This is a genomic window from Gordonia sp. (in: high G+C Gram-positive bacteria), assembly GCF_047606305.1.
In the GTDB taxonomy this organism is placed as follows: Bacteria; Actinomycetota; Actinomycetes; order Mycobacteriales; family Mycobacteriaceae; genus Gordonia.
On record NZ_JASGER010000035.1, the window covers coordinates 1 to 56,826 of the forward strand.

Annotated in this window: 52 protein-coding genes, 1 tRNA gene and 1 rRNA gene; 40 read left to right on the forward strand and 14 right to left on the reverse strand. The window is 68.7% G+C overall.

Translation table 11 applies throughout. The features are described 5' to 3' along the window. Together QM634_RS05295 and QM634_RS05300 are read right to left on the reverse strand one after the other, a co-directional pair. On the reverse strand, window positions 1-1,585 hold a 1,585-nt coding region (locus QM634_RS05295; protein WP_415041727.1), incomplete at its 3' end, for a hypothetical protein. Window positions 1,586-1,622: 37 nt separating this feature from the next. Then, window positions 1,623-2,159 (reverse strand): hypothetical protein, encoded by a 537-nt coding sequence (locus QM634_RS05300; RefSeq protein WP_415041728.1) that lies wholly within the window; start codon window positions 2,157-2,159, stop codon window positions 1,623-1,625. Window positions 2,160-2,325: 166 nt separating this feature from the next. Between QM634_RS05300 and QM634_RS05305 the strand changes: the two genes are divergently transcribed. From QM634_RS05305 to QM634_RS05320, 4 genes are all read left to right on the forward strand, one after another. After that, window positions 2,326-3,030 (forward strand): hypothetical protein, encoded by a 705-nt coding sequence (locus QM634_RS05305; RefSeq protein WP_415041729.1) that lies wholly within the window; start codon window positions 2,326-2,328, stop codon window positions 3,028-3,030. A 152-nt stretch (window positions 3,031-3,182) separates the two neighbouring features. Beyond that, window positions 3,183-3,497 carry a recombinase family protein gene (locus QM634_RS05310; protein WP_415041772.1) on the forward strand — a complete coding sequence of 105 codons (315 nt, stop codon included), beginning with the start codon at window positions 3,183-3,185 and terminating at the stop codon, window positions 3,495-3,497. 47 nt (window positions 3,498-3,544) lie between these two features. Continuing rightward, window positions 3,545-3,643: a hypothetical protein gene (locus tag QM634_RS05315; RefSeq protein WP_415041730.1), complete on the forward strand. Its 99-nt coding sequence runs from the start codon at window positions 3,545-3,547 to the stop codon at window positions 3,641-3,643. 504 nt (window positions 3,644-4,147) lie between these two features. Beyond that, window positions 4,148-4,693 carry a hypothetical protein gene (locus QM634_RS05320; protein WP_415041731.1) on the forward strand — a complete coding sequence of 182 codons (546 nt, stop codon included), beginning with the start codon at window positions 4,148-4,150 and terminating at the stop codon, window positions 4,691-4,693. 239 nt (window positions 4,694-4,932) lie between these two features. Here QM634_RS05320 and QM634_RS05325 read toward each other — a convergent pair whose 3' ends face one another. The 3 genes from QM634_RS05325 to QM634_RS05335 all read right to left on the reverse strand — a co-directional run bounded on the left by QM634_RS05325 (window position 4,933) and on the right by QM634_RS05335 (window position 6,187). After that, a complete protein-coding gene (locus QM634_RS05325; RefSeq protein ID WP_415041732.1) occupies window positions 4,933-5,364 on the reverse strand; it encodes a hypothetical protein in 432 nt (143 codons plus the stop codon). Continuing rightward, entirely contained in the window at window positions 5,361-5,984 is a 624-nt protein-coding gene (locus QM634_RS05330; RefSeq protein WP_415041733.1) for a hypothetical protein, read from the reverse strand. The genes QM634_RS05325 and QM634_RS05330 overlap by 4 nt, the downstream gene beginning before the upstream one ends. 129 nt (window positions 5,985-6,113) lie before the next feature. After that, a tRNA-Leu gene (locus QM634_RS05335) sits at window positions 6,114-6,187 on the reverse strand. 78 nt (window positions 6,188-6,265) lie between these two features. On the opposite strand from QM634_RS05335, the gene QM634_RS05340 reads away from it, so the two are divergent. The 8 genes from QM634_RS05340 to QM634_RS05375 are packed head-to-tail and all read left to right on the forward strand — an operon-like array spanning window position 6,266 to window position 14,963. Then, window positions 6,266-6,871: an ANTAR domain-containing response regulator gene (locus tag QM634_RS05340; RefSeq protein WP_415041734.1), complete on the forward strand. Its 606-nt coding sequence runs from the start codon at window positions 6,266-6,268 to the stop codon at window positions 6,869-6,871. A gap of 8 nt (window positions 6,872-6,879) precedes the next feature. Beyond that, a complete protein-coding gene (locus tag QM634_RS05345; protein ID WP_415041735.1) occupies window positions 6,880-8,136 on the forward strand; it encodes a branched-chain amino acid ABC transporter substrate-binding protein in 1,257 nt (418 codons plus the stop codon). Between the two features lie 11 nt (window positions 8,137-8,147). Continuing rightward, window positions 8,148-8,618, forward strand: a complete 471-nt coding sequence (locus tag QM634_RS05350; protein ID WP_415041736.1) for a phage tail protein — start codon at window positions 8,148-8,150, stop codon at window positions 8,616-8,618. 37 nt (window positions 8,619-8,655) lie between these two features. Beyond that, entirely contained in the window at window positions 8,656-11,406 is a 2,751-nt protein-coding gene (gene polA, locus QM634_RS05355) for a DNA polymerase I (RefSeq protein ID WP_415041737.1), read from the forward strand. After that, window positions 11,406-12,290, forward strand: coding sequence for an ABC transporter substrate-binding protein (locus QM634_RS05360; RefSeq protein WP_415041773.1), 885 nt, complete (start codon window positions 11,406-11,408; stop codon window positions 12,288-12,290). The genes polA and QM634_RS05360 overlap by 1 nt, the downstream gene beginning before the upstream one ends. A 4-nt stretch (window positions 12,291-12,294) precedes the next feature. Next, entirely contained in the window at window positions 12,295-13,137 is an 843-nt protein-coding gene (locus QM634_RS05365) for an amino acid ABC transporter permease (protein WP_415041738.1), read from the forward strand. Next, the gene (locus QM634_RS05370) at window positions 13,134-13,895 is read left to right on the forward strand and encodes an amino acid ABC transporter ATP-binding protein (RefSeq protein ID WP_415041739.1); all 762 of its coding nucleotides are present in this window, start codon (window positions 13,134-13,136) and stop codon (window positions 13,893-13,895) included. Before QM634_RS05365 ends, QM634_RS05370 begins: the two co-directional genes overlap by 4 nt. A gap of 12 nt (window positions 13,896-13,907) precedes the next feature. Further along, window positions 13,908-14,963: an isocitrate/isopropylmalate dehydrogenase family protein gene (locus QM634_RS05375; protein ID WP_415041740.1), complete on the forward strand. Its 1,056-nt coding sequence runs from the start codon at window positions 13,908-13,910 to the stop codon at window positions 14,961-14,963. Here QM634_RS05375 and QM634_RS05380 read toward each other — a convergent pair. From QM634_RS05380 to QM634_RS05390, 3 genes are read right to left on the reverse strand one after another with little or no spacing between them, the layout of a single operon-like run. Then, window positions 14,960-15,445, reverse strand: a complete 486-nt coding sequence (locus QM634_RS05380; RefSeq protein ID WP_415041741.1) for a PPOX class F420-dependent oxidoreductase — start codon at window positions 15,443-15,445, stop codon at window positions 14,960-14,962. The two genes, QM634_RS05375 and QM634_RS05380, sit on opposite strands and share 4 nt — an antisense overlap. A 24-nt stretch (window positions 15,446-15,469) precedes the next feature. Continuing rightward, complete coding sequence (locus QM634_RS05385) at window positions 15,470-16,291, reverse strand: class I SAM-dependent methyltransferase (RefSeq protein WP_415041742.1); 822 nt, start codon at window positions 16,289-16,291, stop codon at window positions 15,470-15,472. Continuing rightward, on the reverse strand, window positions 16,291-16,827 hold the full coding sequence (locus QM634_RS05390; RefSeq protein ID WP_415041743.1) for a 2'-5' RNA ligase family protein: 537 nt from the start codon (window positions 16,825-16,827) through the stop codon (window positions 16,291-16,293). Before QM634_RS05390 ends, QM634_RS05385 begins: the two co-directional genes overlap by 1 nt. 191 nt (window positions 16,828-17,018) lie before the next feature. Here QM634_RS05390 and rpsA point away from each other — a divergent pair, with 191 nt between their 5' ends. The 4 genes from rpsA to coaE all read left to right on the forward strand — a co-directional run bounded on the left by rpsA (window position 17,019) and on the right by coaE (window position 20,817). Then, entirely contained in the window at window positions 17,019-18,479 is a 1,461-nt protein-coding gene (gene rpsA / locus QM634_RS05395) for a 30S ribosomal protein S1 (protein ID WP_415041744.1), read from the forward strand. A gap of 242 nt (window positions 18,480-18,721) precedes the next feature. Then, window positions 18,722-19,213: a ferritin gene (locus QM634_RS05400; RefSeq protein ID WP_415041745.1), complete on the forward strand. Its 492-nt coding sequence runs from the start codon at window positions 18,722-18,724 to the stop codon at window positions 19,211-19,213. A gap of 87 nt (window positions 19,214-19,300) precedes the next feature. After that, window positions 19,301-19,897, forward strand: a complete 597-nt coding sequence (locus QM634_RS05405; RefSeq protein WP_415041746.1) for an isochorismatase family protein — start codon at window positions 19,301-19,303, stop codon at window positions 19,895-19,897. 23 nt (window positions 19,898-19,920) lie between these two features. Then, window positions 19,921-20,817: a dephospho-CoA kinase gene (gene coaE, locus QM634_RS05410; protein WP_415041747.1), complete on the forward strand. Its 897-nt coding sequence runs from the start codon at window positions 19,921-19,923 to the stop codon at window positions 20,815-20,817. Here coaE and QM634_RS05415 read toward each other — a convergent pair. Continuing rightward, window positions 20,814-21,350: a DUF402 domain-containing protein gene (locus QM634_RS05415; RefSeq protein ID WP_415041748.1), complete on the reverse strand. Its 537-nt coding sequence runs from the start codon at window positions 21,348-21,350 to the stop codon at window positions 20,814-20,816. The two genes, coaE and QM634_RS05415, sit on opposite strands and share 4 nt — an antisense overlap. A gap of 53 nt (window positions 21,351-21,403) precedes the next feature. Here QM634_RS05415 and uvrB point away from each other — a divergent pair, with 53 nt between their 5' ends. Together uvrB and QM634_RS05425 are read left to right on the forward strand one after the other, a co-directional pair. Beyond that, complete coding sequence (gene uvrB / locus QM634_RS05420; protein ID WP_415041749.1) at window positions 21,404-23,560, forward strand: excinuclease ABC subunit UvrB; 2,157 nt, start codon at window positions 21,404-21,406, stop codon at window positions 23,558-23,560. 91 nt (window positions 23,561-23,651) lie between these two features. Continuing rightward, complete coding sequence (locus QM634_RS05425; protein ID WP_415041750.1) at window positions 23,652-24,098, forward strand: universal stress protein; 447 nt, start codon at window positions 23,652-23,654, stop codon at window positions 24,096-24,098. Window positions 24,099-24,101: 3 nt separating this feature from the next. Here the strand turns inward: QM634_RS05425 and QM634_RS05430 are convergent, their stop codons facing one another. Further along, the gene (locus QM634_RS05430) at window positions 24,102-26,366 is read right to left on the reverse strand and encodes a HelD family protein (RefSeq protein WP_415041774.1); all 2,265 of its coding nucleotides are present in this window, start codon (window positions 26,364-26,366) and stop codon (window positions 24,102-24,104) included. Between the two features lie 89 nt (window positions 26,367-26,455). Between QM634_RS05430 and QM634_RS05435 the strand changes: the two genes are divergently transcribed. Continuing rightward, window positions 26,456-27,109, forward strand: a complete 654-nt coding sequence (locus QM634_RS05435; RefSeq protein WP_415041751.1) for a methyltransferase domain-containing protein — start codon at window positions 26,456-26,458, stop codon at window positions 27,107-27,109. A gap of 7 nt (window positions 27,110-27,116) precedes the next feature. On the opposite strand, the gene QM634_RS05440 is transcribed toward QM634_RS05435, so the two are convergent. Continuing rightward, the gene (locus QM634_RS05440; protein WP_415041752.1) at window positions 27,117-27,818 is read right to left on the reverse strand and encodes an MBL fold metallo-hydrolase; all 702 of its coding nucleotides are present in this window, start codon (window positions 27,816-27,818) and stop codon (window positions 27,117-27,119) included. A 133-nt stretch (window positions 27,819-27,951) separates the two neighbouring features. Between QM634_RS05440 and uvrA the strand changes: the two genes are divergently transcribed. Further along, window positions 27,952-30,831 carry an excinuclease ABC subunit UvrA gene (gene uvrA, locus QM634_RS05445; RefSeq protein WP_415041753.1) on the forward strand — a complete coding sequence of 960 codons (2,880 nt, stop codon included), beginning with the start codon at window positions 27,952-27,954 and terminating at the stop codon, window positions 30,829-30,831. Between the two features lies 1 nt (window position 30,832). Here the strand turns inward: uvrA and QM634_RS05450 are convergent, their stop codons facing one another. Then, on the reverse strand, window positions 30,833-31,204 hold the full coding sequence (locus QM634_RS05450; protein WP_415041754.1) for a DUF1844 domain-containing protein: 372 nt from the start codon (window positions 31,202-31,204) through the stop codon (window positions 30,833-30,835). A 288-nt stretch (window positions 31,205-31,492) separates the two neighbouring features. Between QM634_RS05450 and infC the strand changes: the two genes are divergently transcribed. From infC to QM634_RS05470, 4 genes are read left to right on the forward strand one after another with little or no spacing between them, the layout of a single operon-like run. Beyond that, window positions 31,493-32,083 (forward strand): translation initiation factor IF-3, encoded by a 591-nt coding sequence (gene infC / locus QM634_RS05455; protein WP_415041775.1) that lies wholly within the window; start codon window positions 31,493-31,495, stop codon window positions 32,081-32,083. A 56-nt stretch (window positions 32,084-32,139) separates the two neighbouring features. Next, entirely contained in the window at window positions 32,140-32,340 is a 201-nt protein-coding gene (rpmI, locus tag QM634_RS05460; RefSeq protein WP_415031214.1) for a 50S ribosomal protein L35, read from the forward strand. 47 nt (window positions 32,341-32,387) lie between these two features. Continuing rightward, complete coding sequence (rplT, locus tag QM634_RS05465; protein WP_415031215.1) at window positions 32,388-32,768, forward strand: 50S ribosomal protein L20; 381 nt, start codon at window positions 32,388-32,390, stop codon at window positions 32,766-32,768. A gap of 28 nt (window positions 32,769-32,796) precedes the next feature. Next, the gene (locus tag QM634_RS05470; RefSeq protein WP_415041755.1) at window positions 32,797-33,588 is read left to right on the forward strand and encodes a TrmH family RNA methyltransferase; all 792 of its coding nucleotides are present in this window, start codon (window positions 32,797-32,799) and stop codon (window positions 33,586-33,588) included. Window positions 33,589-33,594: 6 nt separating this feature from the next. Here the strand turns inward: QM634_RS05470 and QM634_RS05475 are convergent, their stop codons facing one another. Together QM634_RS05475 and QM634_RS05480 are read right to left on the reverse strand one after the other, a co-directional pair. Continuing rightward, window positions 33,595-35,214, reverse strand: coding sequence for a DUF222 domain-containing protein (locus QM634_RS05475; RefSeq protein ID WP_415041756.1), 1,620 nt, complete (start codon window positions 35,212-35,214; stop codon window positions 33,595-33,597). A 111-nt stretch (window positions 35,215-35,325) separates the two neighbouring features. Beyond that, window positions 35,326-36,153, reverse strand: a complete 828-nt coding sequence (locus tag QM634_RS05480) for a hypothetical protein (RefSeq protein WP_415041757.1) — start codon at window positions 36,151-36,153, stop codon at window positions 35,326-35,328. A gap of 89 nt (window positions 36,154-36,242) precedes the next feature. Between QM634_RS05480 and QM634_RS05485 the strand changes: the two genes are divergently transcribed. The 16 genes from QM634_RS05485 to QM634_RS05560 form a co-directional block, all read left to right on the forward strand. Continuing rightward, entirely contained in the window at window positions 36,243-37,595 is a 1,353-nt protein-coding gene (locus tag QM634_RS05485) for an acyltransferase family protein (RefSeq protein ID WP_415041758.1), read from the forward strand. A gap of 21 nt (window positions 37,596-37,616) precedes the next feature. Next, a complete protein-coding gene (pheS, locus tag QM634_RS05490; protein ID WP_415041759.1) occupies window positions 37,617-38,684 on the forward strand; it encodes a phenylalanine--tRNA ligase subunit alpha in 1,068 nt (355 codons plus the stop codon). Between the two features lie 39 nt (window positions 38,685-38,723). Next, window positions 38,724-41,213 (forward strand): phenylalanine--tRNA ligase subunit beta, encoded by a 2,490-nt coding sequence (gene pheT, locus QM634_RS05495; protein ID WP_415041760.1) that lies wholly within the window; start codon window positions 38,724-38,726, stop codon window positions 41,211-41,213. A 7-nt stretch (window positions 41,214-41,220) separates the two neighbouring features. Continuing rightward, entirely contained in the window at window positions 41,221-42,351 is a 1,131-nt protein-coding gene (locus QM634_RS05500) for a metallophosphoesterase (protein WP_415041776.1), read from the forward strand. A gap of 61 nt (window positions 42,352-42,412) precedes the next feature. After that, window positions 42,413-43,450, forward strand: coding sequence for an N-acetyl-gamma-glutamyl-phosphate reductase (gene argC / locus QM634_RS05505; RefSeq protein ID WP_415041761.1), 1,038 nt, complete (start codon window positions 42,413-42,415; stop codon window positions 43,448-43,450). Continuing rightward, window positions 43,447-44,664 carry a bifunctional glutamate N-acetyltransferase/amino-acid acetyltransferase ArgJ gene (gene argJ / locus QM634_RS05510; RefSeq protein WP_415041762.1) on the forward strand — a complete coding sequence of 406 codons (1,218 nt, stop codon included), beginning with the start codon at window positions 43,447-43,449 and terminating at the stop codon, window positions 44,662-44,664. Before argC ends, argJ begins: the two co-directional genes overlap by 4 nt. Continuing rightward, complete coding sequence (argB, locus tag QM634_RS05515; protein ID WP_415041763.1) at window positions 44,661-45,545, forward strand: acetylglutamate kinase; 885 nt, start codon at window positions 44,661-44,663, stop codon at window positions 45,543-45,545. Before argJ ends, argB begins: the two co-directional genes overlap by 4 nt. After that, the gene (locus QM634_RS05520) at window positions 45,545-46,744 is read left to right on the forward strand and encodes an acetylornithine transaminase (RefSeq protein WP_415041764.1); all 1,200 of its coding nucleotides are present in this window, start codon (window positions 45,545-45,547) and stop codon (window positions 46,742-46,744) included. The genes argB and QM634_RS05520 overlap by 1 nt, the downstream gene beginning before the upstream one ends. After that, window positions 46,741-47,676: an ornithine carbamoyltransferase gene (gene argF / locus QM634_RS05525; RefSeq protein WP_415041765.1), complete on the forward strand. Its 936-nt coding sequence runs from the start codon at window positions 46,741-46,743 to the stop codon at window positions 47,674-47,676. Before QM634_RS05520 ends, argF begins: the two co-directional genes overlap by 4 nt. After that, entirely contained in the window at window positions 47,673-48,176 is a 504-nt protein-coding gene (locus QM634_RS05530; protein ID WP_415041766.1) for an arginine repressor, read from the forward strand. Before argF ends, QM634_RS05530 begins: the two co-directional genes overlap by 4 nt. 77 nt (window positions 48,177-48,253) lie before the next feature. After that, window positions 48,254-49,453, forward strand: a complete 1,200-nt coding sequence (locus QM634_RS05535; protein ID WP_415041767.1) for an argininosuccinate synthase — start codon at window positions 48,254-48,256, stop codon at window positions 49,451-49,453. Next, entirely contained in the window at window positions 49,450-50,877 is a 1,428-nt protein-coding gene (gene argH, locus QM634_RS05540) for an argininosuccinate lyase (protein ID WP_415041768.1), read from the forward strand. Before QM634_RS05535 ends, argH begins: the two co-directional genes overlap by 4 nt. Before the next feature lie 85 nt (window positions 50,878-50,962). Continuing rightward, window positions 50,963-53,932, forward strand: coding sequence for an AMP-binding protein (locus QM634_RS05545; protein WP_415041769.1), 2,970 nt, complete (start codon window positions 50,963-50,965; stop codon window positions 53,930-53,932). 49 nt (window positions 53,933-53,981) lie between these two features. Then, window positions 53,982-54,200, forward strand: coding sequence for a Trm112 family protein (locus tag QM634_RS05550; RefSeq protein ID WP_415041770.1), 219 nt, complete (start codon window positions 53,982-53,984; stop codon window positions 54,198-54,200). Continuing rightward, on the forward strand, window positions 54,197-55,474 hold the full coding sequence (gene tyrS, locus QM634_RS05555; protein WP_415041771.1) for a tyrosine--tRNA ligase: 1,278 nt from the start codon (window positions 54,197-54,199) through the stop codon (window positions 55,472-55,474). Before QM634_RS05550 ends, tyrS begins: the two co-directional genes overlap by 4 nt. 441 nt (window positions 55,475-55,915) lie before the next feature. Beyond that, window positions 55,916-56,826: ribosomal RNA gene (locus QM634_RS05560) — 16S ribosomal RNA — on the forward strand; the annotation flags it as partial.

Consider the following 56,826-nt stretch of genomic DNA (forward strand, 5'->3'; position numbering starts at 1 on the left):
CGACGAACAGGTTGGTCGATTCGGCGATCCGGTCGCCCATCGATTTCGATGGGCGATAGTTTTTGTCGAACTGGCCGCGGATCCAGTCGTAGCCGGCTCGGTCGAACCCGAGTAGGCCGTCTTTGAGTCCGGTGCCCAGGCCGGTCCACGCTTCTTTGACGCCGGGGCCGTCTTTGCCGCCGATCCCGACTAGCGATCCGAGTCCTTTGACCATGTTCCGGCCGGCGCCCCATGAGCCCTTGCGCACCTTGTTCGCGGTCGTGAGCACCGATTTGTCGAAGTCAAGGATCCGCCGCCACATCGGACGGTTGTCGGGGGCATCGGTATGGCCGGTACGGTTCCCGGCGGCGTCGAACACGTCTTTGGAGCCGTCGGCGTTGACCTGTTCGATCGTGCCATCGGGTTTGATCGTCTGCTTGGACCAGTCCTTGTTCGCCGGATCGGTGCCGTCGTGGGTGATCGTGGCGATCCCGTTGACCCAACTGGTGCGGACCCCGCCCTCGACGACCACACCCGAGGTCGGTTTGCCGTCCTGGTCGTAGGCGATGGTGCCGATCTCCTTGCCCGACTTGTCGGTCACCCGCGAGTGCGACAGCCCGGTCGCCGGATCGACGTAGGTCGTCGTGTGTGAACCGGTGTCTTTGTTCGTCGCCACACTGACCTGGTTGCCGTTGACGTCGCGATAGACCCGTGCCGCGCCACCGTTACCGTCATCGACCCACCCGGTGCCATGCACATCAGTCTCACCGGTCAAATGCGCCGTGCCATCGGGATCGACCCGGGCCAGCTTCACCGAACCATCTTCGGCGATGGTCCGGGTTTGCCAGCCGCCGTGTTCGTCTTTGACTTTGTCCACCCGCGTCCACGTGCCGTGTTCGTCGACCGCCTCGGTCGAGACCTGGGTGCCGTCCCAGGACGAGGTGGTCGTCGAATACGGTGGGGCACCGGCGGTATCAACGCCCGGCCGCCACTGCATTGTCACCACATCAGCGCCAGGACCGTCCTGGTTGCGGTACTGTGCGTTGCCGTCCTTATCGGTCGACCACTGTTGAAACCCGCCCGCACCGTTGGACACCACCCGCGACTGCGAGGTGGGTTTGCCGGCCTTGTCGTAGGCCACCTGGTCAACGGTTTGGTCGCCGTTACCGGTCGGGATCGTGTACACCGTCTTAGTGCCATCAGGGTTCTTCTGCTCCCACGAATCACCCTCGCGGCGGCCCGAAGCCTGCCCCAACACAGTCGCATCAGTAGCCTTCTGACCCGGGTCGCGTTCCTGGAACCCCGCAACACCGTTGCCATCAGGATCATCAACCGTGCACTGACCGATCCCCTCAGGCGCCAACCCTGGCGCCTGCGCATCAGACGGTGCAGTCACCGCCGCCGGCAACACCTTCGTCGGAATAATCTTCGGCATCGCGACCGGATGAGACTGCGCCGCAGAATCGGCACCCGGCTGCTGCGCTGCCGGCACCGCAGACGTCTTCGCACCCGTGGCATCAATCTGCGCATACGACGGCAACTGCGAGTGCGCAGTAGGCGCCACCGGAACATCCGGCGCCACCGCCCGATCAGAAGGACCCGCCACGATCCCCAACCCTACGGCAGATGCGTACGGGAAGGTCCTATCCGTGTGAGTCGTCGTCCTTGGCTCGATAGCCGAACTCTTCTGCAAGGAGCTCGTTGATGGGCAGGGTGCTGTTCCCGAGGCGAATCGAGTCGATCAGGTTCGCAAAGTCCTCGGCGACGGTTGGGAACTCGGTTTCCGACGCAGACAGCCCGACAAGAATCTCGACCGTTCCGCCCAGCTCGGGCACGTCCATTATGAGAACGGTGTGCGCGACCGTCCATCCGCCTGGAACGTCGAAGACTTGCGTGCCGGTCTGCATCTCGGCACTCGGCGCACCCTTCTCGACCACTAGTGAGTCAGGGACCAGGTCATAGCCATGTCTCGCGCGTCGAAGCTGCTCGTCGAGCAGGGGTTCGTGGACATAGGACTGTCGCCACGCCAGCTGGGCGGTTGAGTAGATGGAACTGACCATTTGAACCCTGAACCAATCCGGCCCCCGCTCAACCGACGAGGGGTTAAGTCGCCAGCGTGGGTCGAGGTCGAAGGTGTAGACGGGGAGCACGCGCCAGTGTTGGGCGTTGTTATCGAGCATCGGCTTGCTGCCCTGTTCGTCGCATCTGGAGTGCCTAGGATCGGAGTCCATGTCATTACACAGCGTAGTGCGCGGAGTTCCTGATGGCCCTCTGGAGGGGCGCGCCATTCGACAAGCGGAGAAAGTTGTCCTCCCGCAGCTGTGGCAGGAACGGAGGGTGACGGTAGTGCCACTCGATTCCGCGGCGCCGACCAGCCTCGTAGCCGCACTGCTCGCTATTACTGCGGAGCGCGCGCTCGCTCCGCGCCTGCGCAGCGAGGGGAGCGGCCGGCGGATCGTCGGCGTCGATCTCGGTACCGAGAGTGCACTCTCGAGCCTTCTCGGGGGATTTGCCGGAGGAGACCTGGTCGGGTTGGCGGACCTCCAAGGGGTGGTCACCGACTTGGCCATCGACAGCTTCGTCGACGATCGGACCTTCAGCGGCACTCCGGTGATCGCGCCATCGGCCTTGAGTGCTTCTCCGGGTCACGTCACGGCGTCACTGGAGCGAATCGGTCACCGTCATTTTGCCGCGTTCGTCGATGTGCCGCCGTCGGTGGCGAGCCTCCTCATGGCCGCGGCACTGAGCGGTGCGGATTGGGCGGTCGCCGTCACGACCGGAGGGGTGCCGCCTTGGTTGTTCACCACGCATAATCCGCTGCAGCCGTTCCTGGACACCGAACGGCTACTTATCGTTGAGAGTCACGGTCCGACCGCACCGGATGAGGTCAATGCCTGGGGGTTCGAGATTCCCATGGTCTGCCTCGATCCAACGACGGTGAGTTCTCGGCCGCAGTACGGTTTGGACCTATCTATGGCACCGACCATGTTGGTCACGGTCCTTCTTCAGGTGGTGCAACTTCTGCTGGGCGCCGACGCCACGCCGACCTGAGTGGGGAGACGGTGCTCCAGGTGCCCACTGGCTAGTCGGCAATGGCGCACGTGAAGGTCACGCCAGTGGTTACCTGGTGACCTTGGAGTGGTCCGGCAAGTGGGGGCCAATGTTCGTTCGCTCAGCCGACCTAGCCGACCAGTGTTGGCAGGATAGCCGCCCCAGCAGTAGGCGTTTCGCGACGCGCTAGCTCGCATGAAGAAGGAGGCAGCCTTGGCTTACGTCAGCTCGACTTCGCCCAGCTGGTGAAGCGAGCCAACGATTACGGATGGCGACTCCTGGACTGCGAAGGCGGCGACAGTAGCGACCCCAATCAGCGCATCGTCATGGACGTGGAGAACAGCGTCGCCGCCGAAGAGAAGCGCCGCATCAGCCTGCGCACCAAGGAACGGCTGGCTCGCGCCCGTCGCGAGGGCAAGGTGCGGGGACGGCCTCGGCTCATCACCAACCCACCGAGCGCCGCATAGGCGTTCTGTCGTCCCGTGGCCTTGGCGCTAAGGCCATTGCCGCGCAGTTGACCGCAGACGGAATACCCACGCCCCGAGGCGGCGTTGAGTGGAGCCACGCCACCGTCCGGGATGTGGTCGCTCGCATGAAGAAGGAGGCAGCCTGACATGGCTTACGTACGTCCGCACGAGACCAGCAAGAAGCGCAAGGGGCGCGTCGTCAAGCGGTACGAGGTGTGTTGGCGCGAGCCCGTTCGCGACGAGTTCGGCTACCCATCCCGCTGAACCCCGACAACCCCGACGGCCCTAAGAAGATGCGGAGCGTCAAGAGAGCTACGCGACCGAGGCTCGCAAAGACGAGCTGAACGCCGCCAAGCACACCGGGCAGACGTCGGCCCTCGCAGAACAGCGCCGAGCCGGCGATCTGCCGTTCGGGTATTACGCGCAGGCATGGTTGGAGAGCTAGGCGGTCAAGGTGTCGCAGGGACGGCTGAAGCAGCGCACTCTCGACGACTACGAGGCAGTGCTGCATCGGTACGCGCTGGCCAAGTTCGGCGGTAAGGCGGTGGCAGCCATTCAGCCGCGCGACTGCGAACACTTCCTCGCGGACCTGGCGGCGCGCAAGCTGGCCCCCCAAGACGGTCAAACACGCATGGCTCAGCCTGCGGGCGGTGCTCAAGTACGCAACGCGCCACGGCGCTATCGCGGCCAATCCCACCGAGCAGGTGGACTTCAACACCGGGCATTCCGTGGGCGACCACGAGAAGTTCCAGCATCACCCGTTGACCGCCGAGCAGGTGGCCGCTGCGGCGCACGTCGTAGGGGAACGGTACCCCGTCTACGAGTTGCTGGCGTACTTCCTTCCGTACTCGGGTCTGCGGAAGGCGGAATGCGCCGGGCTGGAGATCCAAGACCTGGAGTTCACAACACGCCCCGGCCAGCCCACGCGCTGCACCGTCCATGTCCGCCGGACCAAGGACCGCAAAGGCGGGGAGTGGGTACCCAGTACCCCGAAGAGCCGCAAGTCGCGCCGGTCGGTGCCGTTGCCGTCGTGGTTGGCCGAGCGGATGCTCGCGTACGTCAACGACCACCCCCGCGCCGACGAGCCGTCCGCCCGCCGACAACTGCATCGTCGCGAAAGTATGGCGCGAGTAGTCGTGCAGCCGTACACCGCGCACCGCAGGCTCGCCGTCACGCTCCTGGGCGCTCACCGGTAGGCCAATCTCCACCAGCGCGGGCGCAAGCAGGTTCTCAAACCACGTTCCCAACTCGGGCGGTTGCGACCAGTCCAGCTCGGCGACGGTGGGCTGACCTTTCACTCTGCGCCCGTCGTTCTTCCGGCTGGGCCACAGGGGGCGCGCTGAACAACCTGCCCGAACCGACTGCCCCGGCTCCCGCCGAGGAACCTGCGCCCGACAACGTCGTCCAGCTATTCGGACACTGAAAAAGCGAGGCGTTATTCCATCCGACCTTTCGCGACACTCTTCGCTGTATCACCGATATTCACGGTGACGACGACTTCCCCGATTGGCCGTTCGTCTGGCCGGAGTTGTTCATTTTCAATTCGATCGCGCCCTGTTATTAGTCGCGATAACCTCGCAGAAGGCTTGAGCATATTGCTGATTGGGGAGTTGGTCTGAAAGGTGGCCGCGCGGCACGCTTTCGAGAAGACATCGAACACTTTCACGCGCAATTTTTCGATGGGAACATCCAGAGATTCGTCAGTTTCCGGGTCGCGGACAGCCTCAGTTTCGTCGTCGTAGATCGCGAAGATCATACCGGGGGTAACACCGTGGATCTTACCTCGGTTTATGACAACCGTGTACTCGTCATCGATCTTGGCTACCTGGCCCTCGATCTGAGCCTCATCGAAGAAACTGCTGTTCATGGTTGTTCATCCTCGGGTGTGTGCGGAGAGTGATCAGTCACGATGTTCTCTTCGGGTTTGTCAACAATGGGCTTCGGATTGTCGCCTTGCTGTATTCGTGTTCGAGCCCTGGACTCGTCCTGCGAATAGCTGTTCTCCGCATTGCTGAACCCTCGACGTGAGAGTGATTCCCACTCCCGCGTCGCCTGCAGCGCGGTCCGCAGGGTGAGTTCAGTGGCTGTCTTCGCTTGGGCGAGTGGCTCCAATAGCGATCCTAGATTCCCGTTCCTCACGGCCTCTCGCGCATTGAAAATCTTGCCATCGGCGTACTCGACCCCACCTGCCAAGTTAAGTGTCGTGTACGCCGCACCTTGGACCCGCATTTCGAGAGAGTGCTGTGCATTTACTCTGTGGTATATATGCGCGCTGCAAACACCGATGACCAGCGATAGTAGCGGCGACGCGGCGATGATGCAGAACCGACCCATCGGAGATTCCGGATCTCTCAGTCCGGTGGCGATTGCCCACACCATCAGTCCCAGAGCAGCAACGCCAAGAATGACCGCAACTACGATCTGGGCGTCTAAGTGGCGACGCGCTTGCGGGGATGATGTCGGCTCGCGGCCAAACCTGTCGAACATCCTGAGATCGTCCCACGAGACAGCGACGTGCCACGGTAGCCGCGCCGGTTGGGTAGCACGGGGGTAGCACGGCGAGCGGTGTAGCAGGGCCGAGAAAGCGAAAACCCCCTGCTAGCAGGGGGTTCGCGGTGCCCTCGGTGAGACTCGAACTCACACTGGACGGGTTTTGAATCCGTTGCCTCTGCCAATTGGGCTACGAGGGCGCGACCTTGAAGTTTAGTGGATCAATGGCGCGGGTTGCCAACCCCTGCCGGTAGGCTCGACATCTAGCGATTGTGCCGATGGAAAGGACACCAGTGGTCACCGAGGACCGACCGCCCAGCCGGGTGCTGGTAGCCGAGGACGACTCCCTGATCCGGATGGATCTGGTCGAGATGCTCCGCGAAGAGGGCTACGAGGTCGTCGGCGAGGCACCGAACGGCCAGGTCGCCGTCGATCTGACCGAGAGTCTGAAGCCCGATCTGGTGATCATGGACATCAAGATGCCGGTGCGCGACGGGATCGACGCGGCCACCGAGATCGCCGAGAAGCGCTTGGCTCCGGTCGTGATGCTCACCGCGTTCAGCCAGCGCGACTTCATCGAGAAGGCGCGCGACGCCGGCGCGATGGCTTACCTGGTCAAGCCGTTCTCCAAGGCCGACCTGACGCCGGCGATCGAGGTCGCCGTCAGCCGCTACCGCGAGTTGGCCGCGCTCGAGGCCGAGGTGCAGGACGTGCAGGAGACCCTCGCGACCCGCAAGCTCATCGACCGTGCCAAGGGGCTGCTGATGAGCCAGCACGCGATGACCGAGCCGGAGGCCTTCGCCTGGATCCAGCGCGCGGCGATGGATCGCCGCACGACGATGAAGCAGGTGGCCGAAGTGGTCATCGAGAACGTCCAGTCCTAAGGGGAACGATGCGGACACGTCAGCGGGTTTGCGCGGTCACCGCGGTGGTCCTGGCCGCCGCCCTGGCGGTGGCGGGCTGCGCCACCGGGGACGAGTCGTCGCCCGAGTCGGCGGCGGCGTCCGCGTCGGGGACGCCCAAGGCCCTGCCGTCGGCCCTCGACCTCGCCATCCACCCCGTCGCGCACCTGAATCTGGACGGCAAGAAGTACGACGCCCCGCCGCCGGCCAAGCCCGCCGATCCCGCGGGCAACGGCAAGGCGGTGTGCCGTCGGCTGACCATCGCGGTCGCCGGTGACCTCACCAGCAAGGACGGCGTCGACGGCGCCGGCGTGGCGAACGGCGTTCAGCTCGCCGTCGACAAGCACAACGCCGCGAATCCGCGGTGTCCGCTCGTGCTGGCGCGCGTGGACTCCAAGGGCAACACCGTCACCGCCACCAACCAGGCCGCCAAGCTCGTCGGCAACCCGAACGTCGTCGCGGTCATCGGGCCGCTGACCTCGTCGGAGGCGATGGAGACCGGTCCGGTGTTCCACAAGGCCGGGTTGGTGACGCTGAGCCCGTCGGCGACCGCCCCGACCCTCACCGACAAGGACTGGCGCACTTTCTTCCGCGGCGTCAACAACGACGACGTGCAGGGTGAGGCGATGGGTCGCTATCTCGCCGCCTCCGGTCGCAAGCGCGTCTGCGTCATCTCCGACGACACCGACGGCAGCGCCGGACTGGCGCGCGCGGTGACCCAGGGCCTGGGGAGCTCGGCGGTGAAGGATTGCGCGGTCAGCGCGCACCGCGGCGACCTCAACTACGCCCCGCGGATCGCGGCGATCACCAAGGCCCTCGCCGACGGCGTGTTCTACGCCGGCACCGCCCGCGACGCGGGACCGCTGGCCCTCGCGCTGAAGAAGGCGCTGCCGCAGGTGCACTTCTCGGCCGGCGACGAGGCGAACAACCTCGAGTTCCTCGCGCTGGCCAACCAGGGCGCCCCCGAGGTCGAGATGTCCTGCTCGTGCAGCCCCGACCCGTCGTCGTTCGCCGGCGACTACACGACCAAGTTCGGGATGCCCCCGGTGCGCTACGCGCTGGAGGCCTACGACCTGGCGACCATCGTCATCAGTGGAATCGACGACGGCCGCCAGAACCGCGCCAAGCTGCGCGACTACGTGGCGAAGTACTCCGGCGACGGGGTGTCGCGCCACTACCAGTGGTCGCCGACCGGCGAACTGCTCGGCAACACGGTGTGGCTCTACAAGGTGGGGCCACCGATCTGACGGGAGCGATGATGGGTTACACGGTCGATTTCACCGAGGTCTCCACGGTCGGCCTCGAATCGTCGCCGGTGGCCGATGCCCTGGCGGGGTTGCGCGCCAACGAGGCGCGGTTCCTGAAGAACAAGTTCGACCACACCCTGGTCGTGGAGCCGGCCGCCGAGGCCGCGGACACCGTCGCGTGGGTCGCGAACATCCTCAAGTCCGAGCGCGACATCGTCATCGCCTCCCCGGTGCTCGAGGCCTGCGCCTTCGACGTCGAGCGCGTCCACATGGCCTACCTCTTCTACCAGAGCGGCCTGTCGATCAACGTCATGTACGACCTGGACGACCCGGCCAAACGTGCCGTCGGCTTCAAGCTGTCCGACGGCATGGACGTCCCCGTCGAGCTCGCCGAGAAGTTCAAGTTCGCCCGCCAGCGCTCCAAGCTCGCCGGCACGATCCGGGGCTCGTACTTCGCGTTCAAGAACGACCACCCCTGGTGAGTTCGGCGCGTCGGAGTCCGGCACTAGAGTTGGTGCCGTGAGTCCCGCGCAGAAGTCAGCCTCCACGACCGCCCCCGCCACGACGGGGGACGAGCGACCGCTGCTCATGCTGCTCGACGGTCACTCGCTGGCCTACCGCGCCTTCTTCGCGCTGCCCGCCGAGAACTTCAAGACCGCCGGCGGGCAGACGACCAACGCCGTCTACGGCTTCACGTCGATGCTGATCAACCTGCTGCGCGACGAGGAACCCACGCACATCGCCGCGGCCTTCGACGTGTCCCGCCAGACGTTCCGATCCGAGCGGTTCCCCGAGTACAAGGCCCAGCGCGACAAGTCGCCGGACGAGTTCCGCGGCCAGGTCGACCTGACCAAAGAGGTCCTCGGGGCGCTGCGGATCCCGGTGTTCGCCGTCGACGGCTTCGAGGCCGACGACGTGATCGCCACCCTCGCGACCCAGGCGCGCGAGAAGGGCTACCGCGTCCTCATCGTCACCGGTGATCGCGACGCCCTGCAGCTCGTCGACCCGCACACCACCGTGCTCTACCCGAAGCGCGGCGTCTCCGAGCTGACGCGGTTCACACCCGAGGAGGTCGAGAACAAGTACGGCCTGACGCCCGCGCAGTACCCCGACTACGCCGCCCTGCGCGGCGACCCGTCGGACAACCTGCCGGGCATCCCCGGGGTGGGGGAGAAGACCGCCGCCAAGTGGATCCGCGAATACGGGTCGCTGGCCGGGCTCGTCGACCACGTCGACGAGGTGCGCGGCAAGGTCGGCGACGCTCTGCGCGCGAACCTCTCGTCGGTCCTCACCAACCGAGAGCTCACCGAGCTGGTCCGCGACGTCGAGCTCTCCGCCGGTCCCGACGAACTGGCCCTCGCCGGCTGGGACCGCGAACAGATCCACAAGCTGTTCGACGACCTCGAGTTCCGCGTGCTGCGCGACCGCCTGTTCTCGACCCTGTCGTCGGCCGAGCCGGAGGCCGAGTCGGGCTTCGACCTCGACGGCGAGGTGCTGGCCGCGGGCGCGGTCCGCGCATGGCTGGACGCCCACGCGCGCACCGGCCGCAGCGGCGTCATGGTGAAGGGCCCGCAGCGCGTCGTCGACTCCGACGTGGAGGCGCTCGCGATCGCCGCCGCCGACGAGGTCAGCGCCTACCTCGACCCGACCACCATGACCCCCGACGACGAGCAGGCGCTGGCCGAGTGGTTCGCCGACCCGTCGGCGGACAAGGCGCTGCACGAGGCCAAGTGGGCCTTCCACGCGCTGCGCGGGCGCGGCTGGAAACTGGCCGGCGTCAGCAGTGACACCGCGCTCGCCGCCTACCTGGTGCGGCCCGGGCAGCGCAGCTTCAACCTCGACGACCTGGCCGTCCGCTATCTGCGCCGCGAACTGCGCGTCGACACCGCCACACCCGACGACGGACAGTTGTCGCTGCTCGACGGCGAGGAGGACGACGCCAAGCGGGCGGACGAACTGATGCTCTCGGCGCGCGCGGTAGCCGAGTTGGCCGCCGCCTTCGACGAGGAGCTCGACAAGATCCATGCGCGGGACCTGCTGGCCGACGTCGAACTGCCGTTGCTGTTCGTGCTCGCCGACCTCGAGGCCACCGGTATCGCCGTCGACACCGAGCACCTGCGGACGCTGGAGGAGGGCTTCGCCGAGCGCGTGCGCTCGGCCGCCGAGGCCGCCTACGACGTCATCGGCGAGCAGGTGAACCTCGGCTCGCCCAAGCAGCTGCAGGCCATCCTCTTCGACAAGCTCGACATGCCGAAGACGAAGAAGACCAAGACCGGGTACACCACCGACGCGGATGCGCTGCAGGGGCTGTACGAGAAGACCGGGCACCCGTTCCTCGAGCACCTGCTCGACCATCGCGACGCGACGCGGCTGAAGGTGACGGTCGAGGGTCTGCTGAAATCCGTGGCTCCCGACGAGCGCATCCACACGACCTTCAACCAGACGATCGCGGCGACCGGACGGCTCTCGTCGACGGATCCGAACCTGCAGAACATCCCGGTGCGCACCCCGGCCGGGCGGCAGATCCGCGGCGGGTTCATCGTCACCGGCGGTGGTGCGCCGGACGCAGAGTTCGAGTGCCTGATGACCGCCGACTACAGCCAGATCGAGATGCGCATCATGGCGCACCTGTCCGAGGACGACGGCCTGATCGAGGCGTTCAACACCGGCGAGGACCTGCACAACTTCGTCGGGTCGCGGGCCTTCGGCGTGCCGATCGACGGGGTGACGCCGGAGATGCGCCACCGCGTCAAGGCGATGTCCTACGGACTCGCCTACGGATTGTCGGCCTTTGGCCTGGCCGCCCAACTCGGCATCAGCCGCGATGAGGCGAAAGAGCAGATGGAGGCCTATTTCGCCCGGTTCGGCGGGGTGCGCGACTACCTGCACAACGTCGTCGACGTCGCCCGCCGCAACGAGTACACGGCCACCGTCTACGGTCGCCGCCGCTACCTGCCCGATCTGAACAGCGACAACTGGCAGCGCCGCCAGGCCGCCGAGCGGATGGCTCTCAACGCGCCGATCCAGGGCAGTGCCGCCGACATCATCAAGGTCGCGATGATCAACGTGCACCGCCGCCTCACCGAGGCGAAGCTGCACAGCCGGATGCTCCTGCAGGTCCACGACGAGCTGGTGCTGGAGGTCGCGCGCGGGGAGCGCGAAGAGGTCGAGGCCCTGGTGCGCGAGGAGATGGGCGGCGCGATCAGCCTGTCGGTCCCACTCGACGTCTCCGTCGGATTCGGCCGCTCGTGGGACGACGCGGCGCACTGATGCGCAGCCCGGGCATGGTCGTCGCGCTGGCCGCGGTCGTGCTCGCCGTCGTCACCGGCTGCACCAACGACGAATCGGCTCTCGACACGAAGCCGATCACCGTCGACGTCGTCGCCCAACCCGATATCGCCGCACGCCTGCCCGCCGCGGTGCGCGCCACCGGCGTCCTGGTCGTCGGCTCCAATCCGCCATACCAGCCCAACGAGTTCAAGAACCGCGACGGCGAGATCGTCGGCTTCGACATCGACCTCGTCCGCGCCATGGCCCAGGTCGTGGGCATGCGGGTGCGAGTCGTCGAATCCGAGTTCGCGAAGATCATCCCGGCGATCCAAGCCGGCACGTTCAACCTGGGGATGTCGGCCTTCACCGACACCCTCGAGCGGGAGAAGCAGGTCGACTTCGTCACCTATTTCTCCGCCGGGGTGCAGTGGGCCCAGCGCACCGGGGACACGATCGACCCCGACGACGCCTGCGGCCGTCGCGTCGGCGTCAAGGCGACGACCGTGCAGGACACCCAGGAGGTGCCTGCCAAGTCCGCGGCGTGCACGGCCGCCGGCAAGGCCCCGATCCGCAAGATCAAGTTCGACAACCAGGACCAGACGGTCAACGCGCTCCTGCTCGGCCAGGTCGACGCGCTGTCCGCCGACTCACCCGTCACGGCCTACGCCATCAAGAAGACCGACGGTCAACTCGAACCCATCGGCCCGGTCTACGACGCCGCCCCCTACGGAATCCCGACCGCCAAGGGGTCCGGCCTGGCCGAGCCGCTCCGCGATGCACTGCAGTACCTGATCGACCACGGGCAGTACGCGACGATCGCGAACCACTGGGGCGTCGGGGCTGGAATGATTCGCACAGCGGTCGTCAACGGGGCGGAGGAGTGAGGACGTGACCGGCACGGAGAAGAAGATCGAGGCCGTCCCGCTCCGCCATCCCGGGCAGTGGGCGGCCGCGGCGGTGGTCCTCGTACTGGCCGGGTTGTTCGTGTACGGCGCGGCGACGAATCCGGCGTACCGGTGGCGGACCTACGCCTCCTACCTCTTCGACACCCGCATCCTCGCCGGACTCGGCTACACGCTGGCGCTGACCGTCCTGGCGATGCTCATCGCGGTGGTGCTCGGCGTCGCACTGGCGGTGATGCGCCTGACCGACAACCCGGTGCTGCGGTATTGCTCCTGGGTCTACATCTGGGTGTTCCGGGGCACGCCCGTGTACGTGCAGCTGGTGTTCTGGGGCCTGTTCGGGTCGATCTACAAGCGCATCGACATCGGGATCCCGTTCGTCCACCAGTTCGCACACGTGAACGTCCAGGCGCTCAACGCGGCCTTCTTCTTCGCCGTCATCGGCCTGGGGCTCAACGAGGCCGCCTACATGGCCGAGATCGTGCGGGCCGGGATCGCCTCGGTGGGACCGGGACAGGCGGAGGCGTCGACCGCGCTCGGCATGACCTGGGCGCAGACGATGCGCCGGACCGTGCTGCCGCAGGCGATGCGCGTGATCATCCCGCCCACCGGCAACGAGCTGATCAGCATGCTCAAGACGACCAGCCTCGTCGCCGCCGTTCCGTTCAGCCTCGAGCTCTACGGACGGGCCCGCGACATCTCCGGCGTCAACTTCCAGCCGATCCCGATGCTGCTCGTCGCGTCGACCTGGTACCTCGTCGCGACCAGCGTGTTGATGGTCGGGCAGCACTACCTGGAGAAGCACTTCGACAGGGGGTTTCGCCGATGACCCCGATGGTGTCGGCCCAGGCGGTGGGGAAGTCCTTCGGGTCCCTGGAGGTCCTCAAGGGGGTGTCGCTGGAGGTCGCGCGCGGCGAGGTGACCTGCCTGATCGGCCCGTCCGGCTCGGGCAAGTCGACGTTCCTGCGCTGCGTGAACCACCTCGAGCGGATCAACTCCGGGCGGCTCTACGTCGACGGCGAGCTCATGGGTTACCGCGAGCGCGGCGACAAGCTCTACGAACTGAGCCCCAAACAGGCGGCCAAACAGCGCCGGGACATCGGCATGGTGTTCCAGCACTTCAACCTCTTCCCGCACCGCACCGCGCTGGACAACGTCATCGAGGCGCCGATCCAGGTCGCCGGCACACCGCGCGACGAGGCGATCGCGCAGGCCCGCGACCTGTTGGAGCAGGTCGGCCTCGCCGACCGTGCCGACCACTATCCGGCCCAACTGTCCGGCGGGCAGCAGCAGCGCGTGGCGATCGCCCGGGCGCTGGCGATGGAGCCGAAGCTCATGCTGTTCGACGAGCCCACCTCGGCCCTGGACCCCGAACTGGTCGGCGACGTGCTCGCGGTGATGCGCCGCCTCGCCGACGAGGGCATGACGATGCTGGTCGTGACGCACGAGATGGGTTTCGCCCGCGAGGTCGCCGACCAGCTCGTGTTCATGGACGACGGCGTCGTCGTCGAACAGGGCGATCCGCGCGCCGTGCTCGCCGACCCGCAGCACGAGCGGACCCGTGCGTTCCTGGCGAAACTGCTCTGACAGACTCGCGTCATGCGCATCGGAGTGATCGACGGCGACGGCATCGGACCGGAGATCGTGCCGGTGGCCCTGTCGATCGCGACGGCCGCCGCCGACACGGTGGGGCTGACACTCGAGCCGGTGCCGCTGACCATGGGGCGGACGGCCATCGACGACCACGGTGACCCGCTGCCGGAGGAGACGCTGACCGCGCTCGACGGCCTCGACTGCTGGATCCTCGGGCCGCACGACTCGGCCGGCTATCCCACCGAGTTCCGCGGGCACCTGACGCCGGGGGCGGTGATCCGCAAGCGCTACGGCCTGTACGCGAACCTGCGGCCCGCCCGCGCCTACCCGGGTGTGCCGGCCACCGCGCCGGACATCGACGTGCTCGTCGTGCGGGAGAACAGCGAAGGGCTCTACGCCGACCGCAACATGGCCGTGGGATCCGGTGAGTTCATGCCGACCCCCGACGTCGCCCTGGCCGTCGGCCTGATCACCCGGGCGGCCTCCGAGCGGATCGCGCGGGTCGCCTTCGAGCGGGCCCGCCGGCGCCGCAAACACGTGACGGTCGTGCACAAGGCCAACGTCCTCACCCTGACCACCGGGCTGTTCCGCGACGCCTGCCTCGACGTGGCGCGCGACTACCCGGACGTCGTCGTCGACGAGCAGCACGTCGACGCGATGGCCGCGTTGCTCGTCCGGCGGCCGGGGGATTTCGACGTGATCGTCACCGAGAACCTCTTCGGCGACATCCTCTCCGACCTCACCGCCGAGCTGGCCGGTTCCCTCGGTCTGGCGGCCTCGATCAACGCCTCCGACGGGCAGGCGATGGCTCAGGCCGCCCACGGCGCCGCGCCGGACATCGCCGGGCGGGACCGGGCGAATCCGGTCGCCCTGATCGAATCGACGGCCATGCTGCTCGACTGGTGGTCGCAGCGGGAGGGCGACGAGCGGGGAACCGCGGCGGCCGGTCTCATCCGCGGCGCCGTCGCCGCGACGTTGGCCGACGGCCGGGCCACCCCGGACCTGGGCGGAACGCTGGGCACGGTGGCCTTCGGGACCGCGGTGCGCGGGCGAATCGGCTAGGCGTCGGCCGCGTCGAGCCGCGCGGCGACGTCGGCGGGGAAGCCGCCGGTCGCGATGGGGCTCCAGCGCGTCGGGGTGATGCGGATCAGTGATTTGCCCTGCAGCCGCATCGCGGCCCGGTACTCGTCCCAGTCGGAGTGCTCGCCGGCGATGCAGCGGAAGTAGTCGACCAGACCGTCCTCGGCCTCGGGCATGTCCAGGACTTCGGCGGTGCCGTCGACCTGGACCCATGCGTCGTTGAAGCCGTCGGACAGCACGCAGACACTCACGGTGGGAGTTCGCTTGGCGTTGACCGTCTTGGCCCGGCCCGGATAGGTGGCGATGACGATGCGCCCCTGCTCGTCGACGCCGGCCATCACCGGGGACATCTGGGGTGTGCCGTCGGCGCGGGTCGTGGCCAGGATCATGGAGTGCCGCGGCCGGATGAACTCCAGCAGTTGGTCCCGGTCGGCGGTGGTGTTCGTCGCTACGGTGCGTGCCATGGCTTCCACGGTAGCGCCGGGAGATCAGACGGGTTTGTGGCAGCAGAAGATCGCGGTACCGGGGAAGTAGGCGCCGCGCAGCGGCGACCACTGGCCCCATTCCTGCTCGAAGCCCTCGGGCCACTCCGGCTCGACGACGTCGTCGAGGATCAGCCCGGCGGCGCGGATCTCCCGGACCCGGTCTCCCATGGTGCGGTGGTGCTCGACGTAGGTGATCGCGCCGTCGGCGTCCCGCTCGGAGTAGGGCGTGCGGTTGAAGTAGGGGATCGCGACGGTCAGCCCGCCGCGCCCGGGGTCGTCGGGGAACATCCAGCGCATCGGGTGGTTGACCGCGAACACCCACCGGCCGCCCGGCCGGAGGATGCGCGCGACCTCGGCCATGACCCCGGCCGAGTCGGCGACGAACGGGACCGCGCCGAAGGCCGAACACGCCAGGTCGAAGGATGCGTCGGCGAAGGGCAGGTGCTCGGCGGTCGCCTGGACCAGCGGCACGCGGCGCTCGTCGCCCGCCATCGAGGCCAGGCCGTGCGCCAGCATGCCGCGGGACAGGTCGATGCCGACCGGGTGCGCGCCGTGGGCGGCCAGCCACCGCGAGCAGGGCGCCGAGCCGCAGCCGATCTCCAGGACGGTCTTGCCGGCGATGTCGCCGAGCAGGCCGATGTCCTCCTCGCGCAGGTTCTCCGGGCACCAGACGAAGTCGCCGCCGGGCTTCTCCACGCCCAGGAACCGGCCGTGTTCGTCGTGGTAGGCGTCGGCGTCGCCGTCCCACCAGCCCCGGTTCGCGCGATCACTGGTGGAGGAGTCGACCGGACCCAGGACGGCCGGCGGCCGGACGTGTTCGTCCATCAGCAGGCCCGACCGGGCAGGACGGTCTCGGTCGTGGTGTCGCCGTTCCACAGGCGGAGCCCGGCGGCGACGGCCTCGCGATCGGGGCCGTCGGACAGGAGCGCCACCGCGGAGCCGACCTGCTCCATCGTCAACCGACGGGCCAGGGTCACATGAGGTGTCCAGCGGCCGGGCCGGCAATGATCCTTCTCGCCGTGGAGGTGCCCGTCGGCCAGGCGCAGCACGGTGGCGTGGATCCCGAGCAGTTCGGTCGACGGCACGACGGCGCGTGCGAGGGTGAATCCGCCCCGGGCGCCGCCCTCCCCGTGACTGAACACGATCGGTGAGCCCAGGCGCACGCTGATCGGAAGGCGCTGGGCGACGGGGGCCAGGGCGGCTAGGGCACCGGGTGCGACGGCATCGGCGGCGACCAGGGTCACGTGCGGGCGCTGATCGGCGTGCGGAGTGCGCAGCCCGGCGCCGGCCAGACGGTTCACCTCGTCGATCACGAGGGCGTCGGCGACGTCGTCGAAGACCAATTCCAGCGAATGGACCACCAGGGGGCTCCTTCCGGGGCGCCGGGACTGCATTTGTGCAGGACAGTGGCCCTCGCGTAGTGTTTAAGGGGCGTGTGACCACAGGCAAGTCATCTTGCCGGACTCACATTGTTGACCAGCGCATTTGGTCGCTGGGTGACCGCAAACCACAACCTGTACCTACTAGATACCTGTCCGGAGCAACCCAACACATGTCGTCCCCCACTATCTCCTCGCCGCAAGTAGCCGTCAACGACATCGGCTCGGCTGAGGATTTTCTCGCCGCCATCGACTCGACGATCAAGTACTTCAACGACGGCGACATCGTCGAAGGCACCATCGTCAAGGTCGACCGCGACGAGGTCCTGCTTGACATCGGTTACAAGACCGAAGGCGTCATCCCCTCCCGCGAACTCTCCATCAAGCACGACGTCGACCCCAGCGAGGTCGTCAACGTCGGCGATGAGGTCGAAGCCCTGGTCCTCACCAAGGAGGACAAGGAAGGCCGTCTCATCCTGTCCAAGAAGCGCGCCCAGTACGAGCGCGCCTGGGGCACCATCGAGGAGCTCAAGGAGAAGGACGAGGCCGTCAAGGGCACCGTCATCGAGGTCGTCAAGGGCGGCCTGATCCTCGACATCGGCCTGCGCGGCTTCCTGCCCGCGTCGCTGGTCGAGATGCGCCGCGTCCGCGACCTCCAGCCGTACATCGGCAAGGAGATCGAGGCCAAGATCATCGAGCTCGACAAGAACCGCAACAACGTGGTGCTTTCGCGCCGCGCGTGGCTCGAGCAGACCCAGTCCGAGGTCCGCAGCGAGTTCCTGCACCAGCTCCAGAAGGGCCAGGTCCGCAAGGGCGTCGTGTCCTCCATCGTCAACTTCGGCGCCTTCGTCGACCTGGGCGGTGTCGACGGCCTGGTCCACGTGTCCGAGCTGTCCTGGAAGCACATCGACCACCCGAACGAGGTCGTCACCGTGGGCGACGAGGTCACCGTCGAGGTCCTCGACGTCGACCTGGACCGCGAGCGCGTCTCGCTGTCGCTCAAGGCGACCCAGGAAGACCCGTGGCGCCAGTTCGCCCGCACCCACGCGATCGGTCAGATCGTGCCGGGCAAGGTCACCAAGCTCGTCCCGTTCGGTGCGTTCGTCCGCGTCGAGGAGGGCATCGAGGGCCTCGTCCACATCTCCGAGCTGGCCGAGCGCCACGTCGAGGTGCCGGACCAGGTCGTGGCCGTCGGCGACGATGCGCTCGTCAAGGTCATCGACATCGACCTGGAGCGTCGTCGGATCTCGCTGAGCCTCAAGCAGGCCAACGAGGACTACACCGAGGAGTTCGACCCGTCGAAGTACGGCATGGCCGACAGCTACGACGAGCAGGGCAACTACATCTTCCCCGAGGGCTTCGACGCCGAGACCAACGAGTGGCTCGAGGGTTACGACGAGCAGCAGAAGGCCTGGGAGGCGCGTTACGCCGAGGCCGAGCGTCGTCACAAGATGCACACCGCCCAGATGGAGAAGTTCGCGAAGGCGGCCGCCGAGGCGGAGAACGCCCCGAGCGACTACTCCTCGTCGACCGGTGACGCCAAGGAAGGCGCTGTCGAGTCCGGTGCCAGCGGTTCGCTGGCCAGCGACGAGCAGCTCGCCGCGCTGCGCGAGAAGCTCGCCGGCAACTCCTGACGCCGTCAGACACAGCGAAGCTCCCCGGTCCGAATGGGCCGGGGAGCTTTGTCTTGCCGGCAGCCCGATCCGAGCCACTGGTTGGTGTTACCCGACGAGAAAATCCCCCAAAACGGACGCAAGACCGAGTGGGGCGAGGGTCGTCGATCGTGTGGTTTTCATTCGGTTAGCGTAGCCAAGGTTCTCTTAGCGCAGGCAATACTTGCTGGTAGAGGCCGTTTTTCGCACCTATCATCGTCGGTATGAAGATGACAGCAGAACTCGAGAAGGCCTTCACCAAGCAGATCGTCAAGGAGTTCGAGTCGGCGATGCTCTACCGCCAGCTCGCGATCGAACTCGAGCTGATGGACCTCCCCGGAATCTCCAAGTGGCTCAAGAGCCATGCGGCCGAGGAGCTGACCCACGCCGACAAGCTCATCAAGCACCTCACCGACCGCGACAACCACCCGGTCATCGGCGACATCAAGACGCCGAAGGTGAAGGTCACCAGCGTGACCGAGACCTTCGACGTGGCGCTCGAGGCCGAGCGGGACGTGTCGCAGGCCATCCGCGACCTGTACACGGCCGCCGACAAGGCCCACGACATCGACTCGCGCTCGCTGCTCGACTGGTTCGTCAACGAGCAGATCGAGGAGGAGGCCACCGTGAGCGAGATCCTCGGCCGCGCCCGCCTCGTCAACGAGGACGGCTCGGGCATCCTGCGCCTGGACGCCGAGCTCGGCGCCAGCGCCTGAACCACCTGAAATAGCCCTCAGGACCGACGGCCCGCCCGCTCCCTCACGGAGCCGGCGGGCCGCCGCATTTCTCCTAGACTCGAGACCATGACGGGTACCGCGCTGATCATCGTCGACGCCCAATACGACTTCTGCGAAGGCGGGTCGCTGGCGGTCACCGGCGGGTTCGACGTCGCCGATCGGCTCGCGCGGGCGCTGCACGACGAGGAGTTCCTCGCGCGATACGGCCTGGTGGTCACCACCCAGGACTGGCACATCGACCCGGGCGAGCACTTCGCCCGCGACGGCGAAGAGCCCGACTTCCAGGTGTCCTGGCCGGTGCACTGCGTCGCGGGTTCCGAGGGGGCGCGGATCATCGCCGACCTCGACGAAGAAGTGTCCCGGATCGACACCGTTCCGGTGATCCGCGTCTTCAAGGGCCACTACAGCGCGGCCTACTCGGGATTCGAGGGCCGGACCGAGGACGACGAGTTGCTCGTCGACCGTCTGCGGGCCCTGGGCATCACCGCCGTGGACATCGCCGGAATCGCCACCGACTTCTGCGTCAAACAGACGGCCCTCGACGCGGCCGCCGCCGGATTGCACACCACCGTGCTGCGCGACTACGCGGTGGGAATCGATTCGGCCGCCGTCGAGGAGCTGCTCACCACGGGCTTCGCCGACGCCGGGGTCGCCGTGCGCTGACCGGGTTTGCCACACTGGTGGGCGTGATTCGAGTCGGACTGACAGGTGGCATGGGTGCGGGCAAGTCGACCGTCGCCACGAGCTTTGCCGATCGGGGCGCGTACCTGATCGACGCGGACAAGATCGCCCGCGAGGTGGTGGCCGCCGGCACGCCGGGATTGGCCGCGCTGGTCGAGGCCTTCGGGGAGGACGTCCTGGGCGCCGACGGCGAACTCGACCGCCCGGCGCTCGCGGCGAAGGCCTTCGCCGACGACGAGTCGCGCGGGAAGCTCAACGCCATCACCCATCCGCTGATCGGTGCGCGCACCAACGAGCTGCTGCAGGCGGCGCCCGAGGACGCGATCGTCGTGCAAGACATCCCGCTGCTCGTCGAGAACCACACCGCACCCTTCTTCCATCACGTGGTGGTCGTGAATGCCGACGTCGAGACCCGGGTGCACCGCCTGGTGACCTCGCGCGGTCTCGACGAGGACGATGCTCGGGCCCGCATAGCCGCCCAGGCCACCGAAGAACAGCGCCGCGCGGTCGCCGACTCGTGGCTGGACAACTCGGGCACCGCCGACGAGCTTGCCGCCAAGGCCATCGACCTGTGGGCGCAGCGCCTCGTCCCGTACGAGGTCAACGTCCGTACCGGCGTCGTCGCCGAGCCCCTGCCCGAACTGGTGGCAGACGACCCGAATCCGGCTGCTCTGGGCCCCCGGCTCACCAACCGACTGTGGGCGATCGTCGGCGACAAGGCGACCAGTGTCGCCGTGACCGCGGCGGATCCGGTGACCCTGACGGTCACCGCCCGCGACGCCGAGGCCGCAGCGGCACTGCCCGAACTGCTCTCGGCGGGCGGCTTCCCGGCCGATCGGAAGGGCGGACACGGCTCCGCGGATCCGGGCAGGCCGGCGCGGGTCGTCGTGGCGATCGGCTAGGACCCGCCGCGATCGAGCCAGGTCAACGGTTCGCCGACCTGCTCGTCGAGCCACGCCTGGACGTCGTCGCCGTGCCGCGCGGCCCCGGTCAGCGCGCGGACAGCCGTTTCTACGGCGCGGGTGCACTGGTCGACCGTGAGGTGCCCGGCCGCCTGCGCGTCGAAGAGCTCGTCGACGTCGACCAGCTCCAGTGGCCGTCCGGTCACATCCACCAGATCGAGGTACCAGTCGGTCGCATGCCAGCGGCCCTCGTCGTCGGGGCCGGTGAATTCACCGACGTCGAGGTAGAGGCGCTGGCCGGGTCGATAGTCGGCGTCGCGGAAGTGGAAGACGTTGGCCCGCAGGCCCAGGAACGGCAGCAACCAGCTCTCCAGGTGCTCGAATCGCGGGTGGTCGGCGGTGCGCGACATGTACAGCCCATAGTCGGTGGCGCGATAGGCCGCCACCGGGCGCACGAACCCCTTGTTGTCGGTGTTGGTCAGTGCGGGCACGTCGAAGACCTCGACCTTGGGAGGGTGCGCGGCGTCGCTCATGCACCCAAGCTAGCGGCAGCGGCTTGTCGGGGGTCGCGCCTATCCTGGAACCCATGGCGTTCCCCGCAGAGAAACCGGTCCTCGCGCACTCCGAGTTCCGCCCGATCGGTGAGATCGAGCGGTCCGACAAGCGCTTCGAGGTCGTCAGCGAATACGAGCCCGCGGGGGACCAGCCGGCCGCGATCGCGGATCTGAAACGCCGGATCGACGAAGGGGAGCGCGACATCGTGCTGCTCGGCGCGACCGGCACCGGCAAGTCGGCGACGACGGCCTGGCTGATCGAGCAGGTGCAGCGCCCGACGCTGGTCATGGCGCCCAACAAGACGCTGGCCGCCCAGCTCGCCAACGAGCTGCGGGAGATGCTGCCTAACAACGCCGTCGAGTACTTCGTCTCCTACTACGACTACTACCAACCCGAGGCGTACATCGCGCAGACGGACACCTACATCGAGAAGGATTCGTCGATCAACGACGATGTGGAGCGCCTGCGCCACCGAGCGACCTCCAGCCTGCTGTCGCGCCGCGACGTCGTGGTGGTCGCGTCGGTGTCCTGCATCTACGGCCTGGGCACCCCGCAGTCCTACCTGGACCGGTCGGTGGAGATGTCGGTCGGCGACGAGGTGGACCGCGATGCGCTGCTGCGCTTGCTCGTCGACGTGCAGTACACGCGCAACGACATGTCGTTCACCCGCGGCAGCTTCCGGGTGCGCGGCGACACCGTCGAGATCATCCCGTCCTACGAGGAGCTGGCGGTCCGGATCGAGTTCTTCGGCGACGAGGTGGAGGCGCTCTACTACCTGCATCCGCTGACCGGTGACGTCGTGAAGCAGGTCGAGAAGGTCCGCATCTTCCCGGCCACCCACTACGTCGCCGGGCCCGAGCGCATGGAGCGGGCGATGAAGGGCATCGAGGCGGAGCTGGCCGAGCGGCTGACCGAGTTGGAGAACAAGGGCAAGCTCCTAGAGGCCCAGCGGCTGCGGATGCGCACCACCTACGACCTGGAGATGATGCGCCAGGTCGGGTTCTGTTCCGGCATCGAGAACTACTCGCGGCACATCGACGGTCGTGGGGCCGGGTCGGCGCCGGCGACGCTGATCGACTACTTCCCGGAGGACTTCCTCCTGGTCATCGACGAGTCGCACGTGACCGTGCCGCAGATCGGCGCGATGTACGAGGGTGACATGTCCCGCAAGCGCAACCTCGTCGACTACGGGTTCCGACTCCCGTCGGCGGTCGACAATCGTCCGCTGACCTGGGACGAATTCGTCGACCGCATCGGACAGACGGTCTACCTCTCGGCGACACCCGGCCCGTACGAGCTGGGACAGAGCAACGGCGAGTTCGTCGAGCAGGTGATCCGCCCGACCGGCCTGGTCGACCCCAAGGTCGTGGTGAAGCCGACCAAGGGACAGATCGACGACCTGGTCCACGAGATCCGCGAGCGCACCGAGCGCGACGAACGCGTGCTGGTCACGACGCTGACCAAGAAGATGGCCGAGGACCTCACCGACTACCTCCTCGAGCTGGGGATCCGCGTGCGGTACCTGCACTCGGAGGTCGACACGCTCCGCCGCGTCGAGCTGCTGCGCCAGCTGCGCCTGGGCGAGTACGACGTCCTGGTCGGCATCAACCTGCTGCGCGAGGGCCTCGACCTGCCCGAGGTGTCACTCGTGGCGATCCTCGACGCCGACAAGGAGGGCTTCCTGCGCAGCACCACGTCGCTGATCCAGACGATCGGCCGCGCGGCGCGGAACGTGTCCGGCGAGGTCCACATGTACGCCGACAAGATCACCGACTCGATGCAGAACGCGATCGACGAGACCGAACGGCGCCGGGCGAAGCAGATCGCCTACAACGAGGAAAAGGGCATCGACCCGCAGCCGCTGCGGAAGAAGATCGCCGACATCCTCGACCAGGTGTACAGCGAGGCCGACGACGAGGTGGCCGTCGGCGGTTCCGGCCGCAACGCCAGCCGCGGCCGCCGTGCCCAGGGCGACAACCCGAAGGGGTCGAGCAGTGCCGGGGTCATCGAGCGCCGCGACGTGTCGGCGATGCCGCGCGCCGAGCTGGCCGACCTGATCACCCAACTCACCGATCAGATGATGTCCGCCGCCCGCGACCTGCAGTTCGAGTTGGCCGGGCGGTTGCGCGACGAGATCGCCGACTTGAAGAAGGAACTGCGCGGAATGGACGCCGCGGGGATCAAATAGTCGCGCTGAACACACTGGGACCAACTGGGACCCTGCGCGGGTGAGAATCCGATAGGGTGCTTACGAATCGCGAAACTGGAGGGAATGGTCAATGACCGCATACACAACCGTGGTCGTCGGTACCGACGGCTCGGAATCCTCGATGAAGGCCGTCGATCGCGCCGGCGCGATCGCCGGTGAGTCGGCGACGCTGGTCATCGCGTGCGCCTACTTCCCGAACGAGGGCCGCGACGTCAACGCGATGTCGGACGTGCTCAAGGAGGAGGCCTACCAGGTCCACGGCTCCGCGCCGACCGAGGAGATCCTCCGCACCGCCAAGGAGCGCGCGAACGCCGCCGGTGCGAAGCTCGTCCAGCAGCGCCCGATCAAGGGTGCGCCGGTCGAGGCGCTCTTGCAGTTGGTCGTCGACGTGAAGGCCGACCTGCTGGTCGTCGGCAACAAGGGTCTGAACACCCTGTCCGGCCGCCTGCTGGGCTCGGTGCCCGCCGACGCCGCTCGCAAGGCCGACGTCGACGTGCTCATCGTCCACACGACGTAGCACTCAGCTTTCCTCTTGCCACCCGGGTAGGTCCGCCAACTCGGGTGGCAAGTCGCATTCTGCGACGACGACGAGGCGCTGCGTGGCACGCGTGAGCGCGACGTAGAGGTTCCCCGCACCGTGCCGGCCGGCCGCGATGATGGACGACGGCTCGACGACGATCGTGTTGTCGAATTCGAGCCCCTTGCAGCCGGTGACCGTGTGGACCACGACGTCGGGGTGTCCCTCCAACGCCTCCACGGCGGTCTCGTAGTCGTCGTCGGCGACGATCAGCCCGGTGAGACCGTCCCAGTCGGCGTCGATCGCGATCTTCACCGCATCCAGGACCGACCGCCCGAACGGCGCACGCACGGCCACCGGGTCGATCCCGTTGGACCGCAGCGAGGTCGGCGGCGTGAGGTCGGGGTTGATGCGCGCCAGCAGACGCGCGGCATAGGTCATGATCTCGGCCGGGGTCCGGTAGTTCACCGTCAACTCGTGCAACTGCCACCGCCGTGCCACGTACGGCTCGAAGACCGCATCCCAGGACGAGGCGCCCGCCGGGGCCGAGGTCTGGGCGGTGTCGCCGATGACCGTCATCCACCGGTTCGGGATGCGGCGCATCACCATGCGCCACGCCATCGGGGACAGCTCCTGCGCCTCGTCGACGATGACGTGGCCGAAGGTCCACGACCGGTCCGAGTGGGCGCGTTCGGCGGTCGTCAGGTGTTGGGTCACCGTGTGGCGGGCGGCGAGCTGCTCGGCGTCGATGAGGTCGTAGGCCATGAGGATCTCCGGATCGATCTCGTCCTCGAGGTCCTGGGGAGCCGAGCCGGTCAAGATGTCCAGGGCGTCCTGTGCCTCGGCCAGCTTGGCGCGCCACGCGGCCTTCTGTGCCGCCTCGTCCTCGTCGGTGCCCGCCCCGATCAACTCGGCGATCTCGTCGAGCAGCGGGACGTCGTCGACGGTGATGGGTGCGCCGGGCACCCGCTCGAGCGCCGCGCGGTCCTCGTCGGACCAGCCGCGTGTGGCCGCGCGAATGGCGGCCGGGGAGGTCAACAGGTCGGTCAGCACCTGCTTCGGCTCGAGGCGCGGCCAGAAGGCCAGCACCGCGCGCACCAGGTCCTCGTCGTCGCGCATCTCGTCGCGGATATCGGCGATCTCCGAGCCCGACAGCATCTGCGAGCCGTCGAGCAGCGAGGATCCGATGCGACCCGCATAGGCGCCGGCCAGGCCGTACAGCGCCGAGCGGAGGAACTCGCGCTGCGCCTGGTTGTGTGCGCGCCGGGTGCTGCGCGCCTTCGAGCGGGCCCGCTTGACCAGCTCGGCGTCGATGCTCAGCGGATAGCCGTCGAATTCGACGACGACGGGTTGTTTCGGCAGTGACTGGTAGGACCGCACGTGGTTCTTGAGGACGGGCAGGATGTGCGTCGAGCCCTTCAGCGCGGCGGCCGCGGGGGAATCGGTCTCGGCGGTGTCGACGCCCGGCAGCAGGTTGCCGATGGTCGTGAGCAGCACCCCCGTCTCGCCCAGCGACGGAAGGACCTGCGAGATGTACCGCAGGAACTCGGCGTTGGGGCCGATGATGAGCACGCCACTGCGGGCCAGGAGGTCGCGGTGGGTGTACAGCAGATAGGCCGCTCGGTGCAGCGCGACGGCGGTCTTGCCGGTGCCCGGGCCGCCCTGCACCACGGTGACCCCGCGGTGGGTCGACCGGATGATGAGGTCCTGTTCGCGCTGGATCGTCTCGACGATGTCGTTCATCTCGCCGGTACGCGCAGCATTCAGCGCGGTCACCAGCGCCGTCTCGTTGACGACGTCGCCCCGCGTCAGCGCCGCTCCTGCGGCCGGATCGACGGAACCGTCGAGGACCTCGTCGTTGACCGCGCGCACCTGCCGGTTGCCCGTGCGGATGTGGCGCCGCACCCGGACACCGTCGGGGTCGGCCGGCGTGGCCAGGTAGAACGGGCGGGACAGGGGAGCGCGCCAGTCCAGCAGCAGCGTCGTGTCCTCGTCATCGTCGTCGAGGACGCCGATCCGACCGATGCGCCGCGTTTCGGGCTGCCCGTCTCCGTCGACGTCGAGTCGGCCGAAGTACAGGTTGTGCTCGGCGGCGTCGAGTTTGGCCAGGTCGTCGACGTAGAGGCGCTCGTAGGACTCGCGCTCCGATTGTGCCTGCGGGGTGCCGCCGCTCTCGGCGAGCGTCTCGCGCAGGCGGCGGTTGGTCGTGCTGCGCATCCGGTCGATGCGCCCGTACACCGCGTCGAGATGACGCTGCTCGTCGGCCATGCGCGAATCAGGATTCACAGTTGATCCAGTGTACGCGTGTCGCCCACCCGCAGCAGTGCGACAGTAATGACAATGATTATCATTAATCCATGGCAGACGACGAGAAGATCAACGGTCTCAAGAATTCACTCCTGGACGCCGTGGCGGCGCAGCTCGCGTCGCCGCACGGTGTTCTCGGACGCACCGTGGTGCCGCGGATACTCGATCGCGGCAACGCGGCGATGATCGCCGCGACGGCCGATGCCCTGGCACTGTCCGACGGGAACGCGGCCGCCGACGTCGGGTTCGGCGGCGGTGCGGGCATCCAGGCTTTGCTGACGGCAGTCGGCCCCGACGGGAGGGTGGTCGGCTGCGACCGTTCGCCCGACGTGATCGCGCGCGCCGAGTCCCGGTTCGCCGAGGCGCTGCGCGCCGGGCGCCTCACGCTCGCCACGGATATCGGCGAGCTGCCCGCCGGCGGCCTGGACGCGCTGATGTGCGTGAACACGATCTACTTCGTCGACGACCTCACCGCATTCCTCGCCGCCGCGGCGCATGCGGTGCGCGGCGGCGGTCGGGTGGCCGTCGGGGTCGGGCGGCCGGAGGCGATGCGTCGGATGCCGTTCACGCGGTCGCGCTTCACCATCCGGGAACTCGACGAGATCACCCGTTCGGCGCGCGACGCGGGCCTGGTCGAGGGGGCACACACGACCGGCGGCGACGGCGGTTCGGCCTTCGACGTGCTGGTCTTCACCCGTCCCTGACGGCGGTTCACCAACCCCGCTCGCGCCACTGCGCGAGTTCCGGGCGCTCGGCGCCCAGGGTGGTGTCGTTGCCGTGGCCCGGGTAGACCGCCGTGTCGTCGGGGTAGACGTCGAACAGCTTGGTCGTGACGTCGCCGAGGAGGCGCTCGAAGTCGCCCGGCTGCCAGGTCTTGCCGACCCCGCCCGGAAACAGGCAGTCGCCGGTGAACAGCTGCACCGACAGTGGGCCGGCGGCGTCATCGCTGCGATCGCGCAGGGCCAGCGCGATCGATCCCTCGGTGTGGCCGGACAGGTGCACGGCCGTGAGCGTCAGGTTGCCGACGGTGATCTCGTCCCCGTCATCGAGCAGCCGGTCGGGTGTGACGGGCAGGTCCTTGGCGTCCGCGCGCCCGGCCATGGTGGGGACGCCTGTGGCTTTGACCACTTCCTCCAGCGCCTGCCAATGGTCGAAGTGGCCGTGGGTGGTGAGGATGCCGCGCAGCGTGCCGGGGAGGCCGTCGAGGAGCGCGAGCAGCGCCGGGGCGTCGTTGGCGGCGTCGACGAGCAGCTGGTCGCCGGTGTCGGTGCAGGTGAGGACGTAGGAGTTGTTGTCCATCGGGCCGACCGACATCTTGGTGATCGTCGCGTGGTCGGTCGTGCGACGCATCGGGTGGTGCGGACCGGTCACCGATCCGGTGTACGCGTCGTCAATGGGGCTAATCGTCGTCATGGATCCCACGGTAGCCGCGGGCGGCCGACGATTTGTCCCGGCGCCTAGACTTGGAGGAGTTGTCAGAGGTCGCCGGTATATGTGGACGCGACTGGCTCGACAGGACTACCGGACACCGTGAGGAAGCTTGGCTGTGGTTGATCGTTTGATCGTGCGCGGGGCGCGCGAGCACAACCTTCGGGGCATCGACGTCGACCTGCCGCGCGACTCGCTCATCGTGTTCACCGGCCTGTCCGGTTCGGGCAAGTCGTCGCTGGCCTTCGACACGATCTTCGCCGAGGGACAGCGGCGGTACGTCGAGTCGCTGTCGGCCTACGCGCGACAGTTCCTCGGGCAGATGGACAAGCCGGACGTCGACTTCATCGAGGGGCTGTCGCCGGCCGTCTCGATCGACCAGAAGTCGACCAACCGCAACCCGCGGTCGACGGTCGGCACCATCACCGAGGTCTACGACTACCTGCGTCTGCTGTACGCGCGCGCCGGCACCGCGCACTGCGCCGAGTGCGGGGAGAAGATCGCCAAACAGACCCCGCAGCAGATCGTCGACCAGGTCCTCGCGATGGAGGAGGGGATCCGCTTCCAGGTCCTCGCGCCGGTCGTGCGCTCGCGCAAGGGGGAGTTCGTCGACCTGTTCGCCGACCTGCAGACCCAGGGCTTCGCCCGGGCACGGATCGACGGCAAGGTCTATCCGCTGACCGAACCGCCGACGCTGAAGAAGCAGGAGCGCCACGACGTCGACGTCGTCGTCGACCGCCTCGCGGTCAAGGCGTCGGCCAAGCAGCGCCTCACCGACTCCATCGAGACCGCACTGCGGCTGGCCGACGGAATCGTCGTGCTCGACTTCGTCGACGTGGACGAGGGCGAGGAGAATCGGGAGCGGCGCTTCTCCGAGAAGATGGCCTGCCCGAACGGGCACATCATCGCGATCGACGACCTCGAGCCGCGGTCCTTCTCGTTCAACTCGCCCTACGGCGCCTGCCCGGCGTGCGACGGCCTGGGCGTCGCCAAGGTCATCGACGAGGAACTGGTCGTGCCGGACCCGGACCTGTCGATCGCCGAGGGCGCCGTTGCGCCGTGGTCGGCGGGTCACAACGCCGACTACTTCCTGCGTTTGATGGGCGGCCTGGCCGACCAGATGGGCTTCGACCTCAATCAGCCGTGGCGCAAGCTGCCCGCGGCCGCCCGCAACGCGATCCTGAACGGCAGCGAGCACCAGGTGCACGTGAAGTTCCGCAACCGCTACGGCCGGACGCGGTCGTACTACACGGAGTTCGAGGGCGTGATGGCCTTCCTCGAGCGCCGCTCGGAGCAGACCGAGTCCGAGGCGATGAAGGAGCGGTACGAGGGGTACATGCGCGACGTGCCGTGCTCGGCCTGCGGTGGCGCCCGCCTGCGCCCGGAGATCCTCGCGGTCACCCTCGACTCGAAGGAGTTCGGGCCGAAGTCGATCGCGCAGGTCAGCGCGTTGTCGGTGGCCCAGTGCGCCGAATACCTGGGCAGCATGTCGCTGGGCGCCCGCGAGGAGGCGATCGCCGGCCGCGTCCTCAAGGAGGTGCAGGCCCGCATCCGCTTCCTGCTCGACGTCGGCCTCGAGTACCTTTCGCTGGCGCGCGCCGCCGGTTCGCTGTCCGGTGGAGAGGCGCAGCGCATCCGCCTGGCCACCCAGATCGGCGCCGGACTCGCCGGTGTCCTGTACGTCCTCGACGAGCCGTCGATCGGCTTGCACCAGCGCGACAACCGGCGGCTCATCGACACATTGGTGCGGCTGCGCGACCTGGGGAACACGCTGATCGTCGTCGAGCACGACGAGGACACCATCCGCGCCGCGGACTGGATCGTCGACATCGGTCCGCGTGCCGGCGAGCACGGTGGAAAGGTCGTGCACAGCGGGAGCTACGACGGGCTGCTGGCCAACACCGAGTCCCTCACCGGCGCCTACCTGTCGGGCCGCGAGACCCTGCCGGTGCCGGAGATCCGCCGCCCGGTGAGCAAGCGCAAGGAGATCACGGTCGTCGGGGCCAGCGAGCACAACCTGAAGGACATCGACGTGGCCTTCCCGCTCGGCGTGCTCACCGCCGTGACCGGCGTGTCCGGATCGGGGAAGTCGACCCTCGTCAACGACATCCTCGCCGCGGTCCTGGCCAACAAGCTCAACGGCGCCCGGCACGTGCCCGGCCGGCACAAGCGGGTCAAGGGGCTGGACCACCTCGACAAGCTGGTGCAGGTCGACCAGTCTCCGATCGGCCGGACGCCGCGGTCCAACCCGGCCACCTACACCGGGGTCTTCGACAAGATCCGCACCCTCTTCGCGGCCACCACCGAGGCCAAGGTGCGCGGCTACCAGCCGGGCCGGTTCTCCTTCAACGTCAAGGGCGGCCGCTGCGAGGCGTGCACCGGTGAGGGAACCATCAAGATCGAGATGAACTTCCTGCCCGACGTCTACGTCCCCTGCGAGGTCTGCCACGGCGCCCGGTACAACCGGGAGACCCTCGAGGTGCACTACAAGGGCAAGACCATCGCCGAAGTCCTCGACATGCCGATCGAGGAGGCTGCCGAGTTCTTCGAACCGGTCACGTCGATTCACCGATACCTCAAGACCCTTGTCGACGTGGGGCTCGGATACGTGCGGTTGGGGCAACCGGCCCCGACGCTGTCCGGCGGCGAGGCCCAGCGCGTGAAGTTGGCCGCCGAGTTGCAGAAGCGCTCCACCGGCCGCACCGCCTACATCCTGGACGAGCCGACCACCGGGCTGCACTTCGAGGACATCCGCAAGCTCCTCGACGTGATCAACGGTCTCGTCGACAAGGGCAACACCGTGATCGTCATCGAGCACAACCTCGACGTCATCAAGGCTGCCGACTGGATCATCGACATGGGTCCGGAGGGCGGCGACGGCGGTGGAACGGTGATCGCGCAGGGCACACCCGAAGAGGTGGCCGCCGCGCCGCAGAGCCACACCGGGACGTTCCTCGCCGAGGTCCTCGAGCCCGCGGGTGTGGCCCGGGTCGGTTAGATCAGACCAGCTTCTCGCCGGGGCCTTCGCCGTCGGCGTCGGGGAAGGCGCTGGCCTCGCGGAAGGCGGCCTGCAGGCCCTTCACACCGTCGCGGATCGGATTGGCGTGCAGGCCCAGGTCGCCGCGCGAAGCGTCGAAGAGACCGGCGAGCGCGGTGATGAGCTTGCGCGCCTCGTCGAGGTCGACGTCGTCGGCGTTCGCCCCCTCGGCCAGGCCCAGCTTCTCGGCGGCCGAGCTCATCAGCATGACGATGGCGCGGGTGATGACCTCGATCGCCGGAATCTCGCCCAGGTCGCGGACGTCCGCGGGGGATTCAGCAGAGTCGCGGACCTGTTCGGGCTGGTCCGGCGTCGAATAGGAGTCCTCGGTCATGACTGTTAGACTGTCACAGTGCGACCGCCTCGGGTAACCGGGGCAGGCAAGTGGAGTTCCGCTCCCACCGTGCGACGCGACAGCAGAGATGCGACGGCAGTTTCACGGTCCGGCACACGCCTTCGGCGGAGCAATCCGTTCGTGCGGCGTGGTGTCCGGTCGGCATCGGAGCCCTCGAGCAATGGTCTGACGACCATCCTCGTAGGGCTTTCTTGTTGAGGCAGTGGCCCCTGTCTTCCCGCGAATCCAGCGGCGGTCGACGAAGAGACGACCTACCAAGGAGGCCCCATCAGCACTGAGACTCGCATCAACGAGCGCATCCGCGTCCCCGAGGTCCGACTTGTCGGACCGAACGGTGAGCAGGTGGGCATCGTGCGCGTTGAGAATGCGCTCCGACTGGCCGAAGAAGCCGATCTGGACCTGGTGGAAGTCGCGCCGGACGCGCGACCGCCGGTCTGCAAGATCATGGACTACGGCAAGTTCAAGTACGAAGCAGCGCAGAAGCAGCGCGAGTCGCGTCGCAACCAGCAGATGACCGTCATCAAGGAGCAGAAGCTCCGCCCCAAGATCGACGACCACGACTACGAGACCAAGAAGGGTCACGTCATCCGCTTCCTGGAAGCCGGATCGAAGGTCAAGGTCACGATCATGTTCCGCGGTCGTGAGCAGTCGCGACCCGAACTCGGCTTCCGCCTCCTGCAGCGGCTGGGCAACGACGTCGCCGAATACGGCTTCATCGAGACCAACGCCAAGCAGGACGGGCGCAACATGACGATGGTCCTGGCCCCGCACAAGGGTGCCAAGACCCGCGCCAAGGCCGCCACGCAGACGACGCAGCCGGCGAAGACTCCCGACGAGTCGCCCGCCGACGCCGAATAGCCGGCCACAGACCGAATACCCGGACACGAGTCCGGGCCGATGAACAGGAAGTACCCATGCCAAAGGCAAAGACCCACAAGGGCACCGCGAAGCGATTCAAGGTGACCGGCAGCGGCAAGATCGTCCGCCAGAAGGCGAACAAGCGCCACCTGCTCGAGCACAAGTCCTCGAAGCAGAAGCGCGCCATGGACGGCACCGTCGTCGTCTCTGACAACGACGCCCCGCGCATCAAGCGCCTGCTCAACGGCAACGGCTAGTCCAGCCCCACCACCGACCGACCAGACTGAAGTAAAGAGGTTCCGACATGGCACGCGTGAAGCGGGCAGTAAACGCTCAGAAGAAGCGTCGCACCACCCTGGAGGCGTCGAAGGGCTACCGCGGACAGCGCTCGCGCCTGTACCGCAAGGCCAAGGAGCAGCAGCTCCACTCGATGACCTATGCCTACCGCGACCGTCGTGCGCGCAAGGGCGAGTTCCGCAAGCTGTGGATCTCGCGCATCAACGCCGCGGCCCGCGCCAACGACATCACCTACAACCGCTTCATCCAGGGCCTCAAGGCCGCTGGTGTCGAGGTGGACCGCAAGGTGCTCGCCGAGATCGCCGTCAGCGACCCGCAGGCCTTCACCGGCCTCGTCGAGGTCGCCCGCAAGGCGCTGCCGGCCGACGTGAACGCGCCGGCTGCCTGATCACGGCACCACGCCGAACCGACCCGCGATGGATGTTCTGACCGAACGCTCATCGCGGGTCGTTTCTTTTGCCAAACTCCATCGCGCCGCCGCCCGCCGCGACCAGCGCCGCTTTCTCGTCGAGGGGCCCAACGCGGTGACCGCCGCGATCGAGACCGGGCGTGCGGAGATCGTCCTCGTCGGTGAGGACGACGCCGAGCGCCACCGCGAGGTGCTGAGGGGCGCCGGCGACGCCGGTCTCGACGTCCTGCTCCTGTCCGATCGCGCCGTCGCCAAGTTGGCCGACGCGACGACGCCTCCCGGTGTCTTCGCGGTCTGTGAGTTGTTCGACGTACCGCTCGTCGACGTCCTGACCGACCGTCCGACGCTGGTGGCGGTCGCCGTCGAACCGTCCGAGCCCGGCAACGCGGGCACCATCATCCGGTGCGCCGATGCGATGGGTGCCGATGCCGTCGTCTTCCTCGGTGACGCCGTCGACCCGCACAACGGGAAATGCGTCCGCGCCAGCGCCGGCAGCGTCTTCCACCTCCCGGTGACGCGGGAGCGTTCCGTCGACGACGGTCTGGCAGCCCTGCGCGACGCGGGATTGACCCTGCTCGCGACGACCGCCGACGGGGAGCTGCCGCTGCCAGAGGCGGGGGAGGTGCTGGCCGAGCCGACCGCCTGGCTGTTCGGCAATGAGGCCCACGGGCTGTCCGACGCTGTTGCGGCGGTCGCCGATCACCGGGTGTCGATCCCCATCAAGGGCCGTGCGGAGAGCCTGAATCTGGCCACCGCCGCCGCGATCTGCCTGTACGAGAGCGCCCGCGCGCAAGGCTGAGCCCGGTTAGAAGGGTGGGTCGCCGTCGGCCGCGTGGTGCCTGCGGTTGGCCTGGCGCTCTGCTCGTCGGCGGTCGTGTTTGGCTTGGGTTCGGTTGCGGGGCGGGTCTCGATACACCGACCTCGCGGGCTGTCGACCACCGGTGGGGGTGTGCCAGTGGAGGCTGTTGATGCCCGGGAAGAGGTCTTGGTTGGTTTCGGCGGGGCCGGGGAAGTGGATGCCTTCGGGAGAAATCACCTCGGTGACCACACGGCCGTCGGCCGTGCGGTACTGGTCGTCGAGCCAGCCGTCGCCGAAGGTCTTCAAGTTGTGGTGCATGCGGCACTTCACCGCCAACCCGTCTGCAGTGGTTTGGCCGCCGATCGAGGGGTTGGTGTGGTCGTATTCGTCGATGTGGTCCAGATCGGCCTGCCAGGCGGGCTTGTCGCATCCGGGGGCGGTGCAGTAGCCGTCGCGGGCGCGCACCGCGGTGTCGAGGGCGGTGGAGGGCCGGTAGGGATCGGACGGGAGATGGGTCGGCAGCGACACGGTCTTGTTTGATGCGCCGCCCTGGGGGATGAGCGGGCGCACGACGGTGTCGTCACGCCGCAGGATGTCGCGCAGGTGCGCGGCGGAAATGACGCCGTGTTCGTCCATGAAGGCGGGTTCGTCGTTGCGGCCGTCGACGGTGGCCTGTTCGGCGACGACGTGGACGAGGACTTTCCCGGCGGCCACGGCCCGATTCTGCTGGCCGGCCAACCACGCGGCCATGGTGTCGGGCTCGGGAATCCGGGCGTCGCACTCGTCACTGCCGCATTCGCATTCGAAGCGGGTGCCGGTGACCAACGCGAAGAGGGCGTCGCTGCTGCGGGCATCCCGCGAGCGGGGATCGCGGGCACAGGTCCTCTCGGCCAATGCGAGGACGCCGGTGTAGGCGATGGCCGCATTCTCCGCGGTCATGGTGGCACCCAGGGTGGCCATCCCATCGGCTCCCGGCACGATCCACGCGCAGCGCGAGTCGGTCGCATTGTCCCGGCGCCGCCGCACAGAGTCGGGATCGTGGCGGAAGATGATGCGGTCCACCATGTCCCGCAACCGCTTGCCCGACCACACCCCGGCCGCGTGTCGCAATCGTGCGGCGATGGCGGTATCGACCGCGGGTGCCCAATCCTGATCGCCGACGAGTTCGGTGCGCGAGACGGCGATGTGGAACTGAGCGGGACTGAGCAACCCGTCCCGCAAACACAGGCCGACACCGGGGAGGCGGTCACGCATGGCGATGGCATCGGACAGCCATTTGTCGGCCTGCGATTGGGTGATGCCCTGGCTCATGGCGATCCGGGCGGCGCACTGCATCTCCACGTCCAGCATCCGCGCTCCACGGGCCGAGGGCGCAGGGTCCCCGGTGAGGGACAGGTGGGTGTGCATGGCGCCGATTTCGCGGTATTCGGCCCAGGCGATCATCGCCTTGGCGCGGCCGGTGCTGACCAAGGTGTCGAGGGTCCAGTCGGGTTCGCCGACGGTCACACACATCGCCGCGTCCAGGGCGTGGGCGCAGTCGGTCCAGCGGTCCCAGTCGCTGTCCTCCCACTCGTCGGCACCGGGTTCCACCAGGGGTGGAAGCTCGGTGCCGAGGGTGGTTTCCATGCTGTCGATTCTATCCGAACATTAGTTCTATTGCAAGGGTGAAACAGCTGGTCAGGAGGCTATTGGTACTGCTGTTCACCAAGGTTCACCACAGTGGCGGATGAGGTTGGATCAGCCCTGGTTGACGGTGTCCGACGCCCAGGTCATCTCGTCGGTCTCGTGCACCTCGAAGGACTCGAAGCGGTCGTCGGACAGGATCGTGTCGATCAGCTCGCGGGTGCCGCCGACGAGGGTCCAGCTGAAGTCGATCTCGGTCGCGACCACCCACGACAGGTCGGCGGGCCAGATCATGTTCGGCCCGGGTCCGCGGCGCGTCCCCGGACTCCAGAGGCCGGCCACGTAGCCGAAGTCCGGATCGGCCAGCTCGGTCAGCGCCGCGTCGAACAGGATCATGTCGCGTGCGGGCCACGCGAAATGCGGGCCGCGACGGGCCGCGCGCCCGATCGCGGGATCGATGTCCCGGTGGAAGGCCGACTCGGTCGGGCGTGCCGAAAGGTCCACGTTCCCGTCGACGTGGAGCTCGCCCCACCCGCTCCAGATGGCGACGGTGACCTCGTCTGGGGTCGTGAACGGTCGCAGCACGCCCGTCAGGTCGGTCAGCAGTGCCGACGGCATCTCGCCCTCGTAGTCGACGTTCAGGTGCCAACCGTTCGGCAGGTCGACGGTGTAGGTGTCGCCGTGACCGTCGTCGAGTCGACGTCCGAGCACCGCCCACCACTGGACTTGCGGGTGCATGGTGGCGCCGGTGACCGCCGCGACCTGCGCCCAACGGACCTCGTCGAGCCGCCCGTCGTGCCGGCGGCTCACCGGGTGCAGGATGCGGGCGTAGGCCTCGAACCCGGTGCCGGTGATGCCGCCGACCGTCGCGAAGTCGCCGGCCCGGCTCAGCAGGGCCGCTCCGCGGTGATCGATCTCACGTCGGTCGGTGATGAGGTGCACTCAGCGATCGTAGGGCCCGCATCCCCCGGTCCGCGATTGAGTATTTCCCCCGACGCCCCGCCGCCTCCGCGCGACAATCATCGGTGGACATGACCACCACTGTGACAACCCCGCGCGGCCTCGATGCCGCCGAACTGGACCGTCTGACCGGGGACACCCGGGACCGGGCGGTCGACGTCCTGCGTCTGGCGAGTCTGCTGGTCGTCGTCGCCGGACACTCGATCATGCTGACCGTCGCGCCACCTGCCCCCGGGGGCGATCGGCTCGTGCTGGGCAACCTGCTCGGCGACCATCCGCTGCTCCAGGTCGCGACCTGGCTGTTGCAGGTGCTGCCGCTGTTCTTCTTCGCGGGTGCGGCCGCAGCGGTCTACGGCTGGCGCCCCGACACCGCACCCGGCCACTGGCTGTTCCGGCGCTCGCAGCGCCTGTTGCGCCCGGTGTTCTGGTACCTGCTCGCCGTGGGTGCCGCGCTGGGCGTGGCGGAATGGGCGGGCAGCGCGGCCGCGGTCGACGTCATCGCCCGGCTCGGCGTGCAGTTGCTGTGGTTCCTCGGCGCCTACCTGGTGATTCTCGCCGTCGTCGCCCTGCTGCAGTGGATGTCGACACCGGCGCAGATCGTGGGCGCGGTCACCGTCTGCTACGCACTCACCGGCCTGGCCGACTTCGCGCGGCTGCGCGGCGACGGCACGCCCGCCTGGACGACCATCACCTTCGCCACCGCGTGGACGATCCCGGCGATCCTCGGCATCGCCCATGCGAAGAAGCTCATCACCCCGAAGGCCGCAGCGCTCGGTGCGGCGCTGATGCTGGCCGTCGACACTGCGCTCGTCGTCTTCGGGCCCTACGACGTGTCGATGGTGACCGTCCCCGGTCAGCGCCTGTCCAACATGAGTCCGCCGAGCCTCTTGCTCGCCGGGCACGCGATCGTCCTGTGCCTGCTGGCGATCGCCGGCGCGGGTGCGCTCGGCCGGTGGGCCCGCCGTCCCCGCGTGTGGTGGTGGGTCGCCCTGGGCAACCGCAGTGCGATGACCCTGTACCTGTGGCACCTGCCGCTCCTGGGTCTGATCATCGGCGCCGGGGCGCTCCTGGGCTTCACCCGGGACCATCCCGCGTCGGGGGAGCACCTGGTTGTCGTCGCGGTGCAGACGGTCGCGCTCCTGGTGCTGCTCGTCCCCGTCGTCGCGGTGCTGTCGCCGCTGGAGAACCGGCCCCTCCCGTGGTGGGACGACCCGCGGGCCACGCGTCTGGCGCCGACCGCCGGCCACCGGCTGCGCGACGTCGTCGTCCTGCTGCTGATGGTCCTCGCCGGAGCCGCCCTGCTGATGTTCGCGCGGGATGGAATGCTGGTCGGTGCCCCGATGCTGGGGGTCGTCGCCGCCGGTGCGATCGGTGCCCGGATCATCACCGCCCCGGTCGCTCAACCCGCAGGTCAACAGCGGTAGCCGATCGACTAGTCTGGCTTCGTGGCCAAGCAGAACGACGACAACACCGGCGCCGACGCCGCCGCCCTCGACCCGGCGACCCTCGATGCCGCCGCCGACGCCGCGGTGGCCGCTTTCGAGGCTGCCGCCGACCTGGACGCGCTGGCCGCGGCGAAGACCGAACACCTCGGTGAGAAGGCCCCGGTCTCGCTGGCCCGGCGCGCCCTGGGATCACTCCCCGGCGATCAGCGGGCCGCTGCCGGCAAGGCCGTGAACGCCGTGCGCACGCGTGTCACCGACGCCCTGGCCGCGCGCACCGAGGTGCTGGAGGCCCAGCGCGACGCCGCCGTGCTGGAGTCCGAGGCCATCGACGTGACGCTCCCGAGCGGTCGTCGCCGCGTGGGGGCGCGCCACCCGATCACGGTCATCGCCGAGCAGATCGCCGACGTCTTCGTCGGCATGGGCTGGGAGATCGCCGAGGGCCCGGAGGTCGAGGCCGAGCACTACAACTTCGACGCGCTCAACTTCTTGCCCGACCACCCCGCCCGTTCGATGCAGGACACCTTCTACATCGCACCCGAGGGTTCGCGGCAGGTGCTGCGCACGCACACCTCGCCCGTGCAGGTCCGCGCCATGCTGAACCGCAACCTCCCGATCTATGTCGCCTGCCCGGGCCGCACCTTCCGCACCGACGAGCTCGACGCCACGCACACGCCGGTGTTCCACCAGATCGAGGGCCTGGCCATCGACAAGGGCCTCACGATGGCCCACCTCCGCGGCACGCTCGAGACCCTCGCCCGTGCGCTGTTCGGGCCGGACACCACCACGCGGATGCGCCCGTCGTACTTCCCGTTCACCGAGCCGTCGGCCGAGGTCGACGTGTGGTTCCCGGGCAAGAAGGGCGGCGCCGGCTGGGTGGAATGGGGCGGCTGCGGCATGGTCAACCCCAACGTCCTGCGCGCGAGCGGCATCGACCCCGACGAGTACAGCGGGTTCGCCTTCGGCATGGGCCTGGAGCGCACCCTGCAGTTCCGCAACGACATCTCCGACATGCGCGACATGGTCGAGGGCGACATCCGCTTCACCGCACCCTTCGGCCCCGCGGCCTGACCCGCCACCCCGACCACCGATACCGAAAGCAGCAGCCACGTGCGCGTCCCACAGTCCTGGTTGACCGACGTCCTCGACGTTTCCGGCCCCGAGCCGACCGCCGAGCAGATCGATGCGGCCTTCGTTCGCGTCGGCTTCGAGATCGAGGGCGAGGTCGAGCGCTTCGGCGACATCGACGGGCCGCTCGTCGTCGGCCGGGTCGAGTCCATCGAGGAGCTGACCGAGTTCAAGAAGCCGATCCGCTTCTGCCACGTCGCGGTCGGTGAGGACGCGCCCCGCGAGATCGTCTGCGGCGCGCGCAACTTCACCGAGGGCGACCTCGTCGTCGTGGCCCTGCCGGGGACGACGCTGCCCGGCGGGTTCCAGATCGCCTCGCGCAAGACCTACGGCAAGACCTCCGACGGCATGATCTGCTCGGTCACCGAGCTCGGCGTCGGTGACGACCACACCGGCATCCTCGTCCTGCCCGCGGGGGCGGCCGAACCGGGCGCCGACGCACGCGAGGTCCTGGGCCTGCCGGACACCGCCATCGAGGTCAACGTGACTCCCGACCGCGGCTATGCGTTCTCCGTCCGCGGCCTGGGCCGCGAGTTGGCCGGCAGCCTGGGCGCCGGATTCCGCGAGCCGGGCGCCGACGTCGATCCCGGAGTGGCCGGCGACGCGGGCACCCCGGTGACCATCGATCCCGACACCGGCGCCACCCGCTACACCGCGCGGGTCATCACCGGCGTCGACCCGACGGCCGCCTCGCCCTGGTGGATGCGCAAACGCCTCCTCATCGCCGGCATCCGCCCGATCTCGGCGATCGTCGACGTCACCAACTACGTGATGATCGAGCTCGGGCAGCCGCTGCACGCCTTCGACGCCGATCGGGTGCGCGGGGCGATCGCGGTGCGCAACGCGAAGCCGGGGGAGAAGCTCACCACTCTCGACGGCACCGATCGCACCCTCGACGCCGAAGACGTCGTCATCGCCGACGACTCCGGCGCGATTGCCTTGGCCGGCGTGATGGGCGGCGCGAGCACCGAGGTCGGCGACGAGACCGTCACCGTGCTGCTCGAATCGGCCACCTTCGACCCGGTCCGCGTCTTCCGCACCGGCAAGCGGCACAAACTCAGCTCGGAGGCCGCCAAGCGGTTCGAGCGCACCGTCGACCCGGAGATCACCGCGATCGCCTCGGCGCGCGCCGCGCAGCTCATCGTCGAGATCGCCGGTGGTGAGCAACAGGGCTCCTGGACCGACGTGCGGCTGCCCGTCGACCCGGCGCCGGTCATCGCCTTCGCAGCCGACGCCCCCGATCGCACGGCGGGGATCGACTACCCGGCCGGCACCTCGGCCGAGCGGCTGCGCGAGGTCGGCTGCACCGTCGAGGAGCACGACGGACTGCTGGCGGTCACGCCGCCCTCGTGGCGACCCGATCTGCGCCAGTCGGCCGACCTCGTCGAGGAGGTGCTGCGACTCGAGGGCCTGGAGGACATCCCGGCGGTCGTGCCGCGCGCCCCCGGCGGTCGTGGCCTGACACCGCAGCAGCTGCGACGCCGCAGCATCGGCCGCACGTTGGCACTCGACGGCTTCGTCGAGGTGCTGCCGTACCCGTTCATGCCGGCGGGCGTCTTCGACACCTGGGGCCTGCCGGACGACGATCCGCGGCGCACCACCGTCGATGTGCTCAACCCGCTCGAATCCGACCGCCCCCGGCTGAACACGACGTTGCTGCCGGGTCTGCTGGAGATGGTCGGGCGCAACCTCGCCCGGGGTCAACGCGATCTGGCCCTCTTCACGATCGGCCAGGTCGTGCTCGGCGGCACGGGCAGCGGGCACACCGTCGCGGCCCTCGACGTCACGCGGCGCCCTTCCGACGAGGAGTTGGGCGCGGTGAACGCGAGCCTGCCCGCCCAACCCCTGCACGTCGCGGCGGTGCTCACCGGTCTGGCCGAGCCCGCCGGACCGTGGGGTCCCGGTCGCCGGGCCGATGCCACGGACGCGCTGGAGGCGGCCCGTTCCATCGCCCGCGCGGCCGGCGTCGAGGTCGACCTCGTCGCCGACGACCACCTGCCGTGGCACCCGGGCCGCTGCGCGAAGGTCGTCGCGGCCGGTGACGACGGCAAGCCGGTCACCATCGGGTGGGCCGGCGAGCTGCACCCGGCCGTCTGCGACCGCGCCAACCTGCCCAAGCGGACCTGTGCGGTGGAGCTGTCCATCGACGCCCTGCCGACGGGCGGCGCGCTACCGGCGCCGAGCCTCTCGGTCTTTCCCGCGGTGCTCCAGGACGTGGCGGTCGTCGTCGACGAGTCGGTGTCGGCGGCCGATGTCGCCGCCGCCCTGCGCTCGGGGGCCGGGGAACTCCTCGAGTCGCTCGAACTCTTCGACATCTTCACCGGCGAACAGGTCGGCGAGGGCAAGAAGTCGCTCGCCTTCGCGCTGCGCTTCCGGGCACCGAACCGCACGCTGACCGAGGACGAGGCCAGTGCGGCCAAGATGGCAGCCGTCGACCACGCCGGCGCCACCGTCGGCGCTCGACTCCGCTGAGCGGTCGATGGTCGTCGCCCTCGCCCTCGTCGTCGGCATCGCCGTCGTGGCGCTGTCGGCCTATTGGCTGCACCGTCGCCTGGTGGTCGCCACCGGGCTGAGCGGGCGCTGGGCACGGGCCGCCGACGCCGTGCTGGTCGTCGGCTCGCTGCTCGGCGTGGCCGCACTGCTGGTGGGCCGGACCCTGGACCCGGCGTGGGCGCGTCCGATCGGCTTCGCCGGCTTCACCTGGTGGGCCTTCGTCTACTACGTGTCGCTCGGCGCCGCCGTGATCGGACTCGCCGCCCTGGTCGTGCGCCTGGCGCGGGGCAAGGCCGACGGGCCGCGGCGGTGGGTGGCCGTGACGACCGGGCTCATGGTCGTCGCGGCGGCGGTCACCGTGGGCCACGGACTCGGAGAGGCCGCGCGCCCGGCGGTCACCGAGGACACCGCCGTCGTCGATCGGCTGCCCGCCGGATTCGACGGCCTGCGCGTCGCCTTCGTCACCGACCTGCACGTCGGTCCGACGCGCGGCGCCGACTTCACGCGGCGGGTCGTGGCCCAGGTCAACGCCGCCAAGCCCGACCTCGTCGTCCTGGGCGGCGACCTGGCCGACGGCACGGTGGCGAAGGTGGGCACGGACCTCGAACCGCTGCGCGACCTGCGCGCCCCGCTCGGCGTCGTCGGTGTCAGCGGCAACCACGAGTACTACTCGGACGACGGCGGCGCGTGGCTCAACTTCTGGCAGACGCTGGGCATCCGCCCGCTGCGCAACGAGCGGGTCGAACTGCGTCGCGGTGGTGCGGTGATGGATCTGGCCGGCGTCTACGACCGCACCGCGCCGGAGCCGTATCGCCCGGACTACGGCACGGCGCTGAACGGCCGCGACCCGAGTCGGGCACTGCTGTTCCTCGCGCACGAACCGAAGCAGGCCGACGACGTGCAGGGCCGCGGCGTGGGCCTGCAGCTGTCGGGCCACACCCACGGTGGTCAGATCTGGCCCTTCGGCTACGCGGTGCGGCTGCAACAGCCGGTCGTGAGCGGTTTCGGCCGGGTGGGTGACGTGCCGGTCTTCACCTCGCGCGGCACGGGTGCCTGGGGCCCGCCGGTGCGCGTCGGCGCGCCTCCCCAGGTCGCGATCATCACGCTCACCCGCTGACCGGAGGGTCCGGATCCGGCCCGGTTATGAATATACTTGCATCGATGTGCATAATGATTCCATGACGATTTCCGTAGCGGTCGCCGGTGCGTCCGGGTACGCCGGCGGCGAGATCCTGCGCCTGCTGTTGGGGCACCCGCGCGTCCAGTCGGGCGAGGTGACCATCGGCGCGCTCACCGCGGGCGGCAATGCCGGCTCGCCGCTGGGCGAACACCACGCGAACCTGCTCCCGCTGGCCGACCGGGTCCTGCAGGAGACGACGCCCGAGGTCCTCGCCGGACACGACGTCGTCTTCCTCGGCCTGCCGCACGGCACGTCGGCGACGATCGCCGACGCGTTGCCGCCGGCCACCCTGATCATCGACTGCGGCGCCGACTTCCGGCTCACCGACTCCCACGACTGGGAGACCTACTACGGCGGCGAGCACGCCGGCACGTGGCCGTACGGTCTGCCCGAGCTGCCCGGCAACCGGGCCGTGCTCGAATCCGCCACGCGCATCGCGGTACCGGGCTGCTACCCGACGGTCTCGATCCTGTCGTTGCTGCCCGCGCTGGCCGCAGGCCTGGTCGAGCCGCACGTCACCGTCGTCGCGGTCAGCGGCACCTCGGGGGCCGGCCGGTCGCTCAAGGTCGACCTGCTCGCGTCGGAGGTGATCGGCTCGGCCCGCGCCTACGGCGTCGGCGGCGCACACCGGCACACCCCGGAGATCTCGCAGGCACTCTCGGAGGCCGCGCAATCGCCGGTGGCGGTGTCGTTCACCCCGGTACTCGCGCCGATGTCGCGCGGGATCCTCGCCACCTGCACCGCGCGGACCACCGCCGACGAGTCGCAGGTCCGGGCCGCTTACGAGAAGGCCTACGGCGATGAGCCGTTCGTGCACCTCCTGCCGGAGGGGCGGCTGCCGGCGACCTCGTCGGTGATCGGCTCCAACGCCGTGCAGATCGCCGTCTCGGTCGACGAGCGCGCCGGCACGCTCGTCGCAGTCGGTGCGGTCGACAACCTGACCAAGGGCACCGGCGGTGCCGCCGTCCAGTCCATGAACCTCGCGCTCGGTTTCGCCGAGACCGAGGGCCTGACCACCGTGGGAGTAGCGCCATGACGCCCAAACACGAGGCTGCCCACCGGCTCTGGCGGACCCAGGGTGTCACCGCGCCGCTGGGGTTCCGGGCCGCCGGGATGCCCGCCGGAATCAAGGCCAACGGCAACTTCGATCTCGCGCTCGTCTTCAACGAGGGCCCCGAATACGCCGCGGCCGGGGTGTTCACCTCCAACAAGGTGAAGGCCGCACCGGTGTTGTGGAGCCAGAAGGTGCTCGAGTCCAAGCGGCTGCGGGCGGTGATCCTCAACTCCGGCGGCGCCAACGCGTGCACCGGACCGGAGGGGTTCGCCGATACCCACAAGACGGCCGAGGCGGTGGCCGAGGCGCTGTCGAACTGGGGGACCGAGACGGGGGCGATCGAGGTCGCCGTCTGCTCGACCGGGCTCATCGGCGACCGGCTGCCGATGGACAAGGTGCTGCCCGGCGTCACCGAGATCGTCCACGAGATGGCCGGCGGACTGTCCGGCGGGACCGATGCGGCCTACGCGATCATGACCACCGACACCGTGCCGAAGCAGGCCGCCGTGCACCATCGTGACGGTTGGAACGTCGGCGGCATGGCGAAGGGGGCGGGCATGCTCGCGCCGTCGCTGGCCACGATGCTGGTGGTGCTGACCACCGATGCGCTCGTTGATGCCGACCAGCTCGACCTCGCCCTGCGGCGGGCCACCGCGCGGACCTTCGACCGGCTCGACGTCGACGGCTCGTGCTCGACCAACGACACCGTGCTGCTGCTCTCCTCGGGCGCCAGCCAGATCGCCGTGGCGCAGGAGGATCTCGATGCCGCGGTCTTCGCCGCCTGCGACGACCTGGCCGCACAGCTGATGGCCGACGCGGAGGGCGTCACCAAGCGGGTCGTCGTCGAGGTCGTCGGCGCCACCGACGAGACGCAGGCGCTCGCCGCCGCGCGGACCGTCGCACGGGACTCCCTGGTGAAGACGGCGCTGTTCGGCTCCGACCCCAACTGGGGTCGGATCATGGCCGCCGTCGGGATGGCACCCATCGACCTCGACCCCGACAAGATCGCCGTCTCCTTCAACGGCGCCGAGGTGTGTCGCAAGGGTGTCGGCGTCCCCGGAGCGCGCGAGGTGGACCTGTCCGGCGAGGACATCCACCTGCTCGTGGACCTCGGCATCGGATCGGGGTTCGCCTTGATCCGGACCACCGATCTGTCGCACGCGTATGTCGAAGAGAATTCGGCGTATTCGTCATGAGCCGCGCATTCGAGCGGGCCGAGCTGCTCGCCCAGTCCCTTCCGGCGCTGCAGGAGCTGCACGGCGCCGTCGTCGTCGTGAAATACGGCGGCAACGCCATGGTCGACGACCGGCTGAAGGCGGCCTTCGCCGACGACATGGTGCTGTTGCGCGCGTGCGGGATCCACCCGGTCGTCGTGCACGGCGGCGGCCCGCAGATCTCGGCCATGCTCGACCGGCTCGGCCTGCAGGGCGAGTTCCGCGGCGGGTTCCGGGTCACCACCCCCGAGGTCATGGACGTCGTGCGGATGGTCCTGTTCGGCCAGGTCGGGCGCGAACTCGTCGGCCTCATCAACGCCCGCGGACCCTACGCTGTCGGCATCACCGGTGAGGACGCCCACCTGTTCACCGCGACCCGGCGGACGGTCGTCGTCGACGGCGAGGACACCGACATCGGACTGGTCGGCGACATCACGTCGGTCAACACCTCGGCGGTCGACGACCTCATCGCCGCCGGGCGGATCCCGGTCGTGTCCACGATCGCCCCGGATCGGGACGGCGTCGCCCACAACATCAACGCCGACACCGCCGCCGGCGCGCTCGCCGAGGCGCTCGGTGCGGCGCGGCTGGTCATGCTGACCGACGTCCCCGGCCTGTACACGAACTGGCCGGACACCTCCTCGCTCACCGCCCACATCGACGCCGACGACCTCGAGCAGCTCCTCCCGGCGTTGGACTCGGGGATGATCCCGAAGATGGAGGCCTGCCTACGGGCGGTGCGGGGCGGGGTCGCCGCGGCCCATGTGATCGACGGTCGGGAACCGCACGCCGTGCTCGCCCGGCTGCTCGCCGCCGACGGCGAGAGCCTCGGCACCACCGTCGACGAGAAGGGGAAGGGCTGATGAGCGGCACCACCGCCGACTGGCAGAGCCGCTGGTCGGCCTCGATGATGAACAACTACGGCACCCCGACGGTCGCGCTGACCCGCGGATCGGGGGCCCTCGTGACCGATGCCGACGGCAACGAATACCTCGACCTGCTCGGCGGTATCGCCGTCAACGCCCTGGGCCACGCCCACCCGGCGATCGCCGCGGCGGTCGCCGAGCAGATGGCCACGCTGGGCCATGTGTCCAACCTCTACATCGCGCCGCCGGTCGTCGAGTTGGCCGAGAAGCTGCTCGACAAGTTCGGCGTCGAGGGGGCCCGGGCGTTCTTCTGCAACTCGGGCACCGAGGCCAACGAGGCGGCGTTCAAGCTGGCCCGGCTCACCGGTCGACCGGAGATCGTGGCGGCCGAAAAGGCCTTTCACGGCCGCACGATGGGCGCCTTGGCGATGACCGGGCAACCGGCCAAGCGGGCCCCCTTCGAGCCGATGCCGCCCGGGGTGCGCTTCGTGCCCTACGGCGACGCGGACGCACTCGACGCGGCCGTCACCGAGAACACCGCCGCGGTGATTCTCGAACCGATCATGGGGGAGAGCGGCGTCGTCGTGCCCCCGGCCGACTATCTGGCGCGGGCGCGGCAGATCACCGCCGACCGGGGCGCGCTGCTGATCTTCGACGAGGTGCAGACCGGCATCGCGCGGACCGGGGCGTTCTTCGCCCACCAGGCCGCCGGTGTCGTGCCCGACGTGATGACGTTGGCCAAGGGGCTGGGCGGCGGCTTCCCGATCGGCGCCGTGCTCGCCGGGCCGCGGGCCGCCGAGCTGTTCACGCCCGGCTCCCACGGCACGACCTTCGGCGGCAACCCGATGAGCGCCGCCGCCGCCCTGGCCGTGCTCGACACCATCGAGCGCGACGGCCTGGTCGAACACGTGGCCGTCGTCGGCAAGTCGATCGCCGCCGGCATCGAGGACCTCGGGCACCCGCTGGTGGACCACGTGCGCGGCTCCGGGCTGCTGCTCGGCGTCGTGCTGACCGCCGACGTCGCGAAGCAGGCCGAAGCGGCCGCCCGGGCCGCCGGCTTCCTCGTCAACGCCCCCGACACCAACGTGCTGCGGCTCGCGCCGCCGCTGATCATCACCGAGGAGCAGGCCCGCGGCTTCGTCGACGCGCTGCCCGCGATCCTCGACAGTGCGCTGCCCCAAGGAGGATCCGCATGACCCGCCACTTCCTGCGCGACGACGACCTGACGCCCGACGAGCAGGCCCAGGTGCTGGCCCTGGCCGCCGAGCTGAAGGCGAACCCGTTCGCCCACCAGCCGCTGGCCGGTCCGCGGGGCGTCGCCGTGCTGTTCGACAAGAACTCCACGCGCACCCGCTTCTCCTTCGACGTGGGCATCGCCCAGCTGGGCGGCCACGCCGTCGTCGTCGACACGGGCTCGACACAGATGGGGCGCGACGAAACCCTCGCCGACACCGGTCGGGTGCTGTCGCGGTTCGTCGACGCGATCGTGTGGCGGACCTTCGGCCAGGAACGGCTCGACGAGTTGGCGGAGTATTCGTCGGTGCCCGTCGTGAACGCGCTGTCCGACAGCTTCCACCCGTGCCAGGTGCTCGCCGACCTGCAGACGATCATCGAGCACAAGGGCACCGCCGCGGGCCTGACGATGACCTATCTCGGCGACGGCGCCAACAACATGGCCCATTCACTGATGCTGGGCGGTGTCACCGCGGGTATGCACGTGCGCGTGAGCGGCCCGGAGGGCTTCGGACCGGACACGGCGGTGCTGGCGGCCAGCGCCGAGCGGGCCAAGCTCACCGGTGGATCGGTCGAGGTGGTGGGCGACCCGGCGGCGGCGGCGCGCGGCGCGGACGTCCTGGTCACCGACACCTGGGTCTCGATGGGCCAGGAGGACGACGGGCTGGACCGCGCCGCACCGTTCCGGCCCTACCAGATCAACGCCGAACTGCTGGGCCACGCCGCCGACGGCGCCATCGTGCTGCACTGCCTGCCCGCCCACCGCGGCGACGAGATCACTGACGAGGTGATGGACGGCCCGGCCAGCGTCGTCTTCGACGAGGCCGAGAATCGCCTGCATGCGCAGAAGGCGCTGCTGGTGTGGCTGTTGGCCAACCAACCGGGGCAGTCGTGAGCACCGCCGAGCGGCACGCGCAGGCCCGGGCGACGACGCGGGCCGGCCGACACGCGCGCATCGTCGACATCCTCTCGAGCCGGTCGGTGGGGTCGCAGACCGAATTGGCGGCGATCCTCGCCGACGAGGGCGTCGAGGTCACACAGGCGACGCTGTCGCGCGACCTCGAGGAGTTGGGCGCGGTGAAGCTGCGCGGCGCCGACGGAGGCCCCTGGTCCTACGTCGTGCCCGAGGACGGGTCGCCGGTGCGCGGCGTCGTCGGCGGCACCGACCGGTTGGCGCGGCTGCTCGGCGAGATGCTCGTGGGGACGGACGCCTCGGGCCAGTTGGCCGTGTTGCGCACGCCGCCGGGCGCCGCCGGATACCTCGCCAGCGTCCTGGACCGGGCCAGCCTGCCCGAGGTTGTCGGCACCATTGCCGGCGACGACACGATCTTCGTCGCGGCCCGCGAGCCGATGACCGGTGCTGACCTGGTGCAACACCTGGAGAAGCTGGTCTGACGACCCGGCGTGCCGAGCCGCTCGGCGAGCCAGCACAATAGAAGCAACCACCCGTAAGAGCGAGGAGCACACAACCCATGGCCGAACGCGTCATCCTGGCATATTCCGGAGGCCTGGACACCTCCGTCGCGATCAGCTGGATCGGCAAGGAGACGGGCAAGGAAGTCGTCGCCGTCGCCATCGATCTGGGGCAGGGCGGCGAGGACATGGAGGTCGTGCGCCAGCGCGCCATCGACTGCGGTGCCGTCGAGGCGGTCGTCGTCGACGCGCGCGACGAGTTCGCCGACGAGTACTGCCTGCCGACGATCACGGCCAACGCGCTCTACATGGACCGGTACCCGCTGGTGTCGGCGATCAGCCGCCCGCTCATCGTCAAGCACCTCGTCCAGGCGGCTCGCGACCACGGCGGCACCGTCGTCGCCCACGGTTGCACCGGCAAGGGCAACGACCAGGTGCGCTTCGAGGTCGGCTTCAACACCCTCGCGCCCGAGCTCGAGGTCCTCGCGCCGGTTCGCGACTACGCGTGGACCCGGGAGAAGGCGATCGCCTTCGCCGAGGAGAACGCCATCCCGATCAACGTCACCAAGCGCTCGCCGTTCTCCATCGACCAGAACGTGTGGGGCCGTGCCGTCGAGACCGGCTTCCTCGAGGACCTGTGGAACGCGCCGACCAAGGACGTCTACGACTACACCGAGGACCCCACGGTCAACTTCAACGCCCCCGATGAGCTGATCGTCTCCTTCGACAAGGGTCGGCCGGTCGCCATCGACGGCAAGCCGGTGTCGGTGCTCCAGGCGATCGAGCAGCTCAACAAGCGCGCCGGTGCCCAGGGCGTCGGCCGCCTCGACGTCGTCGAGGACCGTCTCGTCGGCATCAAGAGTCGCGAGATCTACGAGGCGCCCGGCGCGATGGTGCTGATCACCGCGCACGAGGAGCTCGAGCACGTCACCCTCGAGCGCGAACTGGGCCGGTACAAGCGGCACGTCGACCAGAAGTGGGCCGAGTTGGTCTACGACGGCCTCTGGTACTCGCCGCTGAAGGGCGCCCTCGACACGTTCGTCGACCACACCCAGGAGCACGTCTCCGGCGACATCCGGCTCGTGCTGCACGCCGGGTCGATCATCGTCAACGGCCGGCGGTCGAGCGAGTCGCTGTACGACTTCAACCTGGCCACCTACGACGAGGGCGACACCTTCGACCAGTCGAACGCCAAGGGCTTCGTCCAGCTGCACGGCCTCTCGTCGAAGATCTCGGCGAAGCGTGATCTGGGGCTATGAGTAAGAAGAAGCCGACGACGAACGAGGGCTCGCTCTGGGGCGGGCGGTTCGCCGACGGTCCGGCCGCCGCGATGGCGGCGTTGAGCAAGTCGACCCAGTTCGACTGGGTGCTCGCGCCCTTCGACATCGAGGCGTCCAAGGCGCACGCCCGCGTGCTGAACAAGGCGGGCCTGCTCACCGACGACGACCTGACCGCCATGCTGTCCGGCCTGGACCGGCTCGCCGCCGACGTCGCCGACGGCAGCTTCGGGCCGGCCGAGTCCGACGAGGATGTGCACGGCGCCCTCGAGCGGGGCCTCATCGAGCGGGTCGGCCCCGAGCTGGGCGGGCGACTGCGCGCCGGGCGGTCGCGCAACGACCAGGTCGCCACGCTGTTCCGCATGTGGCTGCGGCAGGCCTTCGTCCGGGTGGCCACCGGCGTCGTGGACGTGGCGCAGGCCCTCGTCGACCAGGCCGCGGCCCACCCCGACGCCGTCATGCCGGGCAAGACGCACCTGCAGGCCGCGCAGCCGGTGCTGCTGAGCCACCAGCTGCTGGCGCACGTCCACCCGCTGCTGCGCGATCTGCAGCGGATCGCCGACGCCGATCGGCGCACCGCCGTGTCGCCGTACGGTTCGGGTGCGCTGGCGGGCTCGTCGCTGGGTCTGGATCCGGCGGCCATCGCCGCCGACCTGGGCTTCGACGGGCCGATGGCCAACTCGATCGACGCGACCGCCTCGCGCGACTTCGCCGCCGAGGCGGCCTGGGTGTTCGCCATGATCGCCGTCGACCTGTCCCGGCTGGCCGAAGAGGTCATCGCCTGGAGCACCCCGGAGTTCGGATACGTGACGCTCGCGGATGCGTGGTCGACGGGGAGCTCGATCATGCCGCAGAAGAAGAACCCCGACGTCGCCGAACTGACCCGCGGCAAGAGCGGGCGACTCATCGGCAACGTGACCGGGCTGCTCGCGACGCTCAAGGCGCAGCCGTTGGCCTACAACCGCGACCTGCAGGAGGACAAGGAGCCGGTCTTCGACTCCGTGGCCCAACTGGAGATGCTGTTGCCGGCGATCGCGGGAATGGTCGGGACGCTGACCTTCCACGCCGATCGGATGGCCGAGCTGGCGCCCGCCGGGTTCACCCTGGCCACCGACATCGCCGAGTGGCTGGTGCGCCGCGGGGTGCCCTTCCGGGAGGCCCACGAGGCTGCCGGCGCCTGTGTGCGGGCGGCCGAGGAGGCCGGCACGGATCTGGCCGGACTCGACGATGCGACCTTCGCGGCGATCAACCCGCACCTGACCGGCGAGGTCCGCGAGGTCCTGACGGTGCGCGGCTCCATCGAGTCGCGCAACGCCCACGGCGGCACCGCCCCGTCGGCGGTCGCCGCTCAGCTCGACGGGGTTCGCGAGGCGCTGGCGGCACACCGGCAACGCTGGTCGCAGTAGCCGCCGACCGCGTCTGTAGAGTGACCTGGGTCACTGCGGTGGCGGTGTCTCGGACGACGGCACGACAGGAGAAGTGATGGTGGAAATGCCCAAGCGGATCGGCGGGGCCGTCAACCGCGTCCTGGCCACCGCGCAGAACGGCCTGGAGGTCATCCGCTTCGGCGGGCTGGAGACCGGCACCCAGCCGGCGCCGTTCCAGGTCGTCGAGACCGAGAAGATGTTCCGGTTGCGCCGCTATTTCCCCGACGACCCGGGCACCGGGCCGCACGTCATCCTCGTCCACCCGATGATGGTGTCGGCGAACGTCTACGACGTCACCGAGGAGAAGGGCGCGGTCTCGGTGCTGCACCGCCACGGCATCACGCCGTGGGTCGTGGACTTCGGCTCGCCGGACCGCGAAGAGGGCGGGATGGAGCGGACCCTCGCCGACCACATCGTCGCTCTCTCTCGCATCGTCGACATCGTCCACGAGGCCACCGGGCGCGACGTCCACCTCGCCGGCTACTCCCAGGGCGGCATGTTCGTCTACCAGTGCGCCGCCTTCCGGCGGTCCAAGGGCATCGCCAGCGTGATCACCTTCGGCTCACCGGTCGACGTCCTGGCGGCGTTGCCGTTGGGCCTGCCTGCCGGCATCGTCGCCCCCGGCGCCGAGCTCCTGGCCGACAAGGTGTTCCCGCACATCTCCATCCCCGGCTGGCTGGCCCGCACCGGCTTCCAGATGCTCGACCCGGTCAAGACGGCGCGCAGCCGCCTGGACTTCCTGCGCCAGCTGCACGACCGCGACGCCCTGCTGCCCCGGGAGGACCAGCGCCGCTTCCTTGAGGCCGAGGGGTGGGTCGCCTGGTCGGGTCCGGCCGTCGCCGAGCTGCTGCGGCAGTTCGTCTCGCACAACCGCATGATGTCGGGCGGCTTCGTCATCGACGGCGAACTGGTCACCCTCGCCGAGATCACCTGCCCGGTGCTCGCCTTCGTGGGCGACGCCGATGACATCGGCCAACCGGCCGCGGTGCGAGGCATCAAGCGCGCCGCCCCCAAGTCGGAGGTCTACGAGTCGCGGCTGCCGGTGGGCCACTTCGGACTCGTCGTCGGGTCGGTCGCCGGGTCGCAGACCTGGCCGACGACGGCGGAGTGGATCCGATGGCAGGACGGGTCGGGGGAGAAGCCGGCCGACGTCGAGCCGATGGACGAGAACGCCACCGGCCCGGGCTCCGGCGTCACCCTCTCCTCACGCCTCACGCACGGCCTGGGCGCGGTCGCCGACGCCGGTGCCGCCGTCGGTCGGGAAGTCATCGACTCGGCGACCTCGGTGCAGCGCACGACGCGCGCGATCGCCGCCGAGTCCGTGCGCACCGTGCCCCGGTTGTTCCGCCTGGGACAGATCGGGCCGAACACACGGATCTCGCTGGGCAAGCTGATGTCGGAGAACAATCGGCGGGCCCGCGACAAGGAGCTGTTCCTCTTCGAGAACCGGGTGCTCACCCACGAGCAGGTCAACACGCGCATCGACAACGTCGTCGCCGGATTGATCGCCTGCGGCATCCGCCCCGGACAACGCGTCGGCGTGCTCATGGACACCCGCCCCAGCGCGCTGGTCGTCGTCGCCGCACTGTCGCGACTCGGCGCGGTCGGCGTGCTCCTGACCACCGACCTGGGCGTGGCCGAGGCGATCAAGATGACCGAGACGAGGGTCGTGATCGCCGACCCGAGCCATCTCGAGGTGGCCCGCGAGCACTGCGGCAAGGTCCTGGTGCTCGGCGGCGGCAGCGGTGACGCCCGCGTGATCGAGGCGGCCGACGGCGAGACCGTCGTCGACATGGAGCAGATCGACCCGGACGCGGTCGAGATCCCGTCGTGGTACCGGGCCGACCCGGGGCTGGCCGGCGACCTCGCCTTCATCCTCTTCACCCGTGGTGCGATGTTCGACCTGACGCCCTGGCCGGTCACCAACCACCGATTCGCCATCTCGGCCTTCGGCGCGGCGTCGGCCGCCGGTTTGACCAGCAACGACACCGTGTACTGCCTGCCGCCGCTGAGCCATCCCTCGGGTCTGCTGACGACGCTCGGCGCGACGCTGGTGGGCCGATCGCGGATCGCCCTGTCCAACGGCGTCGACGCCGAGACGTTCAGCACCGAGGTGCTGCGCTACGGCATCACCGTCGTCTCCTACACCTGGACGATGATGCGCAACGTCGTGCGCGACCCCGCCTTCGAGATCAACGAGCACAACCCGATCCGGCTGTTCATGGGATCGGGCATGCCTGCGGGGCTGTGGGCCGAGGTCCTCGACTCCTTCCCGAATGCCCACGTCCTGGAGTTCTTCGCCACCGCCGACGGGTCGGCGATCCTGTCCAACGTGACCGGCGAGAAGCTCGGCGCGATGGGACGGCCGCTGCCGGAGACCTCCGACGTCCGCATCGCCGCGGTCGACCCGGAGAGCGAGACGTTGCGCGTCGGTGCCGATGGCTACATCGAGCAGACCGGGGTCAACGAGGTCGGCGTCCTGCTGTCGGGCGCCCGGCACCGCTTCGGGGCCAACGGTCCGGTCTTGCTCGACGTGTTCACCGCCCATGACCGGTGGGAGGTGTCCAACCACCTGTTCCGCACGGATTCCGACGGCGACCTCTGGTACATGGGTGCGATCCCGTCGGTCATCACCTCGACGGGGGGAGCGGTGTACCGGCCGCCGGTCGAGCAGGCACTGTCCCTGATGAAGGGGGTGGACCTGGCCGCGGTCTACCGCGTCCAGGTCGGCGGCGGGGTCGAGGCCGGTGGCGACGACCTGGCCGTCGCGGCGATCGCGGCCCGCGCCGGACAGGAGGCCACCATCACCGTCTCGGCGCTGCGCACGGCGCTGGGCGGGTTGCCCGCGGAGGAACGGCCGCACCTGATCCGACTCGTCGACGAGATCGCGGTCAGCGAGTCGTACCGGCCGTTGACGGGGGCGCTCGCCGCCGAGGGCGTGCCCAAGCCGGGCACCCGCGTCTGGTATCGGGACGAGGACGGCCGCTACCGACGGTTCACCAAGGCGGTCGCCGCCGAGCGCGGCTGGCGGTAGCGGGCCGCTAGAGTGGGCCTGTCCTCGTCGCGCTCCCCGAAAGGCCGTCATGTCCCGCGCTGCTGAAATCGATCCGGTCGTCCGCGAGCGGCTCGTCTGCCCGACCGATCACGGGCCGCTGCTCGACGCCGGGGACGACCTCTACAACCCGCGGCTGCGCGTCGCCTACCGCATCGACGAGGACGGCATCCCGGTGATGCTCGCCTCCGAGGCGCGACCGGTCGACGAGGACGAGCACACCGCGATCACCGGCGGTCCGGCGAAGTGAGCACCACCGACATCGTCGACGAGTTGGCGTGGCGCGACCTGATCGCCGCGTCGACCGACCTGGACGCGTTGCGCGAGCACCTGGACTCCGGGATGGCGACGCTGTACGCCGGGTTCGACCCGACGGCCGCGAGCCTGCACGCCGGGCACCTCGTCCCGCTCCTGACGCTGCGGCGGTTCCAGGAGGCCGGACACCGGCCGGTGGTCCTCGCCGGCGGCGCCACCGGGCTGATCGGTGATCCGCGGGAGGTCGGCGAGCGGGCGATGAACACCACCGACACCGTGGCGCAGTGGGCGCAGCGGATCGGCGACCAGCTGCGACGGTTCGTCCGCCTGGACGGCGGTGACAATGCGGCCCTCGTCGTCAACAACATGGAGTGGACCGGCGAGCTGAGCGCGCTGGAGTTCCTGCGCGACATCGGCAAGCACTTCTCGGTCAACGTGATGCTGGCCCGCGAGACGGTGAAGCGACGACTCGAGACCGATGGCATCAGCTACACCGAGTTCAGCTACCTGCTCCTCCAGTCCAACGACTTCGTCGAACTCAACCGCCGCTACGGCTGCACCTTGCAGATCGGCGGATCGGATCAGTGGGGCAACATCATCGGCGGCGTCGACCTGGCCCGCCGACTCGACGGGACGTCGCTGCACGCACTGACCGTCCCGTTGGTGACGTCGTCGGACGGCAAGAAGTTCGGCAAGTCCACCGGCGGGGGGAGCCTGTGGCTCGACCCGGAGCTGACCCCGCCGTACACCTGGTACCAGTACTTCGTGAACACGGCCGACGCCGACGTGATCCGGTATCTCAAGTGGTTCACCTTCCTCACCCGCGAGGAGATCGACGAACTGGCCGCCGTGACCGCCGAGAAGCCGCACCTGCGCCTCGCGCAGAAGCGACTGGCCGCCGAGATGACCACGATGATCCACGGACAGGCGCAGACAGAGGCCGTGGAGCAGGCCAGCGCGGCACTCTTCGGGCGGGGGGAGTTGGACGGGCTCGACGAGCCGACGGTCGCCTCCGCACTCGGGGAGACCACCGTCGCGCAATACCCGAGCGGGGCACGGCCGACGATCGTCGAACTGCTCGTCGACAGCGGTCTGGTGGAGTCCAACAAGGCCGCGCGCCGGGCGATCGGCGAGGGTGGCGCCTACGTCAACAACGGCAAGATCACCGATGAGGAATGGGTGCCCGGCGCCGGGGACCTCATCCACGGTCGGTGGTTGGTCCTACGACGGGGGAAGAAGACCTTCGCCGGCGCGCGGATCGGCGACTGAGTCACGTCGCTGACCAGGCGATTTGACCGGCTGGGAAGTGGCTGTGTAACTTACAGGAGCACCGCAGCGAGCAGCGCAATCCGACCGCGACAGCGATTTGGAGACCGCCACCGCGCCTGCTAACATTGGGAGTCCAGTCGCTGAGACCGGAACCGGTTACGGGAAACGGATCAAGCGGCGCAAACCCCGAGAACGAGGTCGTGGTCGTTGACTGCGCCCTGGGGCAGCTTCGTGAAACGGGCCGAGAGGTCACGCCGCGGGGTGTGTGTTCTTTGAGAACTCGATAGTGTGTGACATTTTTGTTTGTTTGATGCCAATTTTTTTTGGTGTCTTGTTTTTTGATGCCAGTTTGTTTTTTTGGATTGTTTTTGCTGGGGTTTTTGCCTCTGTGAGGATTGTTCTGAGGATGCCGGCTTTTTTGGTTGGTGTTTTCTTTGTTTTTTCATGGAGAGTTTGATCCTGGCTCAGGACGAACGCTGGCGGCGTGCTTAACACATGCAAGTCGAACGGAAAGGCCCAGCTTGCTGGGTACTCGAGTGGCGAACGGGTGAGTAACACGTGGGTGATCTGCCCCAAACTTTGGGATAAGCCTGGGAAACTGGGTCTAATACCGGATATGACCACTGATCGCATGGTTGGTGGTGGAAAGCTTTTGCGGTTTGGGATGGGCCCGCGGCCTATCAGCTTGTTGGTGGGGTAATGGCCTACCAAGGCGACGACGGGTAGCCGACCTGAGAGGGTGATCGGCCACACTGGGACTGAGACACGGCCCAGACTCCTACGGGAGGCAGCAGTGGGGAATATTGCACAATGGGCGCAAGCCTGATGCAGCGACGCCGCGTGAGGGATGACGGCCTTCGGGTTGTAAACCTCTTTCGGCAGGGACGAAGCGCAAGTGACGGTACCTGCAGAAGAAGCACCGGCCAACTACGTGCCAGCAGCCGCGGTAATACGTAGGGTGCGAGCGTTGTCCGGAATTACTGGGCGTAAAGAGCTCGTAGGCGGTTTGTCACGTCGTCTGTGAAATTCTGCAGCTTAACTGTAGGCGTGCAGGCGATACGGGCAGACTTGAGTACTACAGGGGAGACTGGAATTCCTGGTGTAGCGGTGAAATGCGCAGATATCAGGAGGAACACCGGTGGCGAAGGCGGGTCTCTGGGTAGTGACTGACGCTGAGGAGCGAAAGCGTGGGTAGCGAACAGGATTAGATACCCTGGTAGTCCACGCCGTAAACGGTGGGTACTAGGTGTGGGTTCCTTTTCACGGGTTCCGTGCCGTAGATAACGCATTAAGTACCCCGCCTGGGGAGTACGGCCGCAAGGCTAAATCTCAAAGGAATTGACGGGGGCCCG

Bases quoted from the DNA above. Each gene is read 5' to 3' on its own strand.
- QM634_RS05340 (WP_415041734.1), top strand. From the start codon at position 6,266: ATGGAAAGGACACCAGTGGTCACCGAGGACCGACCGCCCAGCCGGGTG.
- QM634_RS05425 (WP_415041750.1), top strand. From the start codon at position 23,652: ATGACCGCATACACAACCGTGGTCGTCGGTACCGACGGCTCGGAATCC.
- QM634_RS05370 (WP_415041739.1), top strand. From the start codon at position 13,134: ATGACCCCGATGGTGTCGGCCCAGGCGGTGGGGAAGTCCTTCGGGTCC.
- QM634_RS05330 (WP_415041733.1), bottom strand. From the start codon at position 5,984: ATGTTCGACAGGTTTGGCCGCGAGCCGACATCATCCCCGCAAGCGCGT.
- QM634_RS05345 (WP_415041735.1), top strand. From the start codon at position 6,880: ATGCGGACACGTCAGCGGGTTTGCGCGGTCACCGCGGTGGTCCTGGCC.
- QM634_RS05385 (WP_415041742.1), bottom strand. From the start codon at position 16,291: ATGGACGAACACGTCCGGCCGCCGGCCGTCCTGGGTCCGGTCGACTCC.
- uvrB (WP_415041749.1), top strand. From the start codon at position 21,404: ATGGCGTTCCCCGCAGAGAAACCGGTCCTCGCGCACTCCGAGTTCCGC.
- QM634_RS05550 (WP_415041770.1), top strand. From the start codon at position 53,982: ATGTCCCGCGCTGCTGAAATCGATCCGGTCGTCCGCGAGCGGCTCGTC.
- QM634_RS05415 (WP_415041748.1), bottom strand. From the start codon at position 21,350: ATGAGCGACGCCGCGCACCCTCCCAAGGTCGAGGTCTTCGACGTGCCC.
- QM634_RS05520 (WP_415041764.1), top strand. From the start codon at position 45,545: ATGAGCGGCACCACCGCCGACTGGCAGAGCCGCTGGTCGGCCTCGATG.
- rplT (WP_415031215.1), top strand. From the start codon at position 32,388: ATGGCACGCGTGAAGCGGGCAGTAAACGCTCAGAAGAAGCGTCGCACC.
- argF (WP_415041765.1), top strand. From the start codon at position 46,741: ATGACCCGCCACTTCCTGCGCGACGACGACCTGACGCCCGACGAGCAG.
- rpmI (WP_415031214.1), top strand. From the start codon at position 32,140: ATGCCAAAGGCAAAGACCCACAAGGGCACCGCGAAGCGATTCAAGGTG.
- QM634_RS05500 (WP_415041776.1), top strand. From the start codon at position 41,221: ATGGTCGTCGCCCTCGCCCTCGTCGTCGGCATCGCCGTCGTGGCGCTG.
- QM634_RS05430 (WP_415041774.1), bottom strand. From the start codon at position 26,366: ATGGCCGACGAGCAGCGTCATCTCGACGCGGTGTACGGGCGCATCGAC.
- QM634_RS05375 (WP_415041740.1), top strand. From the start codon at position 13,908: ATGCGCATCGGAGTGATCGACGGCGACGGCATCGGACCGGAGATCGTG.
- QM634_RS05380 (WP_415041741.1), bottom strand. From the start codon at position 15,445: ATGGCACGCACCGTAGCGACGAACACCACCGCCGACCGGGACCAACTG.
- argH (WP_415041768.1), top strand. From the start codon at position 49,450: ATGAGTAAGAAGAAGCCGACGACGAACGAGGGCTCGCTCTGGGGCGGG.
- QM634_RS05535 (WP_415041767.1), top strand. From the start codon at position 48,254: ATGGCCGAACGCGTCATCCTGGCATATTCCGGAGGCCTGGACACCTCC.
- QM634_RS05360 (WP_415041773.1), top strand. From the start codon at position 11,406: ATGCGCAGCCCGGGCATGGTCGTCGCGCTGGCCGCGGTCGTGCTCGCC.
- QM634_RS05300 (WP_415041728.1), bottom strand. From the start codon at position 2,159: ATGCTCGATAACAACGCCCAACACTGGCGCGTGCTCCCCGTCTACACC.
- QM634_RS05470 (WP_415041755.1), top strand. From the start codon at position 32,797: ATGGATGTTCTGACCGAACGCTCATCGCGGGTCGTTTCTTTTGCCAAA.
- argJ (WP_415041762.1), top strand. From the start codon at position 43,447: ATGACGCCCAAACACGAGGCTGCCCACCGGCTCTGGCGGACCCAGGGT.
- QM634_RS05450 (WP_415041754.1), bottom strand. From the start codon at position 31,204: ATGACCGAGGACTCCTATTCGACGCCGGACCAGCCCGAACAGGTCCGC.
- rpsA (WP_415041744.1), top strand. From the start codon at position 17,019: ATGTCGTCCCCCACTATCTCCTCGCCGCAAGTAGCCGTCAACGACATC.
- argB (WP_415041763.1), top strand. From the start codon at position 44,661: ATGAGCCGCGCATTCGAGCGGGCCGAGCTGCTCGCCCAGTCCCTTCCG.
- QM634_RS05325 (WP_415041732.1), bottom strand. From the start codon at position 5,364: ATGAACAGCAGTTTCTTCGATGAGGCTCAGATCGAGGGCCAGGTAGCC.
- QM634_RS05545 (WP_415041769.1), top strand. From the start codon at position 50,963: ATGCCCAAGCGGATCGGCGGGGCCGTCAACCGCGTCCTGGCCACCGCG.
- QM634_RS05350 (WP_415041736.1), top strand. From the start codon at position 8,148: ATGGGTTACACGGTCGATTTCACCGAGGTCTCCACGGTCGGCCTCGAA.
- QM634_RS05485 (WP_415041758.1), top strand. From the start codon at position 36,243: ATGACCACCACTGTGACAACCCCGCGCGGCCTCGATGCCGCCGAACTG.
- QM634_RS05475 (WP_415041756.1), bottom strand. From the start codon at position 35,214: ATGGAAACCACCCTCGGCACCGAGCTTCCACCCCTGGTGGAACCCGGT.
- QM634_RS05435 (WP_415041751.1), top strand. From the start codon at position 26,456: ATGGCAGACGACGAGAAGATCAACGGTCTCAAGAATTCACTCCTGGAC.
- argC (WP_415041761.1), top strand. From the start codon at position 42,413: ATGACGATTTCCGTAGCGGTCGCCGGTGCGTCCGGGTACGCCGGCGGC.
- QM634_RS05440 (WP_415041752.1), bottom strand. From the start codon at position 27,818: ATGACGACGATTAGCCCCATTGACGACGCGTACACCGGATCGGTGACC.
- QM634_RS05400 (WP_415041745.1), top strand. From the start codon at position 18,722: ATGAAGATGACAGCAGAACTCGAGAAGGCCTTCACCAAGCAGATCGTC.
- QM634_RS05405 (WP_415041746.1), top strand. From the start codon at position 19,301: ATGACGGGTACCGCGCTGATCATCGTCGACGCCCAATACGACTTCTGC.